General features: G+C 37.4%; 54 protein-coding genes and 1 tRNA gene (2 of these 55 only partly in view). 48 read left to right on the forward strand and 7 right to left on the reverse strand.

Features of this window, described 5'->3' with window-relative positions:
- The 7 genes from glpK to FFM55_RS01975 form a co-directional block, all read left to right on the forward strand.
- Positions 1–1,264: the 3' portion of a glycerol kinase GlpK gene (glpK, locus tag FFM55_RS01945; protein WP_170999646.1), read on the forward strand. It extends 251 nt beyond the left edge of the window; the window shows 1,264 of its 1,515 coding nt (coding positions 252–1,515); its start codon lies beyond the left edge, outside the window; its stop codon occupies positions 1,262–1,264.
- The gene (locus FFM55_RS01950) at positions 1,264–3,075 is read left to right on the forward strand and encodes an FAD-dependent oxidoreductase (protein ID WP_042491761.1); all 1,812 of its coding nucleotides are present in this window, start codon (positions 1,264–1,266) and stop codon (positions 3,073–3,075) included. Before glpK ends, FFM55_RS01950 begins: the two co-directional genes overlap by 1 nt.
- Positions 3,075–3,842, forward strand: coding sequence for a triose-phosphate isomerase (gene tpiA / locus FFM55_RS01955; RefSeq protein WP_042491759.1), 768 nt, complete (start codon positions 3,075–3,077; stop codon positions 3,840–3,842). Before FFM55_RS01950 ends, tpiA begins: the two co-directional genes overlap by 1 nt.
- An 11-nt stretch (positions 3,843–3,853) precedes the next feature.
- Positions 3,854–4,546 carry an MIP/aquaporin family protein gene (locus FFM55_RS01960; protein WP_137600414.1) on the forward strand — a complete coding sequence of 231 codons (693 nt, stop codon included), beginning with the start codon at positions 3,854–3,856 and terminating at the stop codon, positions 4,544–4,546.
- Positions 4,547–4,733: 187 nt separating this feature from the next.
- Positions 4,734–7,079 carry a hypothetical protein gene (locus FFM55_RS01965; RefSeq protein ID WP_137600415.1) on the forward strand — a complete coding sequence of 782 codons (2,346 nt, stop codon included), beginning with the start codon at positions 4,734–4,736 and terminating at the stop codon, positions 7,077–7,079.
- A 41-nt stretch (positions 7,080–7,120) separates the two neighbouring features.
- Complete coding sequence (locus FFM55_RS01970; RefSeq protein ID WP_042491754.1) at positions 7,121–7,984, forward strand: helix-turn-helix transcriptional regulator; 864 nt, start codon at positions 7,121–7,123, stop codon at positions 7,982–7,984.
- Between the two features lie 24 nt (positions 7,985–8,008).
- Positions 8,009–9,346 carry a glycoside-pentoside-hexuronide (GPH):cation symporter gene (locus FFM55_RS01975; protein WP_042491753.1) on the forward strand — a complete coding sequence of 446 codons (1,338 nt, stop codon included), beginning with the start codon at positions 8,009–8,011 and terminating at the stop codon, positions 9,344–9,346.
- A 160-nt stretch (positions 9,347–9,506) separates the two neighbouring features.
- Here the strand turns inward: FFM55_RS01975 and FFM55_RS01980 are convergent, their stop codons facing one another.
- A complete protein-coding gene (locus FFM55_RS01980; protein ID WP_052348363.1) occupies positions 9,507–10,049 on the reverse strand; it encodes a nucleoside 2-deoxyribosyltransferase in 543 nt (180 codons plus the stop codon).
- 267 nt (positions 10,050–10,316) lie between these two features.
- On the opposite strand from FFM55_RS01980, the gene FFM55_RS01985 reads away from it, so the two are divergent.
- From FFM55_RS01985 to FFM55_RS02010, 6 genes are all read left to right on the forward strand, one after another.
- On the forward strand, positions 10,317–11,189 hold the full coding sequence (locus FFM55_RS01985) for a phosphate ABC transporter substrate-binding protein PstS family protein (protein WP_042491751.1): 873 nt from the start codon (positions 10,317–10,319) through the stop codon (positions 11,187–11,189).
- A gap of 134 nt (positions 11,190–11,323) precedes the next feature.
- Complete coding sequence (locus FFM55_RS01990) at positions 11,324–11,752, forward strand: OsmC family protein (RefSeq protein WP_042491750.1); 429 nt, start codon at positions 11,324–11,326, stop codon at positions 11,750–11,752.
- Positions 11,753–11,983: 231 nt separating this feature from the next.
- Entirely contained in the window at positions 11,984–12,487 is a 504-nt protein-coding gene (locus tag FFM55_RS01995) for a hypothetical protein (protein ID WP_052348362.1), read from the forward strand.
- A gap of 23 nt (positions 12,488–12,510) precedes the next feature.
- Positions 12,511–13,218, forward strand: a complete 708-nt coding sequence (locus FFM55_RS02000) for a hypothetical protein (protein ID WP_042491748.1) — start codon at positions 12,511–12,513, stop codon at positions 13,216–13,218.
- Between the two features lie 19 nt (positions 13,219–13,237).
- Complete coding sequence (locus tag FFM55_RS02005; RefSeq protein WP_042491746.1) at positions 13,238–13,741, forward strand: methylated-DNA--[protein]-cysteine S-methyltransferase; 504 nt, start codon at positions 13,238–13,240, stop codon at positions 13,739–13,741.
- A 102-nt stretch (positions 13,742–13,843) separates the two neighbouring features.
- A complete protein-coding gene (locus FFM55_RS02010) occupies positions 13,844–14,734 on the forward strand; it encodes an aldo/keto reductase (protein WP_042491744.1) in 891 nt (296 codons plus the stop codon).
- A 90-nt stretch (positions 14,735–14,824) separates the two neighbouring features.
- Here the strand turns inward: FFM55_RS02010 and FFM55_RS02015 are convergent, their stop codons facing one another.
- Positions 14,825–15,283, reverse strand: coding sequence for a PASTA domain-containing protein (locus FFM55_RS02015; protein ID WP_042491742.1), 459 nt, complete (start codon positions 15,281–15,283; stop codon positions 14,825–14,827).
- A gap of 164 nt (positions 15,284–15,447) precedes the next feature.
- Between FFM55_RS02015 and FFM55_RS02020 the strand changes: the two genes are divergently transcribed.
- The 6 genes from FFM55_RS02020 to xylB all read left to right on the forward strand — a co-directional run bounded on the left by FFM55_RS02020 (position 15,448) and on the right by xylB (position 20,969).
- Entirely contained in the window at positions 15,448–16,842 is a 1,395-nt protein-coding gene (locus FFM55_RS02020; RefSeq protein ID WP_137600416.1) for a BglG family transcription antiterminator, read from the forward strand.
- Positions 16,835–17,224, forward strand: a complete 390-nt coding sequence (locus FFM55_RS02025; RefSeq protein WP_042491739.1) for a PTS sugar transporter subunit IIA — start codon at positions 16,835–16,837, stop codon at positions 17,222–17,224. The genes FFM55_RS02020 and FFM55_RS02025 overlap by 8 nt, the downstream gene beginning before the upstream one ends.
- A complete protein-coding gene (locus FFM55_RS02030) occupies positions 17,211–17,660 on the forward strand; it encodes a PTS sugar transporter subunit IIA (protein ID WP_042491737.1) in 450 nt (149 codons plus the stop codon). Before FFM55_RS02025 ends, FFM55_RS02030 begins: the two co-directional genes overlap by 14 nt.
- A 13-nt stretch (positions 17,661–17,673) precedes the next feature.
- The gene (locus FFM55_RS02035; protein ID WP_042491736.1) at positions 17,674–19,011 is read left to right on the forward strand and encodes a PTS galactitol transporter subunit IIC; all 1,338 of its coding nucleotides are present in this window, start codon (positions 17,674–17,676) and stop codon (positions 19,009–19,011) included.
- A gap of 32 nt (positions 19,012–19,043) precedes the next feature.
- Positions 19,044–19,331, forward strand: coding sequence for a PTS sugar transporter subunit IIB (locus FFM55_RS02040; RefSeq protein ID WP_042491734.1), 288 nt, complete (start codon positions 19,044–19,046; stop codon positions 19,329–19,331).
- 141 nt (positions 19,332–19,472) lie between these two features.
- Complete coding sequence (xylB, locus tag FFM55_RS02045; RefSeq protein WP_137600417.1) at positions 19,473–20,969, forward strand: xylulokinase; 1,497 nt, start codon at positions 19,473–19,475, stop codon at positions 20,967–20,969.
- A gap of 54 nt (positions 20,970–21,023) precedes the next feature.
- On the opposite strand, the gene FFM55_RS02050 is transcribed toward xylB, so the two are convergent.
- On the reverse strand, positions 21,024–21,521 hold the full coding sequence (locus tag FFM55_RS02050; RefSeq protein ID WP_042491731.1) for a cupin domain-containing protein: 498 nt from the start codon (positions 21,519–21,521) through the stop codon (positions 21,024–21,026).
- Positions 21,522–21,718: 197 nt separating this feature from the next.
- Here FFM55_RS02050 and FFM55_RS02055 point away from each other — a divergent pair, with 197 nt between their 5' ends.
- Positions 21,719–23,410: an alpha-glucosidase gene (locus FFM55_RS02055; protein ID WP_137600418.1), complete on the forward strand. Its 1,692-nt coding sequence runs from the start codon at positions 21,719–21,721 to the stop codon at positions 23,408–23,410.
- Between the two features lie 2 nt (positions 23,411–23,412).
- On the forward strand, positions 23,413–23,991 hold the full coding sequence (locus FFM55_RS02060) for a uracil-DNA glycosylase family protein (protein WP_137600419.1): 579 nt from the start codon (positions 23,413–23,415) through the stop codon (positions 23,989–23,991).
- Between the two features lie 227 nt (positions 23,992–24,218).
- Here the strand turns inward: FFM55_RS02060 and FFM55_RS02065 are convergent, their stop codons facing one another.
- The gene (locus FFM55_RS02065) at positions 24,219–25,058 is read right to left on the reverse strand and encodes an aldo/keto reductase (RefSeq protein WP_137600420.1); all 840 of its coding nucleotides are present in this window, start codon (positions 25,056–25,058) and stop codon (positions 24,219–24,221) included.
- Positions 25,059–25,189: 131 nt separating this feature from the next.
- Between FFM55_RS02065 and FFM55_RS02070 the strand changes: the two genes are divergently transcribed.
- Positions 25,190–25,432: a hypothetical protein gene (locus FFM55_RS02070; RefSeq protein ID WP_042491727.1), complete on the forward strand. Its 243-nt coding sequence runs from the start codon at positions 25,190–25,192 to the stop codon at positions 25,430–25,432.
- A 21-nt stretch (positions 25,433–25,453) separates the two neighbouring features.
- Entirely contained in the window at positions 25,454–26,635 is a 1,182-nt protein-coding gene (locus FFM55_RS02075) for an ATP-binding protein (RefSeq protein WP_137600421.1), read from the forward strand.
- A gap of 53 nt (positions 26,636–26,688) precedes the next feature.
- On the opposite strand, the gene FFM55_RS02080 is transcribed toward FFM55_RS02075, so the two are convergent.
- Positions 26,689–26,979, reverse strand: coding sequence for a hypothetical protein (locus FFM55_RS02080; RefSeq protein ID WP_042491724.1), 291 nt, complete (start codon positions 26,977–26,979; stop codon positions 26,689–26,691).
- 204 nt (positions 26,980–27,183) lie between these two features.
- Between FFM55_RS02080 and uvrA the strand changes: the two genes are divergently transcribed.
- The 8 genes from uvrA (at position 27,184) to FFM55_RS02120 (ending at position 36,599) form a co-directional block, all read left to right on the forward strand.
- The gene (gene uvrA / locus FFM55_RS02085; protein ID WP_137600422.1) at positions 27,184–30,033 is read left to right on the forward strand and encodes an excinuclease ABC subunit UvrA; all 2,850 of its coding nucleotides are present in this window, start codon (positions 27,184–27,186) and stop codon (positions 30,031–30,033) included.
- Between the two features lie 78 nt (positions 30,034–30,111).
- Entirely contained in the window at positions 30,112–30,231 is a 120-nt protein-coding gene (locus FFM55_RS02090) for a putative metal homeostasis protein (RefSeq protein WP_137600423.1), read from the forward strand.
- Between the two features lie 201 nt (positions 30,232–30,432).
- The gene (rapZ, locus tag FFM55_RS02095) at positions 30,433–31,326 is read left to right on the forward strand and encodes an RNase adapter RapZ (protein WP_137600424.1); all 894 of its coding nucleotides are present in this window, start codon (positions 30,433–30,435) and stop codon (positions 31,324–31,326) included.
- The gene (locus FFM55_RS02100) at positions 31,323–32,321 is read left to right on the forward strand and encodes a gluconeogenesis factor YvcK family protein (RefSeq protein ID WP_042491719.1); all 999 of its coding nucleotides are present in this window, start codon (positions 31,323–31,325) and stop codon (positions 32,319–32,321) included. Before rapZ ends, FFM55_RS02100 begins: the two co-directional genes overlap by 4 nt.
- Before the next feature lie 26 nt (positions 32,322–32,347).
- A complete protein-coding gene (whiA, locus tag FFM55_RS02105) occupies positions 32,348–33,310 on the forward strand; it encodes a DNA-binding protein WhiA (protein ID WP_042491717.1) in 963 nt (320 codons plus the stop codon).
- 89 nt (positions 33,311–33,399) lie between these two features.
- Positions 33,400–33,993, forward strand: a complete 594-nt coding sequence (locus tag FFM55_RS02110) for an ATP-dependent Clp protease proteolytic subunit (RefSeq protein ID WP_042491716.1) — start codon at positions 33,400–33,402, stop codon at positions 33,991–33,993.
- A 371-nt stretch (positions 33,994–34,364) separates the two neighbouring features.
- Entirely contained in the window at positions 34,365–35,360 is a 996-nt protein-coding gene (locus tag FFM55_RS02115) for a D-2-hydroxyacid dehydrogenase (RefSeq protein WP_042491715.1), read from the forward strand.
- Between the two features lie 90 nt (positions 35,361–35,450).
- The gene (locus FFM55_RS02120) at positions 35,451–36,599 is read left to right on the forward strand and encodes a PTS sugar transporter subunit IIC (RefSeq protein WP_042491713.1); all 1,149 of its coding nucleotides are present in this window, start codon (positions 35,451–35,453) and stop codon (positions 36,597–36,599) included.
- A 143-nt stretch (positions 36,600–36,742) separates the two neighbouring features.
- Here the strand turns inward: FFM55_RS02120 and rpmF are convergent, their stop codons facing one another.
- The gene (rpmF, locus tag FFM55_RS02125) at positions 36,743–36,916 is read right to left on the reverse strand and encodes a 50S ribosomal protein L32 (protein ID WP_042491711.1); all 174 of its coding nucleotides are present in this window, start codon (positions 36,914–36,916) and stop codon (positions 36,743–36,745) included.
- Positions 36,917–37,300: 384 nt separating this feature from the next.
- Here rpmF and FFM55_RS02130 point away from each other — a divergent pair, with 384 nt between their 5' ends.
- The 16 genes from FFM55_RS02130 (at position 37,301) to prfB (ending at position 55,885) form a co-directional block, all read left to right on the forward strand.
- Positions 37,301–37,738, forward strand: coding sequence for a universal stress protein (locus tag FFM55_RS02130; RefSeq protein ID WP_042491709.1), 438 nt, complete (start codon positions 37,301–37,303; stop codon positions 37,736–37,738).
- A gap of 261 nt (positions 37,739–37,999) precedes the next feature.
- Entirely contained in the window at positions 38,000–38,434 is a 435-nt protein-coding gene (locus tag FFM55_RS02135) for a MarR family transcriptional regulator (protein ID WP_042491708.1), read from the forward strand.
- Positions 38,435–38,540: 106 nt separating this feature from the next.
- Positions 38,541–38,612 (forward strand) — tRNA-Gln (locus FFM55_RS02140).
- A gap of 261 nt (positions 38,613–38,873) precedes the next feature.
- A complete protein-coding gene (gene alsS / locus FFM55_RS02145) occupies positions 38,874–40,559 on the forward strand; it encodes an acetolactate synthase AlsS (RefSeq protein WP_042491706.1) in 1,686 nt (561 codons plus the stop codon).
- A gap of 57 nt (positions 40,560–40,616) precedes the next feature.
- Positions 40,617–41,333 (forward strand): acetolactate decarboxylase, encoded by a 717-nt coding sequence (budA, locus tag FFM55_RS02150; protein WP_042491704.1) that lies wholly within the window; start codon positions 40,617–40,619, stop codon positions 41,331–41,333.
- Between the two features lie 116 nt (positions 41,334–41,449).
- Complete coding sequence (locus FFM55_RS02155) at positions 41,450–42,457, forward strand: zinc-binding alcohol dehydrogenase family protein (RefSeq protein ID WP_052348361.1); 1,008 nt, start codon at positions 41,450–41,452, stop codon at positions 42,455–42,457.
- A 214-nt stretch (positions 42,458–42,671) separates the two neighbouring features.
- Positions 42,672–44,753 (forward strand): ATP-dependent Clp protease ATP-binding subunit, encoded by a 2,082-nt coding sequence (locus tag FFM55_RS02160; protein WP_042491703.1) that lies wholly within the window; start codon positions 42,672–42,674, stop codon positions 44,751–44,753.
- A 291-nt stretch (positions 44,754–45,044) separates the two neighbouring features.
- Positions 45,045–46,421, forward strand: coding sequence for a LysM peptidoglycan-binding domain-containing protein (locus FFM55_RS09775; protein WP_170999641.1), 1,377 nt, complete (start codon positions 45,045–45,047; stop codon positions 46,419–46,421).
- Positions 46,422–46,493: 72 nt separating this feature from the next.
- Positions 46,494–47,036 carry an NlpC/P60 family protein gene (locus FFM55_RS02170; RefSeq protein ID WP_042491702.1) on the forward strand — a complete coding sequence of 181 codons (543 nt, stop codon included), beginning with the start codon at positions 46,494–46,496 and terminating at the stop codon, positions 47,034–47,036.
- A 56-nt stretch (positions 47,037–47,092) separates the two neighbouring features.
- Positions 47,093–47,371, forward strand: coding sequence for a GNAT family N-acetyltransferase (locus FFM55_RS02175; protein ID WP_042491700.1), 279 nt, complete (start codon positions 47,093–47,095; stop codon positions 47,369–47,371).
- A gap of 101 nt (positions 47,372–47,472) precedes the next feature.
- Positions 47,473–48,015 (forward strand): dCTP deaminase/dUTPase family protein, encoded by a 543-nt coding sequence (locus FFM55_RS02180; RefSeq protein ID WP_137600426.1) that lies wholly within the window; start codon positions 47,473–47,475, stop codon positions 48,013–48,015.
- A 13-nt stretch (positions 48,016–48,028) separates the two neighbouring features.
- The gene (radA, locus tag FFM55_RS02185) at positions 48,029–49,402 is read left to right on the forward strand and encodes a DNA repair protein RadA (protein ID WP_042491697.1); all 1,374 of its coding nucleotides are present in this window, start codon (positions 48,029–48,031) and stop codon (positions 49,400–49,402) included.
- A 19-nt stretch (positions 49,403–49,421) separates the two neighbouring features.
- Positions 49,422–50,534 (forward strand): PIN/TRAM domain-containing protein, encoded by a 1,113-nt coding sequence (locus tag FFM55_RS02190; RefSeq protein WP_137600427.1) that lies wholly within the window; start codon positions 49,422–49,424, stop codon positions 50,532–50,534.
- A 124-nt stretch (positions 50,535–50,658) separates the two neighbouring features.
- Positions 50,659–52,155 carry a glutamate--tRNA ligase gene (gene gltX, locus FFM55_RS02195; RefSeq protein WP_137600428.1) on the forward strand — a complete coding sequence of 499 codons (1,497 nt, stop codon included), beginning with the start codon at positions 50,659–50,661 and terminating at the stop codon, positions 52,153–52,155.
- 158 nt (positions 52,156–52,313) lie between these two features.
- Positions 52,314–54,683 carry a preprotein translocase subunit SecA gene (gene secA, locus FFM55_RS02200; RefSeq protein ID WP_042491691.1) on the forward strand — a complete coding sequence of 790 codons (2,370 nt, stop codon included), beginning with the start codon at positions 52,314–52,316 and terminating at the stop codon, positions 54,681–54,683.
- 86 nt (positions 54,684–54,769) lie between these two features.
- Positions 54,770–55,885, forward strand: coding sequence for a peptide chain release factor 2 (gene prfB, locus FFM55_RS02205; protein WP_042491689.1), 1,116 nt, complete (start codon positions 54,770–54,772; stop codon positions 55,883–55,885).
- 94 nt (positions 55,886–55,979) lie between these two features.
- Here prfB and femX read toward each other — a convergent pair whose 3' ends face one another.
- On the reverse strand, positions 55,980–56,999 hold the full coding sequence (gene femX / locus FFM55_RS02210; protein WP_042491686.1) for a UDP-N-acetylmuramoylpentapeptide-lysine N(6)-alanyltransferase: 1,020 nt from the start codon (positions 56,997–56,999) through the stop codon (positions 55,980–55,982).
- 94 nt (positions 57,000–57,093) lie between these two features.
- On the opposite strand from femX, the gene FFM55_RS02215 reads away from it, so the two are divergent.
- Positions 57,094–57,671 carry the 5' portion of a TrmH family RNA methyltransferase gene (locus FFM55_RS02215; protein ID WP_137600429.1) on the forward strand. It continues 193 nt past the right edge of the window, so the window shows 578 of its 771 coding nt (coding positions 1–578); it begins with the start codon at positions 57,094–57,096; its stop codon lies beyond the right edge, outside the window.

The following is a 57,671-nucleotide window of genomic DNA, read 5'->3' on the forward strand; positions in this document are numbered from 1 at the left end:
GACAACGATTGTTTGGGATAAGGAAACAGGATTGCCAATTTACAATGCTGTTGTCTGGCAATCACGTCAAACGGCACCAATTGCAGAAAAGTTAATTGCTGATGGTTACCAAGACATGATTCAAGAAAAGACAGGTTTGATTCCGGATGCATACTTCTCAGCTACTAAAATTCGTTTCATCTTGGATCAAGTAAGCGGGGCACAAAGCCGTGCTGAAAATGGTGAATTATTGTTTGGAACAATTGATTCATGGTTGGTATGGAAGCTAACTGGTGGTAGTGTTCACATTACAGATTACACAAACGCTTCACGTACAATGATGTTTGATATTAAAAACTTGAAGTGGGACCAAGAACTTTTGGACCTATTGAATATTCCGGCTCAAATGTTGCCAGAAGTTCACCAATCATCAGAAATTTACGGAAAAGCTATTCCTGTTCATTTCTTCGGTGCTGAAGTACCAATTGCCGGTATCGCAGGAGACCAACAAGCATCATTGTTTGGTCAATTAGCGCTTAATAAGGGTGATGTTAAGAATACCTACGGAACTGGTGCTTTCGTCGTTATGAATACGGGTGACGAAGCAAAAATTTCAAAGAATGGTTTGTTAACGACAATTGCTTATGGTATTGATGGTAAAGTAACTTACGCACTTGAAGGTTCAGTCTTTGTGGCTGGTTCAGCATTGCAATGGCTACGCGATGGTATGCGAGTTATCGAACAAAGTCCTGAAAGTGAAGAGATGGCAAAGTCTTCTACTGATGAAGACGAAGTATATGTTGTACCAGCCTTTACTGGATTGGGGGCACCATATTGGGACTCAGAAGCTCGTGGTTCAGTGTTTGGTTTGACACGTGGAACAACGCGTGAAGACTTTGTTAAAGCAACACTACAATCACTAGCTTACCAAAGCCGTGATGTTGTAGAAGCAATGCGTCATGATACAAATCTTGATATTGCTAAGTTGCACGTAGATGGTGGTGCTTCGTTGAATAACTATCTAATGCAATTCCAGTCAGATTTGCTACAAACGACAGTATCACGACCAGCTAACGTTGAGACAACAGCGATGGGTTCAGCTTTCTTAGCAGGACTAGCAGTTGGATTCTGGAAAGATATTGATGAATTGAAGACGATGACGCAACAAGCAACATCATTTGAACCTGAAATGGCAAATGATCATGCAGAAGAATTATATGAAGGATGGCAATTGGCTGTGGAGGCAACACGGGCATTTAAGCCTAAGAAGCGGGGGACAAAATAATGGGATTTAAAAGTAGCCAGCGAATAGCAGCAATTGAAAATTTAAAAGAAAATGATTTTGATGTTGTTATTATTGGTGCTGGAATTACTGGAGCCGGTATTGCGCTTCAAACAGCAGCTTCTGGATTACGAACAGCCATTATTGATATGCAAGATTTTGCTGAAGGAACAAGTAGTCGTTCAACAAAGTTAGTCCACGGTGGTATTCGCTACTTAAAGACTTTCGATGTTGATGTTGTTGCTGATACAGTGAGTGAACGTGCACGAGTACAACATGTTGCGCCACATATTCCGCGACCAGCACACATGTTGATGCCGCTTTATGATGATGCTGAAGCAACATTTACACCAATGAGCGCCGAAATTGCAATGGAAATTTATGACAAGTTGGCAGAAGTGCCAGCAGATAGTCCATTTGTACATCGTTTATTGTCAGCAGAAGAAGCCCGTGATTATTTACCAATGTTAGATCATAAAGGCTTAGTTGGATTAGCAATCTATTTAGATTACCAAAACAATGATGCCCGTCTAACAATTGAAAATATTAAACAAGCTGTTCATGATGGTGCTGTAGCTGTTAGTCATCTAAAGGCGACTGCTGTTGTAGCAGATGGGGATGGCAAAAAAATTAGTGTTGAAGATACTTTTACGAAAGAGTTGTTTGATATTAAAGGAAAAGTTGTTATTAATGCAGCTGGTCCATGGCATGACACAATTACGAAAATTGCCGATGAAGAAACAAAAGATACCATTCGTCCTACTAAGGGTGTTCATTTAGTTATTAACCAAGATCGTTTGCCAGTACCAAATACAGTATACTTTGATTCTGGTTTCCATGATGGTCGTATGATATTTGTTATTCCACGTGCTAATAAAACATATTTTGGAACAACTGATACTGATTATACTGGTGATTATTTGCATCCAAAGGTTGAACAAGTCGATGTTGATTACTTATTGGCAACGATTAATAATCACTTCCCTAAAGCACACATTACAATTGACGATGTGCAAGCTAGTTGGGCAGGGCTACGACCATTGATTGGTGGTGCAGGTGATTATAATGGTAATACAACTAAAAAGACAGCATCCGATGAAAGTTTGCATGAACTTGGTGCTAACATAGATAAATACTTTAATAATGAAATCGAACGTCAAGAAATTGATGACCAACTAAAGCAGTTAACCAGTGGGGATAAGAGTGCTTCAAGTGTCTCGCGTGGTTTCCAGATTAAGGTTGAAAATGGCATTGTTAACGTATCTGGTGGTAAGTTAACAGATTATCGTTTGATGGCTTCAGAAACTTTGACAGCTTTAACTGAAATTTTTGCTGATAAGTTTGCAACAGATATTACACCGGTAGATTCAACAACCTACCCAGTGTCAGGTGGTCATTTTGATTTCCAAAATGTTGATGCTGAACTTGAAAAGTATGCTGAAATGTTAGAAGAATATGATGTTAACGAAGTTAAGGCTAAAGAAATTGCTAACTTGTATGGATCTAACACACCGCAAATAATTGAATATATCAAAACAGGTGTTTCAGCACCTAAGTTATCAGTAGCTGAAACAAGTATGTTGCATTATGCAATTGATAAAGAATTTGTTTTGCGTCCGATAGATTACTTCTTGCGTCGTACAAATTATCTATTGTTTAAATCAGAAGACCTAGATCGGCTTGAAACACCAGTAATCAATGAGATGGCTAAAATTCTTGACTGGTCTGATGAAACAAAACAAGCGATGACAGAAGAATATACACGTTTACGTGATGAGGCACAACTAAGAGCGCTAAAGAAGGAGACAGAATAATGTCGAAGAGAGTTCCTTTGATTGTTGGAAATTGGAAAACAAACAAAAAAGTAGCCGAAGTTTACGACTTCTTGCAAGAGATTAAAGGGCAATTACCTGATCCAAAACAAGTCCAAGTCGGTATTGCAGCACAAGATATTTACCTGCATGAAATGGTAAAACGCAGCCAAGAATTGGATATTCCAGTAGATGTGTTTGCAGAAAACATTCATTGGGCTGACGAAGGTTCTTATACTGGTGAAACTTCACCTGCTGCGTTAGCTGATATCAATGTTTCAGGATCAATTATTGGTCATTATGAACGTCGTAAGATGTTTAAAGAAACAAATGGATCAGTGGGCTTAAAGGTGACGGCTTCGCTTCGTAATGGATTGGTACCAGTTGTTGCTATCGCCGAAGATACAACACGTTATAATCCAGATGATGAAGACATGGCACCTTTAACGGAGATTGCGGTTGGCTTAGCTGGTGTTGATAAAGCTAAGGCAGAAAACATTGTTATTGCTTACGAACCAGCATGGGCAATTGGTGCTAGTGAAGCACCATCCTTAGAAGTAATCGAACATGCTGGACGAGTAATTCGTAATTCATTAGCAATCTTGTTCACACAAGAAGTTGCTGACAAGATTCGGATTCAATATGGTGGTTCAGTAACACCAGAAAATTCAAAGGAAATTCTTGGGTTAGAAGATATCGATGGGTTGTTGATTGGGCGTGCATCACTCGAACCTGCTGCATTCTTGAGCATGGTTAAAGATGCTATTTAAGGGTAAATAAAATGAAAAAGAAAATATTTGGGGAAGTTTTTGGAAGTGCATTACTAGTATTCTTTGGACCCGCTTTAGTTATTATGGGAGGCGGATACAATGACCTATTAGGACCATCTATTGGATGGGGAGTTTTGCTAGCTGTATTGGTTTATGCTTTTGGACCTTTGTCGGGTGCTCACTTTAATCCGGCAGTAACCTTTATGAACTTTTTGAACAAGCAAATGAAGGGTACAGAGACAATCATTTATATTGTTTCACAGTTAGTAGGTGGTTTGATTGGTGGGTTTGTTCTAAAGTTTACTTATCAAGCTTATCTAAATGGCGCTGGCTTGAAGTGGTCAACAGAAGTTGCTAAAAATCATTTGAATTCGACAGTATTTCCAAATATTTCAGCTGGTATGGCTTTCTTCGTTGAGGTTATATTGACGACAGTATTGTTAGTTGTTATTTTGGCTTTGAATGATCCTAAGACTAAGACTTACAATCTACAAGCACCAATTGCTGTTGGTTTGACGATTGCGTTACTAGTTTTTGTTGCTGGTAACTTAACGGGTGCTTCAATGAACCCTGTACGTTCATTGTTCCCTGCAATCTTTGCTGGTGGTCTAGCTATGCAAGACATATGGGTATATCTAACAGCACCGTTTGTTGGTTCGATTATTGGGGCGTTGATTCACCGTTATATTTTGACAGAAAAATAAATGATGTTGATTTAACAAAGTTGACGTTAGATAACAAATGTAAATAACCGTTTCTCTAGTAACATAGAGGGACGGTTTTTTGTGTGAAATTATATAACTTTTAGTTGTATATGGGTGATGTAAGCGTTGTCATTAACGTGCTAAACTACAGAGGTAGCTTAATTAAAAGAGGCTAAAGGAGTCAAAAATGGAGAATAATAAACTGCAAATGCAGGTACATCCCCGAGGTTATGTACAATCATTAGTTATGAAAGATGATCCCTATCATATGAATTGGGTTATTGATAATGAGTATTTGAAACAAGCGTCATTTAATGAGTCAGATAAATTATTTGGTGAATTTACGATTACAATTGATGGTCAAACAATCAATAGTACTGATAATCAACCGCAAGTAATAACGAAGCAACAACAAGTAGTGGTTACCTATGAATTATTAAAAAAAATACAAGTAACATTTGAATATGATTTATCAATTGAGGATCAGTTAAATTGGCATATTAGTTTAGATAATTTAACATCAGAGAATATTAAAATTAATAATTTTGGTGTTTGGTTATCATTAGCATATGTTATGTTTCGAGATAAAAATGTTGCAAAAAACATTCATGAATCAGCAGCAGTGTATCCATCAATATCACGTGATTTTACAAAAATTAACGCAGTGAGACGCGATAATCAATCTGGTAATCTTGGCATTTATCAAACGTATGGACAAACATTGTCGATAGGAACTTATGCAGCATATAATAATTTATTCTTTGAAAATGTTTCACCTTCGTTAGACGGTATGCTGTTTCATCAGCTCATTCTCGCAGGTGGGTATGATGAGCATTTTGAAAATAATGATTGGATTTATGATAAAAGTCCGGTTACAGTAAAAGCCAGTGCCTCAATATCGTGGCATTATGTGATGAAAAAAAATGACTCGGAGCAAGAATTTTATAAAAACGCTAGTAAAGTAGGCCAACCAACAATCTCGTATCAACCATTGAACATTTTGCACCAACCAAGTTATCTAACAGTTAATGGGGATGCTCATGAATTAGTTTCTGTAATAGCTTATGCTGGTGAAGGCGGTAAACAAGAAGTAAAATTACAATTTCAACAACAATTATCAAATCAATATCAAGTATCATTTAAACCAGTTATGCTTGGTGAACATAAAATAGTTTTTGATTTTTCAGATGGTACACAAGATTCGGTTGTTTTAAATGTTATGACTCCACTAAACGAAGTCATTGATAAACGCGTAAAATATATTTCGGAAAAATTGTACCAAGGTAAAGATGGGAAAACACCATATGCTTTTACACCAATATCTAATCAAGGTGAATCATTAGGTAAGTTAAGTCTTGTTTTGAAGAAAAATTTGATGGGAACTTTAGATAAGCAACAGGTGCAACAAGTTGAAGCGAGTGCGGTAAATTATGTGCGTCCAAAATGGTTTATTAATGGTGACTTTAAAAAGCCAAATAATTTATATGGTGATTTCTATCGTTGTATGGATTTTGAATATATTGCTCACTTGTTCCTACTATTATCAGACTTTGATAATGAGACCTTATTATTAAATTCAGCTGAGGACTATTTACAGTGGGCTGCTGATGTTTTTATGTTACGTGTTAATCCTGATTTTCATGAAACTAAACGTGGGAAAGAAGAAGCACGTATGTTGGGTGTTTATTTTCTATATATCCAAGATTTACTCAAAAAGTTGAAGCAACATGGCTTAACAGATTATTATGAAAAAATTAATAACCTTTGGCAACAAGTCACCAATAAAATTAATGAGAATCGTACAACATATCAAGCTGCTATTACGGAACATTATTTTGATAATGCTGGTTTTGGACCAACTGCTGGTGCATTAAGTGAAGCTGGTTTTAAAGATGGTGCAAGGATGTATGGCCAATTATTATTAGCGAATATTGGTTATTCAAACGACTTTCGAGTACAAAACCCAGATCGTTGGTGGGAAGCACTTGCATATATGATTCACTCGCTATGGGGGGGTGTCACTGCTGCAGCAACTTTTAAAGTTTATGAGGCATTAAAAAATCCTGCTTATTTACAAGCTAGCTATCGTGCAACTGCAGCAATTATGTATTGTTATGATACAAATTCAGTTACCACAGCGAAATTAGATGAAGGGATGGCCACATCAACGTATGCGGTTGCCGGACCACATCTTAATCGACCAGATTTGTCTCGTAACCGCTTTGGTCAGTCAACATTTTATTCAGATGGTGGTATCTTCAAAAAATTATTTAATAGCGCTAACGAGACGCCAGATTGGGACATGGGTGAGGAGCTAGTTGCATATCTTGATGGGATTGGACAAAGGACCTATCTAGTGCATCAGGACAATCATTGGTCAGTCATTAATGGGACATATGAACAACAAAAAAATCGAATTAAGGTCATTAGTTTTGCGCCATACCAAAAAGAATTTTGGCTAATTGATGACACAGGTACCAAGCAACTAACTGAATCGACATTAGCTCAAAATTACTTATTTGATATTAAGTAACTTATCTATTATCCGTTTTGAAGATGGATTGGAGGAAACAGATGAATCAACAAATTATTTCGATTTCAATGCCACCATTCCCAAGTTTTATCGAAGGAAATTATACGATGTTCAAGGCAGGGCAGCGTCATGTGCATCGCTATAATATTGGTTTTTTTGATTTAATTTTTGTAAAAAAAGGTACTTTATTTTTACGTGAAGATTCAAAGCAATATACGATTCATGAAAATGAAATGTTTATACTCCTTCCAAATGCAGAACATGGTTCTTGGCAACCTTGTGAAGAGGAAACAAGTTTCTTTTGGATGCACATCTATACAGACTCTAGATGGCAACAAGCCAATTTTCCGATGCGCTTTGTGTCAGATTTGCCAATTCCAGAATTACACTTCCATCAAAAGTCGTATACTTTACAATTACCAAAACTGGGAAAAATTGCTGAACCAGAACTAATATTTGATTTGCTGGACGATATTCAAAAAAGTACCGCTAGTCACCGTATCGATAGTATTTGGTATACCGAAGAGTTATTTTTGAAATTCTTGAAATATATCGATACTCAGGGAATAGCAAAAGATCGTACCACATTATTAGCTGAAAAAGTTCATCTGTATTTGGCAGAACATCTTTCTGAACATGTTGATAATAATCTTTTGTCAGAAAATTTCCATTTGCATGTAAATTACATTGCACGTGTCATGACAAAAGTCTATGGTAAAACACCAATGGAATTGTTAGAAGAATTAAGGGTAGAAACGGCTAAACAATATTTGATTCATACAAACAAATTGATCAAGAATATTGCAGAACTTGTTGGCTTTGAAACTTATATTTCATTTACTAATCGTTTTAAAAAATTAACCGGTATGTCTCCAAAAGCATATCGTGCCACATATAAAAAATAAAAATACTTTTTGGGGAGAAAAATAATGCAAAAAAAATTAAGCATGACAAATATTCTAGCTTATGCCAGTACTGACACAGCCGGAAATTTGCTTTATTGTACACTAACAAGTTTTATTCTTTACTTCTATACTGACGTTTTTGGAATATCAGTCGGTGCAGCTGGAACAATCTTATTAATTGCGCGTGTTATTGATTCATTAGATGCACCCATTTGGGGATTAATTATTGATCATACACATTCAAAATATGGTAAAAGTCGGCCATGGTTTTTGTGGTTAGCAGCGCCGTTTGGTATTTTTTTAACACTATCATTTTTATCGCCTGATTTATCAGCTACACAAAAAGGTATTTATGCTTTAATAACTTATCTTGTTACTGGTATTATCTATACCGGAATTTCAACGCCAATTACGTCTATTTTGCCAAATTTAAGTAGTGATTCTAATGAACGCGTGAAATTAAATTCTTACCGTATGGTTGGGGGAAATATTGGCTATTTTGTCACAGCCTCATTTACTTTGCCACTTGTGGCATTTTTTGGTGGGGGTAATGATCAAAAAGGATTTGCGATAACTGCTGCGATTTATTCTATTATTGGAATTCTAATGTTTGTTTTTGCATTTGCTAAAACACAAGAGGTTAATTCTGGACCAGTAGAAACACAAAGTATTCCAGTTAAGGATAGCTTCAAATCTATGATGGGAAACTGGCCTTGGATCATTATAGTATTAGCAAATGTAATGTACTGGTTGGGAAATACAGTACGTACTTCAACAGTTATTTATTATGCACAATATAATTTAGGTCATCAAAATTATGCTTCATTATTGAACGGATTAGTTTTATTCCAAGTAGTTGGGAATATATTAATTCCATTCATGGTTAGAAAATTTTCAAAGGGACAAACATTAATTATTGGGTTTACTATTGCTACAATTGGGCAAATTCTTATGGGATTTGTCGGTGATAGCTTTGCACTGATTGTAGCAGCATGGATTTTTACATCTATTGGAACAGGAATTGCTGTTTCAATGCCATTTGCCATGCTATCTGACACTGTTGATTACGGTGAATGGAAGACAGGAATTCGTTCCGCCGGATTCTTAACAGCAATTGGTAGTGCATTTTGTATTAAAATGGGTTCAGGTTTAGGTGGTTTCTTGCCTTCTAAAATTATGTCGGCATCTGGTTATGTAGCTCATCATCAACAGACTGCGTCAGCATTAGCGGGTATTAAGTTTTCATTCATCTGGCTACCTGCTATTTGTTTCATGATTGGTGCAGCAATTATGTTAATGTATCCAAAGTTTGAGAGAAAAGAAGAACAAATTAAACAAGATTTATTAAGTCGAGGTAACTAGTATTCGAAATTAGCGGAAATAAAGTTTGTAACTCTAAAATTTAAAGTGGGATTACAAACTTTTTGTTATTCTAATAATTAAAATAAGACCCGTACATTGGGAATTTCTTCAATGTATAGGCCTTATTTTTTATACTGTGATTTAACAGCAATATATTATTTTAAATAATCTTTCCATCATAAATACGTGATGCAATACTCATAAAGTCAAATGTTGCTAGCTCATTTGTTGAACGAACGTATGATGAGGGACCAATAGCTGGCATCAAGTTAATTGGATTAGCTACCCAATCTCCGTCGTAGAATGCAACTGTTGGGCGACCAAGAGCATTTGCATAACCTAATTCAAATGCGGTACCACTATCTTCATTACCGGCTGTAATAACACCTAACGTAACGTCAGAATTTTGGATGGCTGTTATATCGGCATCATATGTAGCAACAGCCCACTTAAAATCAGGTTCAAAATCGCCATTTTCGTCAAAAGCTTGTCCACCAAATTGGTTAAGTAATGGCACATGAACGTAACTAATCGTTGGATTATTGTTTAATGCTTTATATGAAGCAATTAAAGTATCGATTTGTTGTTCTGAAAACCAACCAGCACCTAAGTAAATTGTCTTGGCACCAGGTACTTTAGTGACTTCTGATGAAGCCTCTTTGATGTCTTGTAGTTGTTGAATCAAGTCGTTCATACTAAGCATATAAATCTCCCAAAAAAATTTTATTTATAAATACTATTATGACATGCAAGTTGAATGAAAGGGACTGAAAAATAAAAATTTAGGATATTTTTGGTAAATTTACAAAACAAAAAGTTTGTAAGGTAAATATTTACACAAATAACACCAAACCAACATGAACTCCCTATTAAACCATGACAAATGTTTAATAGAATAAAAGTGTCGAAAAGACAACGCTGATTCGATTTATTGTTTTTGATACTATAACTACCATAGAAGGAGTTTGTGATGAAAAAAGGGTTATTGTTAGTAGGAACAGCAGGAATCATTGCTGCTGGTGGGTTAACGGGAACTACTGTTCATGCTGCATCAACGAAACAGGTAACTGCGGTTGGTTCAACTGCGCTACAGCCGTTAGCTGCGCAAGTTGCTGAAGAATTTGGTAATCGTAATCCTGGCGTAACTGTTAATGTTCAGGGTGGTGGTTCAGGTGCTGGATTAAGTCAAGTCGGTAAAGGTAATGTGACGATTGGTAATTCAGATATTTTTGCTGAACAAAAAGATGGCATTGATGCTAAAAAATTAAAAGATCATAAAGTAGCCGTAGTAGGTATTACGCCAGTTGTTAATGCAGACGTTAAAGTATCTAACTTAAAAATGGATCAACTACGTGACATTTTCACAGGAAAAATTACGAATTGGCAAGAGGTTGGTGGTCAAGACCAAAAGATTGCCGTCATTAATCGTGCCCAAGGGTCTGGTACACGATTTACTTTTGAACAAGAGGTCTTAGATGGTAAAACTGCTAAAACTTCACAAGAGCAAGATGATAATGGTGCTGTACAAAAGATTGTTTCAACAACGCCAGGGGCAATTTCATACTTAGCATTTTCGTATACATCAGGTAGTCAGGCTAAAAATTTAAAGCCTGTTTCAATTGATAAAGTACGTCCAATAGAAAAAAATGTGCAAAAAAATAAGTGGTCAATTTGGGCATATGAGCACATGTATACAACAAAGAAAACAGATAAAAATACGACAAAATATATTAAATTTATGAAGTCGAATACAATGAAGAGCACAGTTAAAAAATTGGGTTATATTCCGATGAGCGATATGCAAGTCAAAAAAGATGCCGAGGGTGATGTTACTAAGAAATAAAGCATAATTCAATAGAAAATTTTATAAAATGTCATACCTGTGTCAGTGTATGACATTTTTTATTGATGCTGATGTGTGTTTTATTTTTAGAAAGTGGTTACAATTAGCTTATATAAAACAAAGGGGAACTAGTAATGAAAAACGATATACGATGGGATAAAGCAATGTACACGACTGACACATATAATGTTGAAGGATTAAATGGCCATGCTTATGCTGAAAACGGCATTTCTGTAGAGACGAGTAGTCCGTTGAGTGATGAACCAGGTACCAATCCAGAACAATTATTGGGGATGTCGTTGTGTACTTGTCTGGTTGGTACGATGGCAGTAATTTTACAAGAACATCATATTAATGAACAAGCGAAGGCACATGCAAAAATTTCATACGTAAAAGGGAAAGGACGCTATGAATTTTTAGTTCATGCGCAAGTTTGTGTGCCTGGACAAACTTTACCTCAAACACGAGCATTGGTTAGTGAGGTCGAGAATCGTTGTTGTGTTTCACAGTTACTTAGTGGTAGTGACAACTATAGTATTGAAGCAGTGTTGGATTGGGAATAAATGTTATTATATGGGCTGATTTATGTTTATCTTGCATATCAATTTAAGACGCTTTTGGCTGTCTACCCCTTTTTATAATAAAAATGAATGAAAACTATGGCTAGTACAATATGTGAAATGCCTAGGAAATACGTGTAAACATATATTCTCTGGTGATATTGCTTATTTCTGTGGTTATGCAAACAATTTTGGGTGTTATGGTAACACAAAATATGACCAGAGGAAATTGCAATGACTAAAGAATTGGCAGCGAAATTACAACAGTATGAATTATTGATTTATGGTGTCCTTAAAGCAGGTGGTGTGTATCGTCACAGTGTTAACTTTGAGGATTATTTGCAAGAATTACGATTGCTTGTTTTAAAACGTTTATTAGCTGGTGAAGTGTTTCAAGCACGCGATAATCCAACGTTATTTAAATGGTTACTTTGGCGTTTGCGTGATTTACAACGCGGTTCACAACGATACGAAACACGACATCTATTTACAAATGAGATGCCAGAAGTGATTGCTGATGAACAAAATTTTATACAGTTGGAACTTTTAATGACAATTGATAAGTTGATTTCTTGCCATGGACAGGCAACACATTTGAAACAATTGGTAACTGATTTTGTGATGTATCCAGATGATACGGTGATTAAACGTTGTTTACGTTTAAAAATGCATCGCATGACTTATTACCGCCGTTTAAAATTATTACAGCAAGTGATAAATGAAAATCATTATGCATAATTTTGAATAGAGGAATAAGAAAAATGGCATATACAGTCACAGTATCAGAAAAGGGTTATTGTTCAGATATTTTAATGTCCGTTGCTGAAACAGGCGATATTTGTCCACAAACAACATTGATGATTGTTGCAGCACACGATCGTTATCAACGTTCAGTTTCACGAATTTATTATACTGATGGGATGGTTGTTGACGTTAACGTTTCAACAAATCATTTACTGAAACGATTAGAAGAAAAAACCGCTTTTAAGCGGGGACAACAAGTCGAGGCGTACTATCGTCTATTACCGCCAGATTTAACTGGACAAATGCGTAGTTGGATTATGCAAAATTATGCTTTGATTCCAGTTACTAGTTATAAAAGTGGTCCGACAACATGGATTAATGCTAGATATATTAGCAATGTTCAGACACGGGGAATGCAGACCAGTATTGTTTTAGTGGATGGGTCCGTTTTAAACATTAATAAGCATAAAGATAAATTTATGAAGCAGCTAGTGGCAACTAAGGTAGTGAGCTTGTGGATGACCCAATATGCTTTTGGTCATGGTGACCATTTTGATAAAATATTATTACCATTTATAAATTGGCCAGCACGGGTTGCGCATCAAATTAATCGAAGCCGTTTACAATGTCTATTAGTGATAACGATGTTGGAAGGTTTAATGATTAAAGCAACCGAAACTAATGTTAAGAAATTAAATTATGTGATTCGTTTGATGGAACAATAAGGGAGATTACAAACAGATAATGCAATATGTTCAAGTTGTTAATACACCATTAGGAAAGATAACGTTGTTGAGTGATGATGAATTTTTATTAGGAAGTTGGTTTGAGGGGCAGAAACATTTTGGTAGTAAATATGATTTATCCTCAGCAATATTTGCAGAGACACCAATATTAAAGCAAGCGAAGAAATGGTTGTCAGCTTATTTTGCTGGTGAACAACCAGATGATAGTGGTTTAACCATACAGATGAATGGCACAATTTTCCAAAAAAAAGTTTTACAAGCCTTGCGACAAGTACCTTATGGACAGACAGTGACTTATAAACATATTTGTCAGATGATTACTAGTGATGAGGCGCAGGCTAATAAATTATCGCGGGCAGTGGGGAATGCGGTTAGTAAAAACCCTTTTGTCTTGTTTATTCCTTGTCATCGTGTGGTTGGTAGCGATGGTTCATTAACTGGTTATGCTGGGGGGATTGAACGTAAACGTTCGTTATTAGTGTTAGAGCAAGTGACGTTTTAATCTAAATAGAATTTTTTACTAACTTAAGAAAAGTATGTTATCATAAACATGAAATGAGGCATTAGCTTCATACAAAAAATATAACAATAGAGGGGTATTCAGATGACTTTAGAATTTGCAAATAAGTTAGGCTTAGGAACCAACAAGGTTGGTGGACATAATCTATTTGATAATTTAGATGAGCAAGATGGATATGATTTGGTTCGTGCAGCATTGGATGCTGGTATTAATGTCATTGATACAGCTTTTGTTTATGGTGTTGGTCGTTCAGAGGAAATTATTGGGGATGTTATCCAGGATTACGATCGTAGTAAAATTATTATTGCAACTAAAGGTGCTCAAAATCCGGATAAGGATTTAGCACCAGATAACAGTCCAGAATTTTTGATTAAGACAGTTGAAGATTCATTGAAGCGGTTAAAGACAGATTATATTGATATTTTCTTTATTCACTTCCCAGATGATGATTCAGATAAGTTAGCAGCTGTAGAAGCATTAGATGAATTAAAACAAGCAGGTAAGATTCGTGCAATTGGTGTGTCAAACTTCAGTTTTGATCAACTAAAGGAAGCTAATGCTACTGGTAAAGTGGACTTTGATGAAGATTACTATAGTTTGGCGCATCGTGATGAGGAAGTAGAACGTTTTGCTTACTTGGATGAACATGACATTAAGTTTGTGCCATATTTCCCATTGGAATCAGGGCTATTAACAGGTCGTTATGGTGCTGATGATCGTGCCAAGTTTGATCGTTTGGATGACGCGAAGTTTGATCAAATTATCAAAGGACTTGATGTTATCAAAGATATTGCAGCGACACATGATGCTTCAATGACGCACGTGGTTTTGGCATGGTACATGGCACATCCAAGCATTGGTTTGGTTATTCCGGGTGCACGTAATGCTGAGCAAGCTAAGGATTTGGCTAAATCGTTAGATGTTAAGTTGTCAGATGAAGAATTCAAGGCAATTGATGAAGCTTTCAAAGCTTAAATAGTAAAGATTTAACGGATTGATACAGATGTATTGATCCTTTTTTTGGTATATACGAAAAAATCTAGATTGTGCATCTAGATTTTTAGGTTAATGTTTTGTTATTTTTTTTGCTTTATCAGCAACCTTTTTAATTTGTGCTTTGTGTTTTTCTTTTGTGGCAGTTTTTTTAGCAAGGGTTGCGTCGCGTTTTTGCATGCTTTCATTAATAATTGTTTCATCAGCATAATACAGTTTGACGAATGTATTAGGTGAAACATTACTACCACCTTTAGGCGTAAGTTTTAGAACGGTATCAGCAGGTTGCAAAGCAATCTTCCCGCTAGCTGGTAGTTTGATTAACGAATAGTTGAAATGGTATTTTGTTAAGACTTCAGTTGCTTCATTAATGGGGAGCGATAGGACGTCAGGTATTTTAATATAGTCCTTCTTTTTTTCTTTTTGCTGTTCATTAATTTTATTAACTTGTTCAATAACTGCTGGAGCAGCCTTGATAACGAAAGGGGCTGCGATTTTAACCGCCTTACCAATAAGTTGTATTTTTCCCATGATCCCTCCTATGCAGATGATTAGCCATATTTTACACTATCTGGCGATAAGATGGTAGATAAAATGTCTTTTTAATGGATAAGTGGCCATAGCAATGGCCATTTTTTAGAAACCGCTTACAAAAAATAGCGCTATAATTATACATGTAGAAAGGAAGTGAAAGAATGAGCAGCAATAATTTAGATAATAAAATATTGATGTTTTTAGGGCAGCAAATTGATTTTGTGGATGCCTTAACCATTTCGCGGACTTTTAATGTGTCAAAAAAGACAGTTTACCGAACGATTAATAAACTTAATCAAATTGATATGGTTGTGGAATCACAAAGAGGCCGAGGCTACCGTTTGATAGATAACAAAATATCAACATCAGCAACGGAACAAGATGAGCAACGTCAAATTGATTTAGCTATTAATTTATTACATTCATTTCCTCGTGGACTAAACCGCTGGCATTTGTTAGAAAAGTTATATATTTCGGAGTCAACTTTACATCGTGACTTAAATGCTTTAAATGAGCTGTTCATACCATTTCATATCAGTATTGATCGATCTGCTGGTAACGCAAAAGTGGTTGGAACAGAGTCACAAGTGCGTAAAGCATTAAATTATTTTTTATTGGAAAATACAGTTACGCAACAAGTTGTTGAAGGATTAGCCGGTGTTTTTCCAGATATTACTAAAAAAGATCAGGCTTTTATTAGTTCACAAATGACACTGATTGAAAAGGAATTGGATGTTGAAATTTTAGATCCGTATACTGTTAATATTTTTTCACACCTCTACATTTTGTTGGATAGAGTCAGGCAACATAATAGTGAGTCAATCATTAAGGAACAGTCAAAGGTTCATTATGATGAGTTATTACTACGAGTTGCTCGTCAAGTAGTTAATAATATAAGTGAGTATGCACATGTTGTTATTAACCCTGAGGAGGTTAATAATCTTGTCTTATATTTAGTCGGATTACGTTATGACCGAACATTAGATGATAGTCAAGATGGTGAGGCGCACCAATTAGTAGCTTATTTGGTTGATGAATTGTCATTACCAAATCACGTGAATGTTGAAAATTTGAAAAATGCTCTGATTGGCCATGTTCGACCAATGATTCATCGTTTAAAAGAGGACATACTAATTGTTAATCCGCTATTGAACGATATTCAGTTTAGCTATAATGCAACATTTACACAGGTAAAAACAATACTAGCCGGTACGTCTTATCACGTTTCAGATGATGAAGTTGGTTTTTTAACATTATATGTTGTTCGAGCTTTAGAAGAAGCGAGTGTTAGAAAAAGAGTTCTGCTAATGTGTTCAACGGGTATTGGAACAGCACAATTGTTACAAACACGAGTACGTCGAGCTTTTCCAGATTTTGAAATAGTCGGTACTGTTTCGGCACGTGATTATGAAATCAATTTAAAACACTTTGAACAAGTTGATTTGGTTATATCCACGGTTGTAATTCATTTTCAACCAGTTTCACCAGTTATTCAGGTGAGTGCCTTGTTTAATGAAGGTGATCGGCGACGTGTTGAGGAATTACTATATGGTTAAATTAGAGTTTTTATCAATTCCCGCAATGCCAACTGTGCCAATGATTGCACAATTAACAGCGCAACGTTTTAAGTTGAGTGAAGAGCACGTAAAACAAGCGATGCTTGAACGTGAAGCTCTTGGTAGTACGGTAGTCGCACAAGGGATTAGTATACCGCATGTTGAATTAGCAAATATTAAGACGCAGGGGTTGTTTTTAATCAAAGATAAACAACAATTGGCTTTGGTGTTAATCATTGATCAGAGTCAACCCGATGAACAACTTATCAAAATTTTACAAGGATTACTAGCAGAACAATCATTGGAAAAATTAAGGCATATTAAATCAGAGGAAGCATTCAAAATACTTATAAAGGAGGTGGCAAATCGTGTTGTCAGATAAAATTATTTTACTAGATGAATCAGCAACTGATAATCAAGATGCTTTGGGAAAGCTTGCGAATCAATTATTAAAAAGCGGGGCAGTTAAAGAATCGTATAAACCAGCGCTTTTGAAACGTGAAGTTGAATTTCCAACAGGTTTAGCAACAGATAAAATTGGGATTGCGATGCCACATACCGATGCTGAACATGTTAATTATGATCAAATTGCATTTATGCGGTTGCATCAACCAGTGCAATTTTTACAAATGGGTGACGGAGAAAAAATACAAGTCAAATTTATTTTTATGTTGGCATTGAAAGAAGCCCATTCACAATTAGATATGTTACAAACGTTAATTGCTTTAATTCAAGATGAAGCAAAAATACAGCAATTATTAGCAGCAACAACTGAAGATGAAGTTGTTCAAATCTTAAAAGATGCAGGAATAGAATAAAGGGGATAAAATTATGGCAGTAATTAATTGGTTACTAGATGCTGGTCCAACAGTATTTTTGCCACTACTACTATTTATTTTTGGATTAGTATTACGAATTAAGCCAGGTAAGGCATTCAAGGCCGCGTTAATGGTTGGAATTGGCTTTACGGGGTTGAACTTAATTATTGGGTTACTAACTGATAACTTAGGACCAGCTGCACAAGCAATGGTGAAGAATTTTGGGTTGTCATTAAATGCAATTGATGTTGGTTGGCCAGCAGCGTCAGCCATTTCTTATGGGACAACACTAGGAAGTTTAGCAATTCCGATTGGTGTCGCTTTAAATGTTTTCTTGTTGGTCATTGGTCTAACTAAAACGTTGGATGTCGATTTATGGAATTACTGGCACATTGCCTTTTCAGGTTCATTAGTTTATGCAGCAACTAATAATTTTGGTTTAGGTTTGTTTACAATGATCGTCCATGCAATGTGGATTTACTTCTTAGCTGATTTGGCTGCGCCAACGATTCAAAAGCATTATGGCTTAGAAGGCATTTCATTCCCACAAGGTGCTTCAGCGCCCGGTTTCGTATTAGCACTACCAATTAATTGGTTATTGGATCGTATTCCAGGTGTTAAAAATATTCATTGGACACCAGAAACAATTCAAAAGAAATTGGGGATTTTTGGTGATTCAGCTGTTATGGGACTAATTATTGGAATTGTTATTGGTGCTTTGGCACAATATGATTTGACCAAGATGTTAAACTTGGGAATTACAACGTCAGCTGTCCTAATTTTGATGCCACGAATGGTTGCTATTTTGATGGAAGGGTTATCACCTATTTCCGAAGCAGCTAATACGATGGTTCAAAAGAAATTCCCTGGTCGTAACTTATATATTGGTATGGATTCAGCCTTAGCTGTTGGTCAAGAAGCGGTGTTGTCAGCATCATTGATTTTGGTGCCAGTTTCACTACTAATCGCTGTTATCCTACCAGGTAATCGTGTTTTGCCGTTCGGTGATTTGGCAACTATTCCATTTATGTTAGCTGTTATGGCTGCTGTATTTGGTGGAAACGTGTTTAGAATTGTTGTCGGGGGTGTTATTGATTTAGCAGTTTCATTGTATATTGCATCATGGATTGCACCTTTGCTAACATCAGCTGCTAAGTCAGCCCACTTCGCAATGAACGGTGCAACATCAATTTCTGTTCTATCAGATGGTGGTGCTTGGACGACCTTACTAATTGTTGGTATGGGAAAGTTGATGTCATGGGGTGGTATGGCAATTGTATTTGCTATTGTACTAGGCTTGATGATTTGGTTAAATAAGTTTAGAAAGTCAGATAAGCCGATTTCAGAATAAAGCGGCTTTAGTTTAAAAAGGGAGATATAATCATGGCAAAGTCATTAATGGTCGTATGTGGAACTGGAATTGCAACATCAACTGTTGCAACTGGAAAGATTAAGGATTATCTAGCATCAGTTGGCAAAACTGATCAAGTAAAGTTTTTACAATCAAAGATTGCCGATGAAGTTAGTGCAATTGAAAATGATGATTATGATATTGTTGTTTCAACAACTATGGTACCAAGTGCCATTAAGGATAAGGTTATTAATGGGGTCTCCTTATTAACTGGGGTCGGTGTTCAAAAAGTATTTGATGAAATCGAAGCACAATTGTAATGAATCGTAAAAGCCAATCAGCTGTCCATAGTTGGTTGGCTTTTTGTGTGGGAAAGTTATGAGAGGTAGTATCTTTAGTTAATTTTTAGTAAGCTTGAAGATATCATATATGAAATTAATTTATCAAAAAAAGGGGACACGATGCCAAAAGATGTTGTATTAGGAGTTGATTTGGGGACGTCTGCAGTTAAAGTATCTGCAGTTGATCGACAAGGAAATATTGTAGCTCAAGAAACATACAGTTATCCATTATTACAATCGGCGCCAGGTTATAGTGAACAGAATCCACAAGAATGGGTGAGTGGGACAACTGTGGCGATTGTTCGTTTAATTTTAAATGACCATCTTACAGCTGAACAAATTAAAGGGATTTCTTTTTCTGGTCAGATGCATGGATTGGTCACGTTGGATAAAGCTAACAAGGTCATTAGACCGGCAATTTTATGGAATGATACGCGTGCTACAAAGCAGGTACAAGAGATCAATAATCAGTTAGGGGATGACTTTTTACAAGTTACTCGTAATCGAGCACAGGCAGGATTTACATTACCATCCCTTTTATGGTTAAAAGAAAATGAAACAGAAAATTTTGCAAAAATTCATAAGATTGTGACACCAAAAGACTATTTACGTTATCGCATGACGGGAAAGCTACAAATGGAAATTTCGGATGCAGCTGGTACTGTAGCATTAGACGTTGCAACAGGAACCTGGTCTAATTTAGTGCAGGAGGCTTTTGGTTTGTCAGCAACCATGTTTCCAGAAATTATTCAATCAATTGATAATGTTGGGCCAATCTCTGATACGTATGCAGAATTTTCAGGGCTATCAACAAAAACACAAGAAATCGGTGGTGCCGCAGATAATGCAGCTGGTGCAGTAGGTGCAGCTATCTTAAAACCTAATATGGTAATGTCGTCAATTGGGACATCAGGTGTTGTGCTAAAGTATGAAGATAATGCTGATATTGATTACCATGGTAAAGTTACGTTTTTCAACCATGCAATTCCTCACAAATATTATTCAATGGGCGTGACTTTATCAGCGGGCTATTCATTGTCATGGTTTAAGAAAACATTTGCAAGTGACCTTTCATTTGATGAAATGGTTGCCTTAGCGCAAGAATCTACCATCGGTGCACATGGATTAATATTTACACCATACATTGTTGGTGAACGTGGAGATGGTGATATTCGCGGTTCATTTATTGGTGTTGATGGTACGCAAACGCGAAGTGACTTTGTCAGAGCCGTGTTGGAAGGTATCATTTATTCCTTTAAAGATTTATTTGCAATTTATGAAAATACTGGCTCAAATTTTGAGACAGTTGTGGCAATTGGTGGTGGCGCTAAATCTGCTTTGTGGCTGCAAATTCAAGCAGATATATTTAATACCAGGGTTGTTGCATTGAAAAATGAGCAAGGACCCGGTATGGGAGCCGCTATTTTAGCTGCAGTTGGGTTAGGTTGGTTTGAGAGCGTTCAAGATGCTGCTAATACCTTTACAAGTTTTGATAAAACATATGAACCCAATCCGGCAAGTGTGGCAAAATATGATGAATATTATCAAATTTATAAACGTATTTATACACAAACTGCTGCTTTGTCACATGATTTGTTGGCATTAAGAAGAAAATAAACTAAACAAACAGACTGGGATATTAAAAACACCCCAGTCTGTTTGTTTAGTTTATTAGTGTTTCGGAATTTCTTTATACGCTAATTTTTCGATTATCTGACTGTGTTGTGGATAGTCGCTTAATAAGTCTTGCTGTGTAAATAGTTCAAAATCTTGATAGTCAAAGCCAGGCGCTACTATACAACTGACGATACTAAAGCCAGTATCAACACTTGAGCCAAAAATGGTGTCGTGCGGTACTGTAAACGATAATGTTTCTCCTTTTTCGATGTTAGGACCAATCTTGATGCCTTCATAATGACCATCGGGGAAAATACAATGAACTGTTAATGGTTTACCAGCATGATATAACCATGTTTCATCAGATTTCAACCGATGAAAGTGTGATGGGTTTTCAGATGTTAATAAGAAAATAATCGATGTATATAAAGTGCGTGTTCCTTGAGGCAAAGCAAGCGTTTGCTCACTTTTGGTTGTTTCAGTAAAGTAACCGCCTTCGGGATGAGGTTCTAAATGCAAGTTTTTAATCCAATAATCGATGCTTGTAGTCATGATAATTAACCTCCTGTTTGTATGATTATTATAACAAATGCAGTGCTGATTATGGATGGCTTTTCATATTTGAGTGTGGGAAATTTAGTAGTCTGAAAAGACTATCTTTATTGATTGTAAACGTTTACACAACCTGTTAAGATGTCAGTAGATAGAAAAAGAACATCATCGCATTTTTATAGTGGGGGAATTATAATATGACAACAAAATGGTGGCAAAACGAAGTTGTTTACCAAGTCTATCCAAGATCATTTCAAGATAGCAATCATGATGGTATTGGGGATATTCAAGGAATCATTAGTCACTTAGATTATATCAAGAGCCTTGGTGTTACTATGATCTGGGTCTCGCCCATTTATCAATCACCAATGGTAGATATGGGCTATGATATTTCGGATTATCAAGCCATCGATCCACAATTTGGTTCGCTGGATGATTTTAAAGCATTATTAGCTGAAGCAAAGCAGCGTGATATTAAAATTATTATGGATTTGGTTGTTAATCACACATCTGACCAACATGCTTGGTTTAAGGATGCATTGGCAAATCCTGATAGTCCATATCGTGATTATTATATTTTCAAGAAAACAAGTAATGGTGAAAAACCTAATAATTGGCGCAGTATCTTTGGTGGTTCAACATGGGAGCCACTCCCAAATGATCCTGATACGTACTATTTCCATACATTTGCCAAACAGCAACCTGATTTAAATTGGGAAAATCCAAAGCTACGTCGAGCAATTTATGACATGATTAATTGGTGGCTAGAGATGGGGGTTGCTGGTTTTCGTGTAGATGCCATTACGCATATTAAAAAGGACTTAGATTGGTTAAGTATCCCTGCTGATGATGTGGATGGCTTAGCATCAGTTGTTAAGAAGGGACGTAACCGACCGGGAGTGGGTGAATTCTTAACGGAATTGAAACAAGAAACGTTTGATAAGTATGATGCTGTCACTGTTGGTGAAGCCTATGGTTTGTCTGATAAAGAATTACCAAATTTTGTGGGACCTGATGGTTATTTCTCAATGGTCTTTGATTTTTCATATATGAATATTGATGTAAAAAATGATGATGAATGGTATCGTGGTCGTGCTGATTGGACAGCAATAGATTTGAGAAATGCATTCTTTGATGCGCAAGAAACAACGGCTAACGCACAAGATTCGCTAGCAAATGTTTTAGAAAATCATGACCAGCCACGTGTCTTATCGAAGCTCGTACCAGATAAAAATTATCAAACACCCCAGGCTGCTAAAGCATTAGGGACAATGTATTACTTTTTGCCAGGTGTGCCTTTCATTTATCAAGGACAAGAAATTGGTATGAAGAACTTTGAACGCCAAAGCATTGCAGATTTCAATGATGTGTCATCAATTAATAATTATAATACGGCCTTACAAGATGGCTATACTGCAGCAGATGCATTAGAAGCAGTTAACCATAAGTCACGTGACAATGCGCGGACACCGATGCAGTGGGATGATAGTGTCTATGGTGGCTTTTCTGATGTACAACCTTGGCTTGCAATGGGTAATGACCGAGACGGCATTAATGTTGCTAGTGAGCAACAGCATAATCAATCTGTTTTAAAATATTATCAAGCGTTAGGTGCGTTACACCATCATTCAGACTGGGAACCAGTAATTATTAATGGTGATTTTCAGCCAATGCGGTCACTGCCAGATACAGTGGTTGGTTATCAACGTCGCTTAGGTCAACAAGTATTGACGGTATTAGTCAACTTAGGTACAAAAGCGGCGCGTGTTAATTTGGTACAAACTGGGCAAACGCTTCAGCAAGCTGGGGATGTCCAAGTTCGTGATAAGCGTGTCAAGATGAGTCCTTATAGTGCCATTGTTTTAGGAGTTATGCAAGAAGAAGGTTAAAAATGAGTGATGCCATTAAACAGGCGATTATGGCCGATGAACAAAATAAAGTTTATACGGAACGTGGAATAGGACCAGTTTATCAAGTTGGTCCGGACGTCCGTATTTTGATTATTGGTCAGGCACCAGGAGCAAAAGTTGAACAAACTGGTATACCATTTAATGATAAAAGTGGTGATCGTTTACGTGAGTGGATGGGGGTTACAGCTGACGAATTTTATCATAGTGGAAAAATCGGTAATTTGCCGTTGGATTTTTATTTTCCAGGTAAGGGGAAAAATGGTGACTTGCCACCTCGTAAAGATTTTGCAACTAAATGGCATCCAAAGCTGTTAGCTGAAATGCCCAAAGTTGCTCTTGTTATTTTAGTTGGTGCTTACGCACAGCATTATTATTTGCCAATTAAAAAAACAGAGTCCATGACAGCTGTTATTAAAAGGTATGAAACTTTTGGTCCGAAATATTTACCAATTGTTCATTCATCCCCACGTAACAATATTTGGTTACGTAAAAATCCGTGGTTTGAGGCTGAAATTGTGCCTAAGTTACAGGAACGTGTGCGTGAATTGATGATGGATTAGTTAGCAAATGAAAAAGCCAGTGACGATGCTATAAGCATCAGCCACTGGCTTTTATTTTAGACTTCAAAACGGTAGTTATATCCGCTCTTTGTATAAATGCGATAAACTACCAGTCCGTCAAAAATAAGTAATAAATATGTCACGCGCCTACGCTACGCTGCGGCAACATGCCAAATTTACGACTTATTTTAGACTTAAAAACGGTAGTTATATCCGCTCTTTATTTTTTACTCAAATTCTTCATACTCGTTAGGGTCTTGACCATCAATACGGCCATCCGCACGATTTAGGTCATTAATAGCAGTAATTTCACTGTTTGTTAGTTCAAAATCAAAGACGTCAAGATTTTCACGTTGGTGAGCTGGATTTGCTGATCGTAAAACAGGAATAATGCCACGATCAAGGTGCCAACGGGTAATGATTTGACTCGTTGACTTACCATACTTATCGGCAATTTCTTGTACAATAGGTTCCTTTAATGCAGAACTACCACGGCCAAGAGGACTCCATGCTTGTACCTTAACAACACGACGTAAGTTTTCTAATAAGTTTTCTTCTTGAACCCAGTAGGGGTGCACTTCGATTTGGTTAACAGCAGGTGTCACACCAGTTTTTTCAATAATACGATCTAGATGCTCAGGTTCAAAGTTTGAAACACCGATTGAACGGATCAAACCTTGCTTTTGTGCATCAACTAAGGCTTGCCATGCTTCGACATATAGACCACGCTTTGGCAAAGGCCAGTGAATGATAAATAGATCAAAATAATCCAGTCCCATTCGAGCTAGTGACTCTTGAATAGCATCGCGAGCGCTTTCGTAATCATGATACTTACCAGGTAGTTTAGAAGTTACAAAGAATTCTGCACGAGGTACGCCGGACATGCGAATTGCTTTACCAACGATTCCTTCGTTATCATAATTTGTAGCAGAATCAATTAGCCGGTAACCGCTTTTAATAGCAGCTAGAACTTGTTGTAGTCCTGACCCACCTTTTAATTGATATGTTCCTAGTCCTAAGTTTGGTAATTTGTGACCATCATTTAATGTGACTTCTGGAATTGACATAAATGCATCCTCCTTAATAATCTAACACTACTGTCGCATTTAAATTGTAAATTTGCAAGCGATTTCTATCGCATTATGAGCTGACAAAAGGTAACATATAATTAGTGATTTTATATGAGGGAGTAAGTGACGTGAAAAAGAAACGCATTTTTAGTGATGGGGTACTGATATTAGTTGGTGTAATGATGATTCTTTTAGGAATTTATTCATTATTTGATGTGTTTACACCACATGTCATTTGGTATCATGGGATTTTCATGCTTCTATTTGCATGCGCAATTTTTGGTAGACGGAATAAAATAAAATGGTTGTTTATTGCAACGTCAGGGGTTTGGCTCTTAAATATACTGTGGGATATTATCCGTTTAATTTAAGCAAATAAAGAAGGGGAAAATATGATTTCAATACCATTATCAAGTCAGTTAACGATTTCGGCTGATGATTTATTACAGCAACATTTATTGATTTTAGGGGCGACTGGTAGCGGTAAATCAACGAGTGCAATGACAATATTGCATGGATTGATGAATGCTAATCAAACAACGATGATTATTGATCCAACAGGGGAATACCAACATTTACCAAATGCAGTTGTTGCTAAACTTGGTTACAATGCGTACATTGATTATGAACAGTTAACAGGGGCGGATTTTAACTTATTATTTGGTGTTACTGATTCAGATGTGCAGGAAAAATTAACGGATGCACTAACGAGTTTAAAGATTCAAAAAAATATCATCGGCCAACCAGGAGTTTATAAAAAAGTAAATCGATCGTGGCAAGCTTTTGAGGCAGATGTTAAACGTTTGTATCATTATCCACAACCCGTTGATATCAACTTATTACCAGAACAATTACGCCAAGAATATGCAGTACCTGTAGATGATTTTGATTTAATTGGGCAAGAAATTGATGAAGCAGGTTTTAAAAAATGTTTACCGCTTATTCGGCGAATTAAACGACTAACCAGTCAGCCACGGTTTCAGCGATTATTCCATATGCCAATGGTAGATGAGGCGAGCGTTGAAGCAACTGACATGCAGACAGATGTGATGTACTTATTGCGGTTATTTGCAAGTCATAAAAGTGACCATAAAATTTTAGTAATTGACTGTTCAATATTTGCTGATAATTTAGCGCTTGGTAAGGTGTTGGTGTCTTTGTTAACGACAGCGCTTTTACGAGAAAAGCAACAATTAAAACATAGTGTGCCGGTAACAGTATTAATTGATGAGGCACATCGCTATTTGATGGCTGACAATTTAGAGACGACGGGGATTTTTAGAATTGCTCGTGAAGGACGTAAATTGGGATTATTTTTGATGCTCACAACACAAAGTCCGTTAGATCTTGCGCCACAGTTACTGGGACAATTTGGTCATTATTTAGTGCACCAGTTAAATACAGCGAGTGAACTTGCGCAATTGCCAGTATTGCAAGCACACGCACAACAAATTGTTAAAGCTGGTATTGGTCAGGCCTTGTTAGCAGGGAATAATTTAAAATCGCCACAATTGTTAGATGTTCAAATGGTGCCAGAAATGAATCATCAAACAGCAACCCCTAAATTTTTTTAGCAAAGTAAAAAGGACGTTTACACTATGTAGGCGTCCTTTGTTATTTATTGTACTTATGATTCTTTATTTTCCGGAATAAAAGTGTCAACAGCAGACCAAAATGTCACTAGTGAAAAGACGATGGTGAAATGCCAAAAAATAGTTGACCAAGCATTTCCATAGACGTTGGTATAGGTATTGATAAAGCGTTGAGCAAAGATAAGCGCAATGACTTCTTCAACTCCAATAACTAACGCCGTTAAAGCAATTGCAGCAGCTAACACAGCACCAATTAATAAAATAAGTGACGCAAGATGTTGTGCAATCCAGCGCAAAGACCATGCTTTGGCAGCCTTATGATTCATGAGTTGACGACCTCCGTTGAGTAATATTACAGTCTATTATACGTGAAATTATAAGCGTTGGTTGATAATTATTAAAAAAATTGTAAAAAAACGGGCTATATTTCGTTAAAATTAATGATGGCGTGATGGATTAGGTTTTAGCTAACAAAAAATTGCTAAAAGCGTTATAATATAAGCAGTAGAGCAGAGCAAAGGAGACGTTTTATGGTCAATGATTGGATAAAGATTCATGGTGCCCGCGCGCATAATTTGAAAAATGTAGATGTTGCAATTCCTAGAGATAAATTTGTTGTCATGACAGGCTTATCTGGGTCAGGAAAAAGTTCATTGGCATTTGATACGTTATATGCTGAAGGACAACGACGATATGTCGAAAGCTTGTCATCGTATGCCCGTCAGTTTTTAGGACAAATGGATAAGCCAGATGTTGATGCTATTGATGGTTTGAGTCCAGCGATTTCAATTGATCAAAAAACAACATCTAAAAATCCCCGTTCGACAGTGGGAACCGTTACAGAAATTAATGATTACTATCGGTTGTTGTTTGCTAGAGTAGGTAAGCCAGATGCAACAACTGATGGTATTATTGTAAAAAAATCAATTGATCAAATGTTAAATGATTTGTCAGAGCAACTAAATGAAGGAAGCCGAATGCAGATTTTGGCTCCCATTATTCGGCATAAAAGAGGATCACATGCAACAGCCTTTGAACGGATTCAAAAAGAAGGGTTTGTTCGTTTCTTAGTGGATGGGGAGATGCATGAGGTGACTGATGAAATTGAATTAAATAAAAATAAATATCATGATATCGCGATTGTGGTCGACCGGATTATTTTACGTGACAATTCACGCGCACGTCTGTTTGAATCTTTTGAATCAGCAATGCGGTTAGCTGATGGTCTAGTAACAGTTGATGTTATTGGTGGCGAACAATTAACCTATTCTGATCATTATACAGGCGCCTTGAAAAAGTTTGCAGTCGGGAAATTAGAACCACAATTATTTTCTTTTAATGCACCACTTGGCGCTTGTCCAGTTTGTGGGGGCTTGGGTATAACATTAGAGGTTGATATTGATTTGGTGATACCTGATCAAAGTAAAACTTTAGCAGAGGGTGCTTTGGCAGCATGGAATCCTATTTCATCATCTTATTATCCCGAGATGTTACGTCAATTTGCAGAATCAGTTAATATCCCGATGGATGTGCCTTTTGAAGACTTAACGGACGAACAGCGTCAGTTGGTATTGTATGGCGATGAAGAAAATACTTTCCATTTTCATTACGAAAATGATTTTGGTGGTGTACGTGATGTGGATGTTAATTTTGAAGGGGTTATGAATAACATTAATCGTCGTTATCGTGAATCAAATTCAGACTTTACGCGTGAGCAAATGCGTAGCTATATGAACGAATTAACGTGTAATGCCTGTCATGGTTATCGTTTGAATGAAGGTGCACTTTCGGTTAAAGTTGGTCAGTTAAATATTGGTGAAATTTCAGAACAATCAGTTGCTAAAGAATTAGCGTATTTTGAACACTTAACCTTTGGACAACAAGATCAAGAAGTAGCAGCACCCATTGTTAAAGAGATTAAAGATCGTTTGCGTTTTTTGAAAAACGTTGGACTAGATTATTTGACGTTGTCACGTTCGGCTCGGACGCTATCAGGTGGTGAAGCACAAAGAATTCGGTTAGCAACACAGATTGGTTCTAATCTATCAGGCGTGATGTATGTTTTAGATGAACCCTCAATTGGGTTACACCAACGTGATAATGCGCGCTTAATTCAATCACTGAAACAAATGCGTGACTTAGGTAATACATTGGTTGTAGTTGAACATGATGAAGATACGATGCGAGCAGCTGACTATCTGATTGACGTGGGTCCTGGTGCTGGTGAGCACGGTGGTCAAATTATGGCGGTTGGAACACCAGATGAAATTCAAGCCAATGAAGATTCATTAACGGGACAATATTTATCAGGTAAACGATTTATTCCAGTGCCAACAACACGTCGTTCAGGTAATGGTCAAAAAATTACGGTGACTGGCGCATCTGAGAATAATTTAAAGAATATTAAAGTAGATTTTCCATTGGGTAAATTAACGGTTGTAACAGGTGTTTCCGGATCAGGAAAGTCTACGCTAGTTAATACCATTTTAAAGCGGGCGCTTAAAATGGAAATTAATCGTAATTCTGAAAAGCCGGGTAAGTATCGTAAATTAACGGGTTATGAAAATATCGATAAAATTGTTGATATTGATCAAAGTCCAATTGGTCGGACGCCACGGTCGAATCCAGCGACTTATACAGGAGTATTCGATGATATTCGTGATTTGTTTGCACAAACGAATGAAGCCAAATTACGTGGTTACAAAAAAGGGCGTTTCTCTTTCAATACAAAAGGTGGTCGCTGTGAAGCATGTAAGGGTGACGGCGTCATTAAGATTGAAATGAACTTTTTGCCTGATGTTTACGTCACTTGTGAAGTTTGTGGTGGAACACGCTATAATTCAGAAACTTTAGAGGTTACGTATCGCAGTAAAACAATTGCTGATGTCTTAGATTTAACAGCCGAACAAGCGGTTGATTTTTTTGCGGCAATTCCAAAGATTCGTCGTAAATTACAAGCTATGGTTGATGTTGGGTTAGGTTACGTTAAATTAGGACAAGCAGCTACTACCTTATCTGGTGGGGAAGCACAGCGTATGAAATTAGCATCTGAATTACAACGTAAGTCTACTGGTAAAACAGTTTATATCCTTGATGAACCAACAACTGGATTGCACGTGGCTGATATTTCACGTTTGTTAGAGGTATTACAACGACTAGTTGATAGTGGTAATACCGTTTTGATTATTGAACATAACTTAGATGTCATTAAGACGGCAGATTGGTTAATTGATATGGGACCTGAAGGTGGTGAAGGCGGTGGTTATGTACTAGTAGCTGGGACACCAGAAGAAATTGCGGCAACACCTGAGTCGTATACAGGTCGATATTTAGGTCCAATTATGGCGCGTGATCGTCAACGAGCACGGTCGTTAGGCTGAACGTGAATCCTTGCAATTTAATAGCAAACTATTTATACTTATATTTTGTAAGTTAAAACGCATTGAGAGGTAACTATCATGGCAGAAAAAATGGATACAGCATCAGCTCGACGCAAAATGAAGAGCCCAAATATTAAAACACGTAAGCGTGCGCTTAAAGCATTGCACGAAGCAAATCGTCAAACAACTAAAAAGTAAATAAGTGATATCACAAAAAATTATTTTTTAAGATGATCATGAAATAAGTTTAAGGAGCATCAATCTACCATGTTTGATGCTCTTTTTGAGTATCACAACTTTTATATTGTCGTGTTGTTTGATAAATGCATGACTAAAACATGCCCGGGTGTGTCTTAAGATGATACAATGGATAGGATTAAAAGATAGGGGGAGGATTAGATGGGCAAAAAAGAATTAATCATTGTCACTGGTATGAGTGGTGCAGGTAAAACTGTTGCTATCCAGGCATTTGAAGATCTTGGCTACTTTACGGTCCAAAATTTACCACCAGCTATGCTACCAAAATTTTGGCAAATGATTTCTGACGAAGAAAATATTCAACGTGCTGCAGTCATGATTGATTTACGCTCACAACGGTTCTTTGATGATTTAGATGAAGAAATTCATAAATTAAGAAAAAATAGTCACAATAAATATGATATGAAAATTATCTATATTGATGCATCTGACGAAGAATTGGTGGCACGATATAAAGAAACACGTCGTTCTCACCCACTTTCTGGTGAAGGTGGGACATTGTATGGTATCCAATTAGAAAGACAAAAATTAAGCGAAATTCATGATTTGGCAAGCGGTGTTATCCATACTGATGACTTTGCACCAAGACAACTACGTAATTATATTCAACAGCATTTTGGGTCAAAAGATGATCAAGCGAATACTTTTATGGTTCAAGTTATGAGTTTTGGTTTTAAATATGGGTTACCATTAGATGCAGATATGATACTGGATGTCCGCTTTTTAACTAATCCTTATTATGTTGCATCGTTAAGAAATCAAACGGGGTTAGATCGTGCAGTGGCCGATTACGTTTGGCATACCGATGACGCTGAAGAATTTTATCAACGGATTAGTAATCAAATTAAATGGTTACTACCAAAGTATAAAGCAGAAGGCAAGAGTAATTTCACGATTGCTTTTGGTTGTACAGGGGGGCAACATCGATCAACGGCCTTTGCCCATCGATTAAGTCAAGACTTAGCTACCAATTGGGTTGTGAACGAACATCATCGTGATATTGAACGACGAAAGGAGAGTGCGAACCAGTCATGACTGAAAAATATAGTGTAAAGCGTACTCCAAAAATTGTTGTTATCGGTGGTGGCTCTGGTCAACCAGTTGTTTTAAATGGTTTGAAAAAATATGAGAATGACTTAACCGCAATTATTACGGTAGCTGATGATGGTGGTTCATCGGGAACCCTACGTGATTATCTACAAATGGTACCACCTGGAGATATTCGCAATGTTATGGCAACATTATCACAATTGCCAGCGAGTCTAATTGATATTTTTCAATATCGTTTTAAGCCAGAAGACGAAATGCTGGCACATCATTCGCTAGGTAATTTGATTATTGCTGCCATGGCTGAAAAAGAACATGATATTTTTGATGGGGTTCAAGTTCTTGCTAAAATTATGCAAGTTAAAGGACACGTTTATCCAGTGGCAAATGAACCGCTTGTATTGCATGCTGCGTTTACTGACGGCACCTATTTAGCAGGTGAAGCCGAAATTACAGCTGCACATAAGGTTATTGACCATATCTGGGTAACGCCACAAGCGGCACCAGCTACCCATGATATACAATCACCAAAAAAAGTGGTTAATGCAATTCTAGAAGCAGATGTGGTAGTCCTTGGGCCAGGTAGTTTATTTACTAGTATCTTACCTAATTTAATGGTGCCTAATGTTGCTGAAGCACTCCGCGCAACGCGAGCTAAAATTGTGTATATTGCGAATATCATGACGCAAAAAGGTGAAACCGATAATTTTACAGATGCTGACCATGTAAAAGCGATTAATGAGCACGTGGGTGAACGCGTTGTTGATGCTGTTATTATGAATACAGGTAAAGTTCCTGAAGATTATATTGACTGGCAGCGCTGGAACGAGATTTCTTTACAGGTTGATTCAGATCCAGAATCAGTTAAAGAACAAGGTGCTACCCCAGTTATAGGTGATTTATTAGCATTACGTGATGACGGCGCTTTTCATGATGGGGATGCTGTTGCACAGTTGATTATGCAAATTGCCGCTGATGAATAAATGAAATGAAGTAGGAGGTGGCGCTAATGTCATTTGCAAGTGATGTTAAAAAGGAGTTAACCACCTTAGAAATTAGTAATCCAGATAATGCTAAAGCTGAGTTATCAGCATTGTTACGAATGAATGGCTCACTTGGATTAACGAATCAACATTTTACGTTGAATGTCCAAACTGAAAATGCAGCTACGGCCCGGCGTATTTTAGGGTTGCTACAGCAATTTTATCGATTGCCTTCTGAAATTTCGGTTCGACGCCAAATGAAATTAAAAAAGAATAACTTGTATGTTGTTCGGATTACGCAAGGTGTTAGTAGTTTATTGGATGATTTACACATTTTTGAAAATTTTGAGTTATTGCCAACTGTTCCAGATGAATGGTTAGTACCAGAAGGTAAGGCTCGCTCATATCTTAGAGGTGCTTTTTTAGCAGCGGGTTCAGTAAATAATCCAGAAACCAGTCGTTATCATTTAGAGATATATTCATTATATGAAGAACAAGCAACACAGTTGGCAGGTTTAATGAATCGCTTTGATTTAAATGCGAAAGTTGTTGAACGTCGATCGGGGTTCATTGTTTATTTGAAAGAAGCCGAAAAAATTGGCGATATGATGAAGGTAATCGGTGCGACTAATGCCATGTTCCGTATGGAAGATGTTCGCATTATTCGGGATATGCGTAATTCGGTTAATCGGTTAGTTAATGCAGAAAATGCTAATTTAGATAAGACAGTTAATGCGAGTCAAAAACAAATAGATGATATTTTGTTCTTAGATGAAGAAATTGGGCTGGGACGGTTGCCTGAAAAACTTAAAGAGATTGCAGAAATTCGTTTATTACATCGTGAAGAGCCATTATCAGCTCTAGGCCAATATGTGCCCTCTGGTGTTATTTCGAAATCTGGTGTGAATCATCGCTTGCGAAAGTTGACGAAAATGGCTGATGAAATTAGAGATACCGGCCGGTTGCCCAAGGAATTACAAAGAGGATAAATGAATTAGTTAAATACAGTTTGACCATTCTTGACGAAATGATAGAATGGTAATATGTTTTGACTTTGAATTTGAGGAGGAAAGTATAAATGACACCAGTTCCATATGTTATTGAGCAATCATCTCATGGTGAACGCTCATATGATATTTTTTCACGCTTGTTAATTGACCGTATTATTATGGTTAATGGTGAAATTGAATCACAAATGGCAACGGCTATTATTGCGCAGTTGTTATTCTTAGATGCTCAAGATCCTGATAAGGATATATACATGTACATTAACTCACCAGGTGGTGAAGTTAATGCTGGTATGGCAATTTATGACACAATGAATTTCATTAGTGCAGATGTTCAAACCATTACAATTGGCTTGGCTGCATCAATGGCATCCGTTCTTGCATCTTCCGGTGCCAAGGGCAAGCGCTTTATTTTGCCTAATTCACAGTTTATGATTCACCAACCATCAGGTGGTGCTCAAGGGCAACAAACTGAAATTGAAATTGCTGCCCAAGAAATTTTGAAGACACGTAAGAAGTTGAATCAAATTTTGGCCAACAATACGGGTAAGCCATTTGAAGACGTTCAAAAAGATACAGAACGTGATCACTGGTTAGATGCAGAAGAATCACTTGCTTATGGTCTAGTTGATAAAATTATGACTAGTGCTAAAGAAAAAGAATAAATTGAATCGTTTTTTTGCTAGTGCAGTAAAAAAGTGATATTGACAAAGATATGTTTTTGTTCATTGGAAAATGATCAGAAATGTATCTTTTTTTGTATTGTTTACAAAAAGAAGGAAATAGTTGATATAACAACAATTATATGGATAATATTAGGTGTAACAATGATTGTTTTTCAATAAATTAATGTGTTTATTGTGAAAAAATGAACTTTAATGTAAGCGTTTTTAATTTTGAAAATTAAAATTGTAACCGTTACTATCTAACCAATTTGTCCCATATTGAAACGTTGGAATGAATTCGTTATGTTGAACCTTTCACAAATACATTTATAATTATAAGTGTTAAGAAAAGCTTTGGAGGAATTAAAACAATGAAAATTTTTGCGTATGGTATTCGAGAAGATGAGCAAGCTGCATTAAAGGAATGGATGACAAACCATCCAGAGGTAGAAGTTGGTTATACAGATAAATTATTAAATCCACAAACAGCACAACTAGCAGCTGGTGCAGATGCAGTTGATGTTTATCAACAATTAGCATATACCCCCGAAACATTGACTGCCTTGCACGAGCTTGGAATCAACAAGATGTCACTACGTAATGTTGGAACAGATAATATTGATTTTGAAACGGCACGTCGCTTTAATTTTTCAATTTCAAATGTCGCTGTTTATTCACCAAATGCGATTGCCGAACATGCAGCCATTCAAGGTGCACGTATTTTGCGTCAAACGAAGCCCTTAGATCATAAGATTGAAAACCATGATTTGCGTTGGGCACCAACAATTGGACGTGAAGTTCGTATGCAAACGTTTGGTATTATTGGAACTGGTCACATTGGTCATGTGTTGATTGATATTTTACAAGGATTCGGTGCTAAAGTAATTGGTTATGATGTTTATCGTAATCCAGAACTAGAAGCAGAAGGTATCTATGTTGATTCATTAGATGAATTGTATGCACAATCAGATGTTATTTCATTGCATGTCCCAAGTTTGCCAGAAAATTATCACATGATTAATGATGAAACAATTGCTAAGATGAAGGATGATGTTGTCTTAATTAATGTTTCACGTGGTGATTTGATGGATATCGATGCCGTAATTAATGGCTTAGACTCAGGCAAGATTTTTGGTCTAGCAATGGATGTTTATGAAAAGGAAGTTGGCTTGTTTAATAAGGATTGGTCAAATGACAAGTTGCCTGATGAAAAGATTGCAGATTTGATTGCTCGTGAAAATGTATTGGTTACACCACATACTGCTTTCTATACAACTAAGGCTGTCTACGAGATGGTAACGCAATCAATGAATGCTTCATTAGCTTTTATTAAGGGTGATGAAACAGCCAATGAAGTAAAGTATTAATTAAATAAGTTGTTAGTTACGTCGTGATGATTGTGGGATTTCATTACGTTGACTATGTGATATGTCACATTAGAAAGGTAATCTAAGATTATGACTAGCGCAGTTTTTGATGGTTCTTACGAACTAAAGTTTAAGGATTTTTTCTTTAAGGTATTGAGTGGGTCTGCCCAAGGAATTTTGATAGGTGTTTTACCTTCGGCAGTTCTAAAGTATATTATTCGCCCGTTTGTACAAAACGGTATGGGATGGGCAATTGATTTGAGCGCAATTTTAACGTTGTTCTCATCGTTTATTCCATTACTAATTGGGTTGGCAATTGCCATGCAATTTAACATGAAGGCACTAGATGTTGGTGTTATGGCAATTGCAGTTGGTGCAGCTTGTGGTTCAATCAAGTGGGCATCAGTTCCAGCTGGATTTGAAAATCCGATTACCCAAGTGAAAACAACGGCACCAAGTACAGTATACATTGCTGCAGGTGCTGGAGATGTGATAAATGCGATGATTGTTGCAGCAATTGGCGTTTTGGTAATTTGGTTAATTGCTAAATATCTAGGCGGATTTGGATCATTGGCAATTATTTTAAGCCCAATCGTTGTTGGCGGTGGTGTTGGTTTAATCGGTAAGGAAATTGCACCTTATGTGGGTGAGATTACAACTTGGATTGGTAAGATGGTTCAATTAGCAACGGATCTACAACCATTACCAATGACGATTATCATTGCCATGGCATTTGCAGTTATCATTGTGACACCTGTTTCAACTGTTGGAATTGCATTGGCAATTACGTTGTCTGGTTTAGGATCAGCAGCAGCTGGAGTTGGAATTGTCGCAACAACAGTTGTCTTGTTAATTAATTCAATCAAGGTTAATAAGAAGGGAACATCAGTGGCAATCTTTCTAGGTGCGATGAAGGGTATGATGCCAGCAGTATTTAGAAAGCCAATTATGTTATTGTCATTTATGGTGGCAGCTGGAATTTCTGCATTGCCAATTAGTATGATGAACGTTCAAGGTACACCAACATCTGCTGGATTTGGTTGGATAGGATTTGTTTCACCAATTCAATCTGTTGTTCGTGATGCAGCTGATAAAGCGTTCCAAACAAATGTTATTGGTGTTATACCAGCTATCTTGATTTGGGCGATTATTCCAATAATTGCTGGAATTGTGGTTGATTTGTTATTCACTAAGGTATTGAAGTTATATAAGCCAGAAGATTTTGAACAAGAAATGTAATAAAATGAAAAGAAGCCAGGGTTAAAACCCTGGCTTCTTTTTTGATACTATAATAAAAAACAGGGAATGGTCAAAACCATTCCCTGCTTCCATAATCGTTTATTTAATACTATATTTGTGATATAGACTAATAAATAATGAGCTTACTTAGGTGAAACAACTTGCTTACCATTGTAAGTGCCATCAGCGGCAACGTGGTGGTTACGTACGTAAACACCATTTTCGTTCATGTGAATAGCTGACGTCTTCAATCCGCCTTGACCGCCGCGACGAGTGCGCTTTGCGTGCTTTGAAACTTTACGTGCAGGAACTGCCATAGTTATATCCTCCCTTATACACCGCCGTGTTAGAAAGAAGGCAGTGCTTGATTATCTAATTTTTTCAACTGTTCTAAATTACATTATTTTTCGTGATTTGTCAAGCGATATCCCATTTGTGATAGGAATAGCAGTTAAAAACTAAAAACCAACAATAACTTTACTTTTAGTGCGACTAGTTAGATAATTAGGTGTACCAAAAAATAGGGAGGCATATTTACTGATGTTATTTTTATCAGTAAGGTGTGCATTGCTATTTGTGTGATAATCCAAGTTTTGCGGTTTTGGTAGCTAAATACAGGGGTAATCATAAATATAGGGGTAACCTATCATTAAAAGGAATGACAGTAAGTATGCTTGATTACAAGAGGAGACTACGAGAATATGGCAATAGGGAAGCAGTTTAAACATATTTTGGCGGCAGTAGATGATTCAGACTTGGGCCAAATGGCCTTAGTTAACGCCATTCACCAAGCACGTGAAGATGAGGCTAAATTAACAATCGTATCAATTTTTGAAAAGGGACAATTAAGTGTCTTTGATTTCTTTTCAAAGGAAAAGACGACAGCAGCTGAAGACGACGTTCGTCGTGCGTTAGATCGTTATCGTAAGACGGCAATAGAAAATGGTGTTACCAATGTAGATATTCGCATTGCTGAAGGAACGCCGGGAGAAGTTATCGTCAAAGATGTTATTCCATCTGTAAAGCCAGATATGGTTGTGATTGGATCACATTCACAAAAAGGTACTGAGAAGTACTTTGGATCACAATCAAGTTATATCGCTAATCATGCGCCTGTAACAGTTATGATTGTTCGATAGAATAATGAGTCAGTGTTTATAAAAATGGCATGGCCTCACTTATAAGACGATTTAGGCGAGGTTCTGGCGAAGTATAGTGCCAAGCAAAATAAGTTTACATAGTGTTATTGATATACTAAGGCTTTATTTTTTGTGGACATGTGTCATAAGGGGTTAGTACAAAACAACGTACTAATCTTTTTTTTTGAAAAAATTAGTTAATAAAATAGGTAGGAATTCGATAGAATTAATTTATGACAAAAAACTTGTGGGGAAGAACTAATGACACTAGTAACGAAATATATTAATGCTTACCTATCAACTTTAAAATATTTGAATGATACAGTGGCTGGGCCGGCAGCAGCATATGATTTATCTTTTGAACAATATTTAATTATGCATAGTGTGGCACAACATGATGGCTTGACACTAACTGATATTGTTGCTAAACGCCAAGTCACACGAGCTGCAGTTTCACGACAAATAAAAATGTTGCTACGTAAACAATATATTTGGCAAGAAGCTGATGTAATGGATCGACGGCGACAATTATTACATCTAACACAACGTGGTCAAAAAATAGAGACAATTCTAAGTGAACGTATCGAAATTCGCTTTGAAGGGTGGTTATTAGCGTTAGGTGAAGAACGCTCCGTTGATGTTTTACAATTTATGATGCGTTTTGATGAGAAATTTCAAATTAATAGTAAAGGTTAGTTGCAGTTTATAAGTGTGATGATTAAAAAATATATTTGATTTATACTTTTTGTTTATACGGACTTGAATTTATTTAGTGTATGTTGTATGATTGAATAGTTGTTTTTGGGCATTAGCCAAGCGGTAAGGCAATGGTTTCTGGTGCCATCATGCACTGGTTCGAATCCAGTATGCCCAGTTTTACAGATGCGGGAAGCACTAGTCATATAATATATGATTAGTGCTTTTTGTTTTGCACTAATCATCAAATAAATAGCATTTAAAATATATTATTTTTGTAAGCGTTACAAAAGCTACCATTAACGCTTTATCATAAAAAAGAGTTAGAAGATTTTGTGAATACTAACTGCATATGGCTACAAAATATCGAAATAAAGCGCTACAATGTATTTAATGACACTTATTGGAAATATAATATATTTTAAAGAGGTAGAAGTACATGTCTGAAGAGAAGAAAACAGGTGCTGACTTAGTTGTCGATAGTTTGAACAACCATGGTATTGATTTAGCTTTTGGTATTCCGGGAGCTAAAATTGATCGATTGTTTGAAAAATTAGATCATCCTAAAGCAGGAGAAAAAGCACCTAAGTTAATTGTGACACGTCATGAACAAAATGCTGTGTTTATGGCGCAAGCTTTTGCACGTATTACTGGTAAAACTGGGGTTGTTATCGTGACATCAGGACCAGGTGTAGGAAACTTGGCTTCTGGCTTGATGACGGCAACTGCTGAAAATGATCCAGTATTGGCAATTGGAGGTCAAGTGCAACGAAAAGATTTGTATCGTTTGACACATCAGAGTACACCATCAGCAACATTGTTTGCACCAATTACTAATTATTCAGTTGAAATTCAAGACCCTAATAATATCTCAGAATTAATTTCTAATGCTATTGCAGCAGCTAATGGTCCTAAGCCAGGGGCATCATTTGTCTCGTTGCCACAAGATGTTGATGAAGCAGAAGTTACGACAGCTGCTTTGCCTGCAGTTAAACCTGCTCGCTATGGTGCAGCAGCTTCAGAGGATATTGCTTGGCTTGCTGAACAAATTAAGGCTGCTAAATTGCCAGTATTGTTAGTTGGTGCCCGTGGTTCTGATGACAATACAACAGCAGCATTGCATGCTTTACTAGAACAAACAACTTTGCCGGTTGTCGAAACATATCAAGGTGCTGGTGTCATTTCTCGTGAATTAGAGGAATCAACGTTCTTTGGTCGTGTTGGGTTCTTCCGTAATCAAGTTGGTGATCAATTGTTGGCACAATCAGACTTGGTTATCACAGTTGGTTATGATGCGATTGAATACGAACCACGTAATTGGAATAAGAATGCTGACTTACACATTGTTGCAATTGACACACAAGCTGTTCAAATTGATAACAACTTTACACCAGCACGTCAGCTTGTGGGAACTTTGGCTGATACGTTGATCGATTTGAAGTCACAAATTGCAGGATATGAATTACCAGCAGCATCACAAGCTAAGTTAGCTGAGTTCAAGGAGGCTTTGAAGGAAGCTGCAAAGCCAACCTTTACGCCGGCACAAGAGAACTTGAATCATCCTTTGAGCATTATTAAGTCATTACAAGCACGTATGACTGATGATATGACTTTGACTTCTGATATTGGTTCACATTACCTATGGCTTGGACGTTACTTTAAGTCATACGTTCCTCGTCACTTGTTGTTCTCAAATGGTATGCAAACTTTGGGAGTTGGTCTACCTTGGGCGATGGCAGCTGCTTTGGTTCGTCCAAATGCTAAGGCAGTTTCTGTTTCTGGTGATGGTGGATTCTTCTTCTCAGGAATGGAACTAGCAACAGCAGTGCAACTTAACTTGAATACTGTTCACATTGTATGGCAAGATAATTACCATTACGATATGGTTAAGTTCCAAGAAGAAGTTAAGTACAATGGTGAATCAGCCGGAGTTAACTTCTCAAAGATTGACATTGTAAAGTATGCTGAATCAACAGGGGCTAAGGGATTGCGTGTTGATTCACCAGACCAATTGGATGCGGTCTTGGATGAAGCATTTGCAACTGAAGGTCCAGTTGTTGTCGAAATCCCAGTAGATTACTCACACAACTATGAATTGATGTCTCAATTGATTGATGCAGAATAAATAGAAAAGCGTCCAGGTTTCTGGGCGCTTTTTATCAAATTAAAGGAGTGTATAAATATGGCAACAGTATATCAACACAGTACCTTAGCCGCTTTGATGGGAAAAGTTTTAGGCGGGTCGGCAACCTTAGCTGAATTAAAGCAACATGGGGATGCTGGTATTGGAACGTTTGATGGTTTAGATGGTGAAATGATTATGGTAGATGGTGAAGTCTACTATATGGATGGCGAAGGTCAAATTCATCATGTAACAGATATGGAGAAGACAGTACCATTTGCAACTGTTCATCATACTAGTGATGAAAAACAAAAGGTTTCTTTTAGTGCTGGTAATATGAAAGAAATGGTTTCTCTAATTAGTGATCGTCAATTAGAAAATACTTTTTCAGGTGTAGTTTTGCGTGGTAGTTTTAATCACATGAAAGTTCGTTCAGCGCCTAAGTCTGAGCGTCCATTTCCTTCATTATCAGAAATCACACATACACAACGTGAATTTGAAAAAGATGATGTTGATGGTGTGTTGATTGGTTACTATTCACCAGAATTGTATCAAGGAACAGTTGCTGCCGGTTGGCACGTTCACTTTTTGAGTGATGATCGTACTTTTGGTGGTCATGTATTGGGCTTTGATGCCAATGAATTAACAGGGGACTTAACTATTTTTGATAATTATGAATTACATTTACCAATTCATGATAAAGAATTCCGTGAGCACCATGTTGATATGGATGGCCTAAAAGAAGGTGTTGCAGCAGCTGAAGGTTCACAAGATTAATTTTAAAAATAGCGATTACAATGATTTAATGGGTTGTAATCGCTATTTTTTTACTACCATAGTATGATATATCTAATGAGTAATTTTGCGTAATTAATATAATAGAGGGATAAGAAATGGGAAAATTAATGAAAGCAGTTGTGACAACTGCTGATGAGCAAACACCGTTAATTGATAAAGACATTGCACAACCTGATTTGACTGATCATGATGTGTTGGTTAAAGTGGCGGCAACTGCTATGAATCCAGTAGATATTAAACAATTAGAGGGAGCACAGGCTGCAAAACAAGAACGTGTTCTAGGTTTTGATGCGGTCGGTAAAATTGTTGGTGTTGGAAGTGCTGTTGTTAATTATCAAATTGGTGATCGCATATTTTTTGCTGGTGAATTAGGTCGCACAGGTTCAAATGCAGAATTTGAGGCGGTTCATGAGGGGTTGATTGCTAAGGCGCCAACAACGTTGTCAGATATTGAAGCAGCTGCATTACCACTTACGTTTTTAACAGCGTATGAAATGTTAGCTGATAAGTTTGGTATCCAGATGACGGCTGATAGTGCGCATGGCAAAACTTTGTTAATTATTAATGGTGCCGGGGGTGTGGGCTCAATCATGATTCAGTTAGCAAAATGGTTAGGGATGACAGTTATTGCAACTGCATCACGTGGCGAAACAATTGCATGGGTTAAAGAAATGGGAGCTGATGAAGTAGTTAACCACCGAGAAGATTACGTGCAAGCAGTTAAAAAGCTAGGCTACCATGAAATACCTTATATTGCAGTATTACACTCGTTGGATCAACATTTTGAGAAAGTGGCAGATTTGGTGGGGACGTTTGGCCATATAGGTGCTATTGTACAATCAATGAATCCGTTACCTGTCGGGTTGATTAAAAATAAAGCAGCATCACTTGATTGGGAATTTATGTTTGCTAAGACGAATGCTGGACAAAATATCGCTAGTCAGGGTGCAGCATTAGCTTTATTATCAAAACTGGTTGATGATGGCTTCGTTAAATCAACGGTAACGCAGACATTGGATGGGCTATCTGCTCAGACAATTATAAATGCTCAAAAAGAAGTTGCACCAGGAAACATGCTAGGTAAGCTAGTTATTAAATATTAATGTTGCACAAAAGTAATTAAAAAGATTGGTTTATCAGAGCAATGATGAACCAATCTTTTTTTAGTTTTGAAAAAATAAATATTTTATTTGCACTCTCGACCATAGAGTGCTAATATAGAAAATGTAGATAAGGTCAACAAAGGTCAAAGAGAATTTGGCAGTTGATTTGTATTGGGAGTAATGAATATAAAAAAGAATATAAGGAGGCCGTATTATGGTACAAGATCCATTTGGTTTTTCAAGTTTTGATGATATTTTTCGTATGATGAATAATGAAGGCGTGGCACGTGCACAACAGGCGCAACGTGCTCAGCAAGGACAACGTCCACAAATGAGTCGCGGGGGAGGCAATGATAATGGTCAGGGTAATGGTTTACTAGATCAATACGGTATTAATCTAACTGAGTTAGCACGACAAGGTAAGTTTGATCCAGTCATTGGACGTGATGATGAGATTGCGCGTGTTATTGAGGTTTTAAACCGTCGTACTAAGAATAATCCTGTTTTAATTGGTGAAGCTGGTGTTGGTAAAACAGCTGTTGTTGAAGGTTTAGCGCAAGCAATTGTCAACGCCAAGGTGCCAGGAAAGTTGCAGGGTAAAGAAGTTATTCGGTTGGACGTTGTATCCTTGGTACAAGGTACAGGGGTTCGTGGTCAATTTGAAGAGCGGATGCAAAAGTTGATGGATGAAGTTTCAAAGCGTGATGATGTTATTTTGTTCATTGATGAAATTCATGAGATTATGGGTGCTGGAACAGCTGGTGAAGGATCTATGGATGCTGGTAATATTCTAAAGCCGGCTTTAGCTCGTGGTGAGTTCCAATTAATTGGTGCGACAACGTTGAATGAATACCGCCAAATTGAAAAAGATGCTGCGATTGCACGTCGTTTCCAAACGGTTCAAGTTGATGAACCAACTACCGAAGAAGCCTTACAAATTATCCAAGGAATTCGATCACGTTATGAGGCATACCATAAGGTAAAGTACGCTGATGATGCGTTAGCTGCAGCTGTTAACCTATCAAATCGTTATATTGCTGATCGTTTCTTACCCGATAAGGCAATTGATTTGATTGATGAAGCTGGTTCAAAGAAAAATCTATCAGTAAAGATTGCGGATCCTAAGGAATTAGAAAATAAGATCCATTCAACTGAAGCACAAAAGCAATCGGCAATTGAACGTGAAGATTATGAAAAGGCTAGTCATTTACGTGATCAAATTAATAATTTAGAATTACAATTAGAAGCTGTTAAACAACAAGCACCGCAAAATGAAGCCGCTCAAACAGTGACAGTTGCGGATATTCAAAAGATTGTTGAGGAAAAGACAGGCATTCCAGTTGGTGAATTAGCAGCGTCTGAGCAAGATCAATTACGTCATTTAGGTGATAATCTAGCTGCACATGTTATTGGTCAAGATGAGGCAACTCAAAAGATTGCGCGAGCAATTCGTCGTAATCGGGTTGGATTTAATAAAACAGGTCGACCAATTGGTAGCTTTTTGTTTGTTGGTCCAACAGGTGTAGGAAAGACAGAGACAGCTAAGCAGCTTGCTAAGGAATTGTTTGGTACCACAGATAGTATGATTCGATTCGATATGTCAGAGTATATGGAGAAGCATTCTGTTTCAAAGTTAATTGGTGCACCAGCTGGTTATGTTGGTTATGAAGAAGCTGGTCAATTGACTGAGGCTGTCCGCCGCCATCCTTACTCATTAATTTTACTAGATGAGGTTGAAAAGGCACATCCAGATGTTATGAATATGTTCTTACAGATACTAGATGATGGTCGTTTAACCGATGCGCAAGGTCATGTCGTTTCATTTAAGGATACAATCATCATTATGACTTCAAATGCTGGAACTGGTGTTAAAGGAACAAAGGTTGGCTTTGATCAAGATAATGAACCAACGACGAATAAGTTACTTGAACGATTAGCACCATACTTTAAGCCAGAATTTTTGAACCGTTTCGATGGTATTATTGAGTTTAACGCTTTGTCAAAGCAAAACTTGTTGCATATTGTTGATTTGATGATTACTGAAATGAATGAGGCAATTTCTGAGAAGGGGCTACATCTTGCGATGACGGATGATGTTAAGCAAGAGCTTGTTAACTTAGGTTATAATCCAGAAATGGGTGCACGACCATTGCGTCGCGTTATTCAAGAGCATTTAGAAGATCAAATAGCTGATTTTTATCTTGATAATCCAGAAGTTAAAAATTTGTTGGCAAAGATGGACGATGGCCAAATTGTGATAACAGCACAACGTGATTCAGACAAAAATATGAATTAAAAATATAAATATTAAATGAAGCGGCGGTCTATACCGTCGCTTTTTTGTATGCTTATGATTGAATTTATAGCTGAATTAATGGTTAATAAATAAAAAAATACGAACGAACCCAAAAAAACAATTATGGAATGTAACACAAATGAAATGTTATTTGAACTCTTTTGAAAAGTCTCTAACGTACAATGTAGCATGTAGTAAAAATCAAGAAAATCTTAAGAAATATCAATTTAGGTGTTTCTTATTTAATATAAGTTTAAGTAACTAATTTTTAAGGACTAAGGAGTACTAAATATGCACGCATCTGTAAAAAACACGCTATTAGCAACTGCTGGGGCGGCAGCAGCATTGGCAGGAAGCTCAGTCGTAGCTTCTGCTGATTCTATTACCGTTAAATCTGGAGACACTCTATATGCTTTGGCAGCAGCCAATAATGTATCAGTTGATGATTTAGTATCAGCTAACAAAATCGCTGATGCTAATTTGATTCATGTTGGTCAAAAGGTTGAATTGCCTGGTTCATCATCAGCACAATCAGCTGCACCAGCAAAAGAAACAGCAACTAAGTCAGTTTCAAACAATGGTTCATATACTGTTAAAGCAGGAGATTCATTGTGGGCAATTGCTAATGCAAATGGTATGACTTTGTCTGAACTACTAAACGCTAACCCTGATTTACAAGCATCATCAGTTATCTATGTTGGTGATCAAATTAACTTCTCAAAGTCAGCTGTTGCTGTTAAACCAGCAGCATCACAAGCTGTATCAGAAGTAAACGTTAAGGCAACTGTACAACAATCAGCAGCAACATCAGCTGCAAATGCAAAGGCAACTGCAGAGTCAGCCGCTGCACAACAATCAGCAGCAACATCAGCAGCAAATGCGAAGGTAGCTGCAGAGTCAGCCGCTGCACAACAATCAGCAGCAACGTCAGCAGCAAATGCGAAGGTAGCTGCAGAGTCAGCCGCCGCACAGTCAGCAGCAACATCAGCTGCAAATGCTAAGACAGTAGCAGAGTCAGCCGCTGCAGAATCAGCAGCAACGTCAGCAGCAAATGCAAAGGCAGCCGCAGAATCAGCTGCTGCACAACAATCAGCAGCAACGTCAGCAGCAAATGCAAAGGCAGCCGCAGAATCAGCTGCTGCACAACAATCAGCAGCAACGTCAGCAGCAAATGCAAAGGCAGCTGCAGAGTCAGCCGCTGCACAACAATCAGCAGCAACATCAGCAGCAAATGCAAAGGCAGCCGCAGAATCAGCAGCTGCAGCATCACAAGCCGCTGCACAACCACAACAAGTTGCAGCTACTACGACTGCAAAGCCTACATCAGTTGCATCAACAAATACAGCTGGAAACACATATCCATATGGACAATGCACATGGTTTGTTAAGGGTGATTTGGGCTGGGTTGGTAACTACTGGGGTAATGCTTCAGCATGGCCAGCATCAGCAGCAGCCGCTGGTCACACTGTAAATGGTACTGCCTCAGTTGGTGCCGTAGCATACTTTGCACCAGGTGTTGGTGGTGCTAGTGGTTATGGTCACGTTGCTGTTGTAGATTCTGTAAATGGTGATGGTACTATTACTATTTCAGAATCAAATTATGCAGGTAAATTGTACAATACTCGTACAATTTCTACTTCATCAGTTTCAGGTTACATTCACCAATAATAAAAAAGCTATTATTTAAGGAGACTCGCTTTCGAGTCTTTTTTTATATCTTTAATTAAGGAGAATAAAACAATGCCTTTTAAAATAGAACCAGGACGAGTGATTCATTTTAATGATTATGAAGTTATTGATGCTGAGATATTATTCGAACCACCCTTAGCAGATAAGCCAGTTGAAATTACTGCTTCAACATTTGCTCGTAAAATGACGGGGGCACGTATACAAAGAACGATGTTGCAGATGATTATGGAAAGTTTGTGTGTTCCCTTAAGATCGGTGGTTAATGATGTTTTGGGTGTGCCTTATCAAAAAGAAGGTAATAGTCTGGAAAGTGGCTTTGACACAGCTGGCTTAATTCAATATATTTTTAATCGCGTAGAAGGAATTGGCTTTCCAAATGAAATCAGTAATCAGATGAAAGCAGTGGCGCAATTGCCTATTAATGAAACACAACCGGGTGACTTACTAGTCTGGGGGACTGCAGCTCTACCAACTACAGCTGGTATTTATATTGGTGGTGGTAAGTACATTACTGTTGATATGTTATCTGAAAAAGTTGTTATAAAGTATATTTCACGAAAGTGGTTACCGGATTTTGTTGGTGCTATTCGATAGTTATTCTCAGCAATTAACATGAAATATTAGTTATAATAAGTAAGAGGAGGCTTAATATGAATTTTACGTATGAACCCGGTCGCCTGTTTCATGAAACAGATGGTATTGTCGATGCTGAGATATTATTCCCAGCTATTTTAGGAGGAAAGGTATGGTCAATTGATCATACCTATGTTGATCCTAGTTTGCGTGGGCAAGGGATTGCTGGTCAACTATTAGCCGAAGTTGTTAATCGTGCAAAAGAAGCTGATGTGCAGTTAAAGCCGGTTTGCACTTATGCACGCCAAGCTTTTTTTAGACACGAAGAATATCAAAAATTAGCTTATAAAGATTAAGTTTATTTGAAAGCACACGTTATTTTGACGAGTGCTTTTTAATTTTCATAAATTTAAGATATACTTATCTGTGAGAACATAGTTGAGAGGAATAGTATAATATGCAACGAGGATTTTCGGTCGTAAAAAAGTATGAACATGATAATTTGAATTTACCGGTGCGCGCAACGCAACGAGCAGCTGGATATGATTTTCAGGCTGCTGAAAATTTTGTTTTGCCATCAATTTGGCGGTTGCCCTTTTTGAAAATTTTATGGCAAATTAGGCATAATGAAACAATAACAACAGTTGATGATGAAAAAGCAAACCAGGTTTTAAAACCATTACTTGTACCAACCGGTATTAAGGCATATATGGGTGAAAATGAGTATTTGTTGATTGCTAATCGTTCATCAAACCCGTTAAAGCGGGGATTAATTTTGCCAAATGGTGTTGGTATTATTGATGCAGATTATGTCGATAATCCCAAAAATGAAGGAGAAATCTTTATTCAAATGATTAATTGGGGGCTTAAAGATATCACAATTAAAAAAGGTGAACGGATTGGTCAGGGAATATTTATGCCATTCTTAGTAACGGACAATGATCAACAGCAAGTAAAGCAAACACGTCAAGGTGGGTTTGGTAGTTCTGGTATTAAATAGAAGGAGGTGAATTATGGCAAAAACAAAAACCCAATTTGTTTGTTCTAATTGTGGTTTTGTATCACAACGATATATGGGACGTTGTGCCAACTGTGGTGCTTGGGGAACGTTTGTTGAAGAAGTTATGCAACCAGAAAAAGTTGATCGTAAATCACGTGTCAATTTAGCAGGTCAAGTTGCAAAGGTGGAACGACTAGACGAAGTTAATATTGAAGAAACGCCACGAATAAAAACAGAGAATGATGAATTTAATCGTGTCCTTGGTGGCGGGATTGTACCGGGGTCAATGGTATTAATTGGTGGTGATCCGGGTATTGGTAAGTCAACTTTGTTACTACAAATATCTGGTCAATTAGCTAATGCAGGTAGTAAAATTTTATATGTAGCTGGTGAAGAAAGTGCCTCACAGATTAAGCTACGAGCTGAGCGTTTAGGTGTTAGAGGGGATTCTGATTTTTTGTTATTCCCAGAAACCGATATGAAACAAATTCGGCAAGCGATTGATGAAAGCAAACCTGATTTTGTCGTGATTGATTCAATTCAAACAATGCAAGAACCAGATGTTAGTTCGTCTGTTGGATCAGTATCACAAATTCGAGAAACGACAGCAGAATTACTACAGATTGCTAAAACGAACAACATTACAATATTTATTGTTGGCCATGTCACCAAAGAGGGGGCCATTGCAGGACCAAAAATATTAGAACATATGGTTGACACCGTCCTTTATTTTGAAGGGGATAATCAACGTAGTTTTCGTTTATTAAGAGCAGTCAAAAATCGATTTGGGTCAACCAATGAATTGGGTGTCTTTGACATGCAACATGGTGGCTTAATGGAAGTTGCTAACCCATCAGATCTCTTTTTAGAAGAACGTTTGGCTGATGCAAGTGGGTCAGCTGTTGTTGTTGCTATGGAAGGGACTCGACCAATTTTGGTAGAGGTACAGGCTCTGGTCACACCGACTGTCTTTGGAAATGCGCAACGAACTGCTGCAGGTATTGATCGTAATCGAGTTTCATTGTTGATGGCAGTCTTAGAAAAACGGGCTAATTTATTATTACAAAATCAGGATGCGTATGTTAGAGCAGCTGGTGGCGTAAAGTTAGATGAGCCGGCCATTGATTTGGCGGTGGCAGTAGCGATTGCATCTAGTTATAAAGATGAGCCAACGCGCGCAACTGATGCGTTTATTGGTGAAATTGGTTTAACAGGTGAAATAAGACGTGTGCCAAATGTTGTTGAACGCGTCAATGAAGCCAAAAAACTCGGATTTAAGCGAGTGTTTGTGCCACAACACGTTACGGAACAGTTAACAGCGGTACAAGGAATACAAATTGTTGGTGCAAAAACATTAGCGGAAGCTTTAAAAATTGCACTTGATTAATAAAAGAAAGGAGTAGGTTATGTTACGGAAACGAATCATTCAAAGTATTTTCATTTTAGCTGGTGGTGCAATTGCACTAACGTTAATGCCAGTAATTTGGGATATTTTAGATTTAACGAAATATGTATGGATTAATAACGTTATTTTTGATTTTATTTTTGGTGCTATTATTTTTTATTTGTTGAGTTTTGTGTTATGGCGTCCAGTTGATCGTACACTTCATCGAATTGAAACCTATTTGAACAAACAATCACCATTGTTATTATTGATTGGCTCATTGTCAACTTTAATTGGCTTGGTCATTGCCGTTGTTATCACAGTACCTTTGCAAAACATGGATAATTTCTTTTTAAGTGCTGTTGTCCCTGTCATTGTGATGGCATTATTGGGGTATCTTGGTTATAAATTGGGAACAACGCGAATTGATGAATGGCGGAAGTTGATTCCAACAGTTTTGACAAGTCGTACAAAGAAAATACGCCCACAAAATGATGGTGAACAAGGTGATGTTTTAACTGAAACTGAAGCAAATTATCATCATTATAAAATATTAGATACAAATATTTTAATCGATGGTCGAATTGTAGATTTAGTAAAGACTGGCTTTGTTGAAGGGACGTTGTTAGTACCAAATTTTGTGTTGTACGAATTGCAATACATTGCTGATGCTGGCGAGTCATTGAAGCGTGTTCGCGGTCGTCGTGGTTTGGATGTTTTAAATGAACTTCGCGAAAAAAATTATGTGCCTTTAGAAATGTGGGAAGGTGATTATGAAGATATTAGCGAAGTTGATGAAAAATTAATTCGCTTAGCTGAAGAAACAAATGGGACTTTAGTTACGAATGACTATAATTTGAACAAAGTCACAAAGTTTCAAAATGTTAAGGTTTTGAATATTAACGAGTTAGCTGGTGCGCTACGTCCACGTGTTGTTGTTGGTGATCATTTATCTGTTTTATTGATTAAAAATGGTACTGAGCGTCAGCAAGCCGTTGGTTATTTAGATGATGGGACAATGGTTGTTGCCGAAGAAGGTCGGCAGCACTTGCAAGAAACAGTGACAGTAGAAGTGACATCAGCTCTGCAGACTGATGCTGGTCGCATGATTTTTGGGACTGTTATTGCTAATTAACTGATATTTAAAAAAAATAATGACTTATTCAGAGTAACACATTGAAACACACGCCAAAGCGCGGTATATTAGTAACCGATGTATTATTATAGAACTATAAGATAAAAGAGGAGTGTCGATTAGCATGGCTGAGACTACCGAAAAGAAAATTCGTGTGCGTTACGCACCGTCACCGACTGGACATTTACATATTGGGAATGCCCGTACTGCATTATTTAACTGGTTATTTGCCCGTCATCACAAGGGTGAATTTATTATCCGTATTGAAGATACTGATCAAACTCGTAATATTGCCGACGGTGAAAAGTCACAGTTGGACAATCTAGCATGGTTGGGATTGGACTGGGATGAGTCACCCGCTAATCCTGGACAATACGGTCCTTATCGACAATCTGAGCGTTTGTCAATTTATAAGCCATTGATTCAAGACTTGTTGGATCGTGGTTTGGCTTACCGTTCATTTAAAACTTCAGAAGAATTAGCTGCTGAGCGTGAAGCACAAGTTGCTGCTAAGCAAGCACCACATTATGTATATGAATATGCAGATATGTCTGAAGAAGAAATTGCAGCCTTCCAAGCAGATGCACTTGCTAAGGGGATGCCTTATGTTGTTCGTTTCCGTGTCCCTGAAAATAAGGATTATGCATGGGATGATATTGTAAAAGGCCACATCGAAATTAATTCATCAACTGTTGGTGGTGATTGGGTTATTCAAAAAGCTGATGGTATGCCAACGTATAACTTTGCTGTAGTTGTTGATGACCACATGATGGAAATTTCTCATGTTTTGCGTGGGGATGACCATGTGTCAAACACCCCTAAGCAATTGATGATATATGATGCCTTTGATTGGGAAGCACCAATCTTTGGACATATGACTTTGATTATTAACGCTGATACAGGTAAAAAATTATCAAAACGTGATGAAACGGTTTTGCAATTTATCGAACAATACCGCGCATTGGGTTACTTACCTGAAGCTTTGTTAAACTTTATTGTTTTGTTGGGATGGTCACCGGTTGGTGAAAAAGAAATCTTTAACAAGAAGCAATTGGTAAAGCTATTTGATGAAGCACGTCTATCAAAATCACCAGCTAAGTTTGATAATAAAAAGCTAGAATGGGTTAATAACCAATGGATTAAGACAGCTGACCAAAACATGGTCTTTGATAAATTAATTGAACAATTAGTTTATTCAGATGTTGTTAAGCCAGAAGAATTAACGGCAGAAAAGATGCAATGGTTACGTTCAGTGATGAACGTTTATATGGACGGTGTATCATTTACTGCCCAAATCGTGCCACTTATAAAGCCAGTATTCTTTGAAATGCCAGCAGCAAGTGATATTCCTGATTCAGCAAAGGAATGGATGAACGCTGATAATGTTACTGCTATGTTGAACTTGTTTATTGAAAAGATTGAAAAGATGCCAATCTTTACAGCGACAGCCGTTTTGAAGGCTATCCGTGAAATTCAATCTGAGTTGGATGTTAAGGGTCGTGCCTTATGGAATCCATTGCGTATTGCAACAACACGTGAAGAACAAGGTCCTAATTTAGGTGAACTACTTGAACTACTTGGACGTGAGCAAACATTAGCAAACATTCGTGAATTCTTGTAATAAAAATTAAGAGATGATGCCCTGACGATGATGTATGGGCATCGTCTCTTTTATTTTATGTGACTATACCTGTTACATATGCCTAGCAGTATGTTAGAATGATACTTAGTATAATTAGCGTAAAAAGCTAATAATGACCGATGAGAGGGAAGATATAAATGGCTAATCCATTACGTAAAATTATTGAAAGTGATAAAGGAACATTACGTCGTTTGGGTCATGTGGCCGATAAAGTAGAAGCATATGCCGACGAAATGTCAGCTTTATCTGATGAAGAACTACAAGCAAAAACACCATATTTCCGTGAATTATTAAAAAAGGGTAGCACCTTAGACGACATTTTACCAGAAGCCTTTGCAGTTGTACGTGAGGGAGCAAAGCGTGTCTTAGGTTTGTATCCGTTCCGGGTACAAATTATGGGATCAACAGTATTGCATGGTGGTAATATTGCTGAAATGAAAACTGGTGAAGGTAAAACTTTGACGGCAACAATGGCCGTTTATTTAAATGCTTTGCCTCAAAAAGGTGTTCATGTTGTGACGGTTAATGAATACCTATCACAACGAGATGGTGAAGAAATGGGTCAGTTATATAAATGGTTAGGCTTAACTGTTGGTATTAATTTGACTGAATTATCCCCTGACGAAAAGCGCCAAGCTTATTTGGATGATATTACCTATACAACTAATTCAGAAATTGGATTTGATTATTTACGTGATAACATGGTTGCACGTAAGGAAGACCGTGTACAACGTGGCTTGAATTTTGCGCTAGTTGATGAAACTGATTCAATTCTAATTGATGAGGCACGTACACCATTGATTATTTCTGGTGCACCTGCTCAAACTAGTACACAGTTGTACATCCGTGCTGATCGATTTGCAAAATCATTAGTTGAGGATGTGGATTTTAAGGTTGATCATGAATCGAAATCTGTTTTGCTAAACGATAAGGGAATTGCCAAAGGTGAAAAGTACTTTAACTTAGATAACCTTTATGGACCTGGTAATTCAGCTTTGACTCACCACATTGATCAAGCACTGCGTGCAAATTACACCATGTTTAACAACAAAGATTATGTTGTGCGTGATGGAGAAGTAGTATTGGTTGATGCTTTTTCAGGACGTATTCAAGAGGGTCGTCGTTTTTCTGATGGTCTTCACCAAGCGCTTGAAGCGAAAGAACAAGTGCAAATTCAAGAAGATAATCGTGCCATGGCTTCAATTACGTACCAAAACTTGTTCCGTCAATATAATAAGTTGTCTGGTATGACTGGTACAGCTAAAACTGAAGCTGACGAATTCCGTGAAATTTATAATATGGAAATCACGACCATCCCAACTAACAAGCCCATTCAACGTGTTGACGAACCGGATTTGTTGTATCCAAACTTGAAGTCAAAGTTTAACGCAGTATTGCAGCTTGTAACGGAATTACATAAAAAAGGACAGCCAATTTTGATTGGTACTGTGGCAGTTGAAACATCTGAATTGCTTGCACAATTGTTAGATAATGCAGGTATTCCGCATAATGTGTTGAATGCTAAAAACCACGCTCGGGAAGCTGAAATCATTGCGAATGCTGGTCAACGTGGTGCTGTAACCATTGCAACGAACATGGCTGGTCGTGGAACCGATATTAAGCTTGGCCCTGGGGTTACTGATCTTGGTGGATTGGCTGTTATTGGTACAGAACGTCATGAGTCACGGCGAATTGATAATCAATTACGTGGTCGTGCGGGTCGACAAGGTGATGCCGGTTATTCACAATTCTTCTTATCATTAGAAGATGATTTGATGATTCGTTTTGGTGGTGAACGGATTAAGACATTGATGGAAAGCATGAATATGGGTGATGAAGATGCCGTTATTCGTAATGGCTTGATTACACGGTCAGTAGAATCAGCACAAAAACGTGTTGAAGGGAATAACTATGATTCACGTAAACATGTTTTGCAATATGACGATGTGATGTCTCAACAGCGTAATGCCTTTTATAGGGATCGTAACCATGTGATCGATGAAGAAAAATCATTACGTGATGTGTTGTTGCCAATGGTTGAACGAACGATTAATCGAGTTGTTCAAAATCAAACTAAGGGTAAGCCAAAGGATTGGGACTTAGCAGCATTGGTTGATTTTGCACAATCAACGATTGTACCAGTTGACTCAATTTCGGTTGATGATTTGTTAGATAAGAAAACGCCTCAAGCGATTGCAGACGAAATTTATCGTCGTGCCAAGTTGATGTACGACCAAAAGTTACATGATCTTGGGGATGATGAAGAGCGCTTATTGCAATTTACACGGGTTGTGATTCTACGTGTTGTTGATGCTCAGTGGACTGATCATATGGAAGCTATGAACCAACTACGTGACTCCATACAACTGCGTGGTTATGGACAATTGAACCCATTGATTGAATATCAAAATGAAGGCTTTAGAATGTTTAATGATATGATTTCAGGCGTTGAATATGATGTGACGCGTCTATTTATGAAATCGGAAATTCGTCAAAATGTTCGGTAAATAATATATATTATTTAATAATGTATTGATTGAGGTTGGGATAATTATCTCAACCTCAATTTTTAAATATGATTGGAGGAGCAGGCATGGAAATTGCTGAAGCACGACATAAATTAGCAGAAATGAGCGCAGAAATTGAAAAATTTGGTGAATCACTAGATTTGGATGCTTTAAATGATGAAATTGCGGCTAATGAAGCTAAAATGATTGCGCCAGATTTTTGGCAAGATAACATTGCAGCACAAAAAATAATTGATGAAAATAATGTCTTAAAAGGACGGCGAGATGATTATTTAAAATTAACAGATAGTGTTGAAAATGTTGAGACGGCAATAGAATTGTTGAATGATACTTTTGATGAAGATATGGCTCAAGAAATGGTTGCTGATTTGAATCAGTTGACAGAAGATTTATTAGCTTATCGATTAGCACAACTGTTAAATGAACCATATGATAAAAATAATGCCATCCTAGAGATTCATCCTGGTTCTGGTGGAACGGAATCAGCTGACTGGGGTGCCAATTTGCAACGTATGTATACACGTTGGGCAGAACGACACGGCTTTAAAGTTGATATTATGGATTATCACCCAGGCGATGTGGCGGGAGTGGACTCGGTGACCTTGAAAATTAGTGGTCATAATGCATATGGTTATTTACGTTCAGAACGTGGCGTTCACCGATTTGTTCGTATTTCACCATTTGATTCTGCTGGTCGACGACATACATCATTCGTATCAATTGATGTCATGCCGGAATTAGATGATTCAGTTGACATTGATATTAACCCAGCAGATGTCAAGATGGATGTTTATCGCGCTTCTGGAGCAGGTGGTCAGCATATTAATAAAACTTCTTCAGCAGTGCGCTTAACACACATGCCAACAGGGATTGTTGTCGCATCACAACAACAACGCTCGCAGTTCCAAAATAAAGATACGGCATATGCCATGTTGCGTGCTAAGCTATATCAGTTAGAAATGGATAAAAAAGAGCAAGAACGGGCAGCCATTGCCGGTGATCAATTGGAAAATGGTTGGGGATCACAAATTCGTTCGTATGTTTTCCAACCATACCGAATGGTTAAAGATCATCGTGATAATTTTGAATCAGGAAACCCACAAGGTGTGATGGATGGCGATTTAGATCCTTTTATGAATGCGTATTTACGTTGGCGATTAGCTGAACAAAACCCTGAATAAAAGCGGCAGTGTTAAGTATTAATCTTTTAGAAATATGTTAAAAATAGCACATCACCATAAATTTGGTGATGTGCTATTTTTTTGGTTAAGCGATTTATTTACGAACTAATGTTGTATAGGCGCTCTCATCCAATACGAAATCAATTTCGCCAATGTATTCACGTGGATCAGCTTTAATAAAAGTATGTTTAAAGACATAAAGACCATCGTCTGTTGATTGTGAGGCAATTCCACCCATGTCATACAAGGCGACACCAGCGTCCAATGCCCATTGAATCATGGCTGTTTGCACGGCATAAGGTGCGTAATAAGTAGGACCATCATTTGATCCGGCATACATATACCAAATCTTACGACCATATTTAAACCCAATCCCAGTCGAAAGTAGTTCACCTTCACGCTCGGCCATGTAGATGCGCATTATACCATTTTCACCACCAAAAGTAGTTAGCATACGTTCAAAATAATCTTTTGGTCGATATGTAATACCATGACGATTAGCCATGTTTACATAGGTCTCATAAAAAGCATCTAGTGCAGCCGCATCGCTACCGTAGCGAACGGTTACACCATCACGCATTGGTCGCTTTAGCTTCGATTTTGTTTTTGAGGGGTATAAATCAAAGGTTTCTTTTGCATCAGGCTTAGTCGTTAAATCTAACACCATATTTAAGCGGGGTTGAATTGTCGCGTGCATTCCCTCATCGGCAACATTGCGATTACGAGTTTGAAAACCATGTGTCTGCAGTGCGGCATTTAATTCGTCTGAATAGGCAACTTCTGGATCCATGCGTAGGACATAAGCATCGTCATCAGCAAGTGCTTTTTTAGCTTCAACCATTAATTGATCTAATAAGTCTAAGTCAGTAATATCCATAACAGGACCTTTGGCCGCATAGGCGAATTTTTTACCTAATTTTGTTTGCGTTAACAGCATTGAAATGGCAGCAATAATCTGACCGGTTTCATCGGTCACGTAAGCATAGCGAGGTTCCCAATTATTTTTAACTTGTGCCCAACCAAGGTCTTGATTAACCTGTCCGTATGGTGAGTTTTGTACAAATGACTCATATTTTTTGACAGCAGCCGTGTCATTTAAATCTAAAACTGGCATGTTATCCTTCTTTCTTTAGCAACAAAATGTGATTTAAAACCCACAATAAATTATATCATAAGCAATCGGCTTCGTTTTAGCGTATAATGGGTTTATGGAAATTATAAAATCAGTAAAAAATAGCCGTGTTAAAACATGGCAAAAGCTACAAACGAAAAAAGGCCGTCAAGCTAGTCAAACATATTTACTTGACGGTTGGCATTTAGTACAAGAAGCAATTAATCATGAGGGTAAATTACATGCACTTATGGGTACAGCTGAACAATTGGCAGAACATCAGGAGGAATTGCCATTAGGAGTACCTGTATTTGAAATTACCGATGAAATTGCTAAGAAGCTATCTGACTTGGTTACCCCACAAGGTATCTTTGCAGAGGTTTCATTACCAACAGCAACACGTGAACCACAGTTTATTCACGATGGTGCTTGGTTATTCTTAGATGGTATTCAAGACCCTGGTAACGTTGGGACAATGGTTAGAACTGCTGATGCAGCAGGCTTTGCTGGTGTTGTTTTTGGTCAAGGATCAGTTGATCCCTACTCACCTAAAGCGTTACGGGCGATGCAAGGGTCACAATTTCACTTGGTCACAACGACCGGGGATTTGGCAAAATGGACAGCATCATTTACGCAAAACGGTATGAATGTTTATGGTACACAGTTAGACCCACA

This window comes from Weissella sagaensis (assembly GCF_005405285.1).
GTDB classification, from domain to species: domain Bacteria; phylum Bacillota; class Bacilli; order Lactobacillales; family Lactobacillaceae; genus Weissella; species Weissella sagaensis.

Bases quoted from the DNA above. Each gene is read 5' to 3' on its own strand.
- FFM55_RS02090 (WP_137600423.1), top strand. From the start codon at position 30,112: ATGGCAGAAAAAATGGATACAGCATCAGCTCGACGCAAAATGAAGAGC.
- uvrA (WP_137600422.1), top strand. From the start codon at position 27,184: ATGGTCAATGATTGGATAAAGATTCATGGTGCCCGCGCGCATAATTTG.
- FFM55_RS02035 (WP_042491736.1), top strand. From the start codon at position 17,674: ATGGCAGTAATTAATTGGTTACTAGATGCTGGTCCAACAGTATTTTTG.
- FFM55_RS02155 (WP_052348361.1), top strand. From the start codon at position 41,450: ATGGGAAAATTAATGAAAGCAGTTGTGACAACTGCTGATGAGCAAACA.
- prfB (WP_042491689.1), top strand. From the start codon at position 54,770: ATGGAAATTGCTGAAGCACGACATAAATTAGCAGAAATGAGCGCAGAA.
- FFM55_RS02020 (WP_137600416.1), top strand. From the start codon at position 15,448: ATGAGCAGCAATAATTTAGATAATAAAATATTGATGTTTTTAGGGCAG.
- FFM55_RS01990 (WP_042491750.1), top strand. From the start codon at position 11,324: ATGAAAAACGATATACGATGGGATAAAGCAATGTACACGACTGACACA.
- FFM55_RS02050 (WP_042491731.1), bottom strand. From the start codon at position 21,521: ATGACTACAAGCATCGATTATTGGATTAAAAACTTGCATTTAGAACCT.
- FFM55_RS01975 (WP_042491753.1), top strand. From the start codon at position 8,009: ATGCAAAAAAAATTAAGCATGACAAATATTCTAGCTTATGCCAGTACT.
- gltX (WP_137600428.1), top strand. From the start codon at position 50,659: ATGGCTGAGACTACCGAAAAGAAAATTCGTGTGCGTTACGCACCGTCA.
- FFM55_RS01960 (WP_137600414.1), top strand. From the start codon at position 3,854: ATGAAAAAGAAAATATTTGGGGAAGTTTTTGGAAGTGCATTACTAGTA.
- FFM55_RS02080 (WP_042491724.1), bottom strand. From the start codon at position 26,979: ATGAATCATAAGGCTGCCAAAGCATGGTCTTTGCGCTGGATTGCACAA.
- FFM55_RS02055 (WP_137600418.1), top strand. From the start codon at position 21,719: ATGACAACAAAATGGTGGCAAAACGAAGTTGTTTACCAAGTCTATCCA.
- rpmF (WP_042491711.1), bottom strand. From the start codon at position 36,916: ATGGCAGTTCCTGCACGTAAAGTTTCAAAGCACGCAAAGCGCACTCGT.
- FFM55_RS01950 (WP_042491761.1), top strand. From the start codon at position 1,264: ATGGGATTTAAAAGTAGCCAGCGAATAGCAGCAATTGAAAATTTAAAA.
- FFM55_RS02075 (WP_137600421.1), top strand. From the start codon at position 25,454: ATGATTTCAATACCATTATCAAGTCAGTTAACGATTTCGGCTGATGAT.
- FFM55_RS01995 (WP_052348362.1), top strand. From the start codon at position 11,984: ATGACTAAAGAATTGGCAGCGAAATTACAACAGTATGAATTATTGATT.
- secA (WP_042491691.1), top strand. From the start codon at position 52,314: ATGGCTAATCCATTACGTAAAATTATTGAAAGTGATAAAGGAACATTA.
- FFM55_RS02190 (WP_137600427.1), top strand. From the start codon at position 49,422: ATGTTACGGAAACGAATCATTCAAAGTATTTTCATTTTAGCTGGTGGT.
- FFM55_RS02180 (WP_137600426.1), top strand. From the start codon at position 47,473: ATGCAACGAGGATTTTCGGTCGTAAAAAAGTATGAACATGATAATTTG.
- FFM55_RS02115 (WP_042491715.1), top strand. From the start codon at position 34,365: ATGAAAATTTTTGCGTATGGTATTCGAGAAGATGAGCAAGCTGCATTA.
- FFM55_RS02040 (WP_042491734.1), top strand. From the start codon at position 19,044: ATGGCAAAGTCATTAATGGTCGTATGTGGAACTGGAATTGCAACATCA.
- femX (WP_042491686.1), bottom strand. From the start codon at position 56,999: ATGCCAGTTTTAGATTTAAATGACACGGCTGCTGTCAAAAAATATGAG.
- FFM55_RS02100 (WP_042491719.1), top strand. From the start codon at position 31,323: ATGACTGAAAAATATAGTGTAAAGCGTACTCCAAAAATTGTTGTTATC.
- FFM55_RS02010 (WP_042491744.1), top strand. From the start codon at position 13,844: ATGACTTTAGAATTTGCAAATAAGTTAGGCTTAGGAACCAACAAGGTT.
- FFM55_RS01980 (WP_052348363.1), bottom strand. From the start codon at position 10,049: ATGCTTAGTATGAACGACTTGATTCAACAACTACAAGACATCAAAGAG.
- whiA (WP_042491717.1), top strand. From the start codon at position 32,348: ATGTCATTTGCAAGTGATGTTAAAAAGGAGTTAACCACCTTAGAAATT.
- radA (WP_042491697.1), top strand. From the start codon at position 48,029: ATGGCAAAAACAAAAACCCAATTTGTTTGTTCTAATTGTGGTTTTGTA.
- FFM55_RS02120 (WP_042491713.1), top strand. From the start codon at position 35,451: ATGACTAGCGCAGTTTTTGATGGTTCTTACGAACTAAAGTTTAAGGAT.
- FFM55_RS01985 (WP_042491751.1), top strand. From the start codon at position 10,317: ATGAAAAAAGGGTTATTGTTAGTAGGAACAGCAGGAATCATTGCTGCT.
- FFM55_RS02175 (WP_042491700.1), top strand. From the start codon at position 47,093: ATGAATTTTACGTATGAACCCGGTCGCCTGTTTCATGAAACAGATGGT.
- FFM55_RS02110 (WP_042491716.1), top strand. From the start codon at position 33,400: ATGACACCAGTTCCATATGTTATTGAGCAATCATCTCATGGTGAACGC.
- FFM55_RS01965 (WP_137600415.1), top strand. From the start codon at position 4,734: ATGGAGAATAATAAACTGCAAATGCAGGTACATCCCCGAGGTTATGTA.
- FFM55_RS01970 (WP_042491754.1), top strand. From the start codon at position 7,121: ATGAATCAACAAATTATTTCGATTTCAATGCCACCATTCCCAAGTTTT.
- budA (WP_042491704.1), top strand. From the start codon at position 40,617: ATGGCAACAGTATATCAACACAGTACCTTAGCCGCTTTGATGGGAAAA.
- FFM55_RS02160 (WP_042491703.1), top strand. From the start codon at position 42,672: ATGGTACAAGATCCATTTGGTTTTTCAAGTTTTGATGATATTTTTCGT.
- xylB (WP_137600417.1), top strand. From the start codon at position 19,473: ATGCCAAAAGATGTTGTATTAGGAGTTGATTTGGGGACGTCTGCAGTT.
- FFM55_RS02015 (WP_042491742.1), bottom strand. From the start codon at position 15,283: ATGGGAAAAATACAACTTATTGGTAAGGCGGTTAAAATCGCAGCCCCT.
- rapZ (WP_137600424.1), top strand. From the start codon at position 30,433: ATGGGCAAAAAAGAATTAATCATTGTCACTGGTATGAGTGGTGCAGGT.
- FFM55_RS09775 (WP_170999641.1), top strand. From the start codon at position 45,045: ATGCACGCATCTGTAAAAAACACGCTATTAGCAACTGCTGGGGCGGCA.
- tpiA (WP_042491759.1), top strand. From the start codon at position 3,075: ATGTCGAAGAGAGTTCCTTTGATTGTTGGAAATTGGAAAACAAACAAA.
- FFM55_RS02065 (WP_137600420.1), bottom strand. From the start codon at position 25,058: ATGTCAATTCCAGAAGTCACATTAAATGATGGTCACAAATTACCAAAC.
- FFM55_RS02025 (WP_042491739.1), top strand. From the start codon at position 16,835: ATGGTTAAATTAGAGTTTTTATCAATTCCCGCAATGCCAACTGTGCCA.
- FFM55_RS02005 (WP_042491746.1), top strand. From the start codon at position 13,238: ATGCAATATGTTCAAGTTGTTAATACACCATTAGGAAAGATAACGTTG.
- FFM55_RS02135 (WP_042491708.1), top strand. From the start codon at position 38,000: ATGACACTAGTAACGAAATATATTAATGCTTACCTATCAACTTTAAAA.
- FFM55_RS02170 (WP_042491702.1), top strand. From the start codon at position 46,494: ATGCCTTTTAAAATAGAACCAGGACGAGTGATTCATTTTAATGATTAT.
- FFM55_RS02060 (WP_137600419.1), top strand. From the start codon at position 23,413: ATGAGTGATGCCATTAAACAGGCGATTATGGCCGATGAACAAAATAAA.
- alsS (WP_042491706.1), top strand. From the start codon at position 38,874: ATGTCTGAAGAGAAGAAAACAGGTGCTGACTTAGTTGTCGATAGTTTG.
- FFM55_RS02000 (WP_042491748.1), top strand. From the start codon at position 12,511: ATGGCATATACAGTCACAGTATCAGAAAAGGGTTATTGTTCAGATATT.
- FFM55_RS02130 (WP_042491709.1), top strand. From the start codon at position 37,301: ATGGCAATAGGGAAGCAGTTTAAACATATTTTGGCGGCAGTAGATGAT.